The sequence below is a fragment of the Collinsella sp. UBA1693 genome (assembly GCF_002320115.1).
Lineage (GTDB): Bacteria > Actinomycetota > Coriobacteriia > Coriobacteriales > Coriobacteriaceae > Collinsella > Collinsella tanakaei.
Window position 1 is genome coordinate 1 of the sequence record NZ_DCJT01000005.1, and the last position, 57,671, is coordinate 57,671.

56 protein-coding genes (1 of these 56 running past the window's edge) are annotated in these 57,671 nt (G+C 57.8%); 17 read left to right on the forward strand and 39 right to left on the reverse strand.

Going from position 1 to position 57,671, the window contains the following annotated elements:
* Nucleotides 1-563 (reverse strand): ATP-binding cassette domain-containing protein (locus B3H65_RS02280; RefSeq protein WP_286683974.1); only part of this gene is annotated, 563 nt, incomplete at its 3' end.
* A gap of 195 nt (nt 564-758) precedes the next feature.
* Here B3H65_RS02280 and B3H65_RS02285 point away from each other — a divergent pair.
* Nucleotides 759-1,628 carry a tRNA threonylcarbamoyladenosine dehydratase gene (locus B3H65_RS02285; RefSeq protein ID WP_286683975.1) on the forward strand — a complete coding sequence of 290 codons (870 nt, stop codon included), beginning with the start codon at nt 759-761 and terminating at the stop codon, nt 1,626-1,628.
* An 8-nt stretch (nt 1,629-1,636) separates the two neighbouring features.
* Entirely contained in the window at nt 1,637-2,395 is a 759-nt protein-coding gene (locus B3H65_RS02290; protein ID WP_278562335.1) for a TatD family hydrolase, read from the forward strand.
* Nucleotides 2,396-2,410: 15 nt separating this feature from the next.
* Here the strand turns inward: B3H65_RS02290 and B3H65_RS02295 are convergent, their stop codons facing one another.
* The 28 genes from B3H65_RS02295 to B3H65_RS02430 all read right to left on the reverse strand — a co-directional run bounded on the left by B3H65_RS02295 (nt 2,411) and on the right by B3H65_RS02430 (nt 29,435).
* Nucleotides 2,411-3,070 carry an SGNH/GDSL hydrolase family protein gene (locus tag B3H65_RS02295; protein ID WP_286683976.1) on the reverse strand — a complete coding sequence of 220 codons (660 nt, stop codon included), beginning with the start codon at nt 3,068-3,070 and terminating at the stop codon, nt 2,411-2,413.
* A 70-nt stretch (nt 3,071-3,140) separates the two neighbouring features.
* Entirely contained in the window at nt 3,141-4,673 is a 1,533-nt protein-coding gene (locus B3H65_RS02300; protein WP_286683977.1) for an FGGY-family carbohydrate kinase, read from the reverse strand.
* Nucleotides 4,670-5,491, reverse strand: coding sequence for a BtpA/SgcQ family protein (locus tag B3H65_RS02305; RefSeq protein WP_286683978.1), 822 nt, complete (start codon nt 5,489-5,491; stop codon nt 4,670-4,672). The genes B3H65_RS02300 and B3H65_RS02305 overlap by 4 nt, the downstream gene beginning before the upstream one ends.
* Nucleotides 5,492-5,565: 74 nt before the next feature.
* Nucleotides 5,566-5,994 carry a secondary thiamine-phosphate synthase enzyme YjbQ gene (locus tag B3H65_RS02310; protein ID WP_286683979.1) on the reverse strand — a complete coding sequence of 143 codons (429 nt, stop codon included), beginning with the start codon at nt 5,992-5,994 and terminating at the stop codon, nt 5,566-5,568.
* Entirely contained in the window at nt 5,981-6,856 is an 876-nt protein-coding gene (locus tag B3H65_RS02315; protein ID WP_286683980.1) for an amidohydrolase family protein, read from the reverse strand. The genes B3H65_RS02310 and B3H65_RS02315 overlap by 14 nt, the downstream gene beginning before the upstream one ends.
* 12 nt (nt 6,857-6,868) lie before the next feature.
* On the reverse strand, nt 6,869-7,669 hold the full coding sequence (gene frlD, locus B3H65_RS02320; protein WP_286683981.1) for a fructoselysine 6-kinase: 801 nt from the start codon (nt 7,667-7,669) through the stop codon (nt 6,869-6,871).
* A 54-nt stretch (nt 7,670-7,723) separates the two neighbouring features.
* Nucleotides 7,724-8,596: a PfkB family carbohydrate kinase gene (locus B3H65_RS02325; protein ID WP_286683982.1), complete on the reverse strand. Its 873-nt coding sequence runs from the start codon at nt 8,594-8,596 to the stop codon at nt 7,724-7,726.
* Nucleotides 8,597-8,708: 112 nt separating this feature from the next.
* Nucleotides 8,709-9,677 (reverse strand): SIS domain-containing protein, encoded by a 969-nt coding sequence (locus tag B3H65_RS02330; RefSeq protein WP_270480285.1) that lies wholly within the window; start codon nt 9,675-9,677, stop codon nt 8,709-8,711.
* Between the two features lie 96 nt (nt 9,678-9,773).
* A complete protein-coding gene (locus B3H65_RS02335) occupies nt 9,774-10,640 on the reverse strand; it encodes a sugar phosphate isomerase/epimerase family protein (RefSeq protein WP_286683983.1) in 867 nt (288 codons plus the stop codon).
* 12 nt (nt 10,641-10,652) lie between these two features.
* Nucleotides 10,653-12,212 carry an amidohydrolase gene (locus tag B3H65_RS02340; protein WP_286683984.1) on the reverse strand — a complete coding sequence of 520 codons (1,560 nt, stop codon included), beginning with the start codon at nt 12,210-12,212 and terminating at the stop codon, nt 10,653-10,655.
* Nucleotides 12,213-12,222: 10 nt separating this feature from the next.
* The gene (locus B3H65_RS02345; protein ID WP_286683985.1) at nt 12,223-13,686 is read right to left on the reverse strand and encodes a YfcC family protein; all 1,464 of its coding nucleotides are present in this window, start codon (nt 13,684-13,686) and stop codon (nt 12,223-12,225) included.
* 177 nt (nt 13,687-13,863) lie between these two features.
* Entirely contained in the window at nt 13,864-14,598 is a 735-nt protein-coding gene (locus B3H65_RS02350; RefSeq protein WP_286683986.1) for a GntR family transcriptional regulator, read from the reverse strand.
* 72 nt (nt 14,599-14,670) lie between these two features.
* A complete protein-coding gene (locus B3H65_RS02355; protein WP_286683987.1) occupies nt 14,671-15,393 on the reverse strand; it encodes an HAD family hydrolase in 723 nt (240 codons plus the stop codon).
* Nucleotides 15,394-15,551: 158 nt separating this feature from the next.
* Nucleotides 15,552-16,214 (reverse strand): HAD family hydrolase, encoded by a 663-nt coding sequence (locus tag B3H65_RS02360; protein ID WP_286683988.1) that lies wholly within the window; start codon nt 16,212-16,214, stop codon nt 15,552-15,554.
* 39 nt (nt 16,215-16,253) lie between these two features.
* The gene (locus B3H65_RS02365; protein WP_009140186.1) at nt 16,254-17,090 is read right to left on the reverse strand and encodes a Cof-type HAD-IIB family hydrolase; all 837 of its coding nucleotides are present in this window, start codon (nt 17,088-17,090) and stop codon (nt 16,254-16,256) included.
* A 240-nt stretch (nt 17,091-17,330) separates the two neighbouring features.
* A complete protein-coding gene (locus B3H65_RS02370) occupies nt 17,331-18,188 on the reverse strand; it encodes a PTS system mannose/fructose/sorbose family transporter subunit IID (RefSeq protein ID WP_286683989.1) in 858 nt (285 codons plus the stop codon).
* On the reverse strand, nt 18,188-18,958 hold the full coding sequence (locus tag B3H65_RS02375) for a PTS mannose/fructose/sorbose/N-acetylgalactosamine transporter subunit IIC (protein WP_286683990.1): 771 nt from the start codon (nt 18,956-18,958) through the stop codon (nt 18,188-18,190). The genes B3H65_RS02370 and B3H65_RS02375 overlap by 1 nt, the downstream gene beginning before the upstream one ends.
* An 80-nt stretch (nt 18,959-19,038) precedes the next feature.
* A complete protein-coding gene (locus B3H65_RS02380; RefSeq protein WP_286683991.1) occupies nt 19,039-20,073 on the reverse strand; it encodes an SIS domain-containing protein in 1,035 nt (344 codons plus the stop codon).
* A 562-nt stretch (nt 20,074-20,635) separates the two neighbouring features.
* Nucleotides 20,636-21,508, reverse strand: coding sequence for a PfkB family carbohydrate kinase (locus B3H65_RS02385; RefSeq protein ID WP_286683992.1), 873 nt, complete (start codon nt 21,506-21,508; stop codon nt 20,636-20,638).
* A 26-nt stretch (nt 21,509-21,534) separates the two neighbouring features.
* Entirely contained in the window at nt 21,535-22,533 is a 999-nt protein-coding gene (locus B3H65_RS02390; RefSeq protein ID WP_286683993.1) for an SIS domain-containing protein, read from the reverse strand.
* 38 nt (nt 22,534-22,571) lie between these two features.
* Complete coding sequence (locus B3H65_RS02395; RefSeq protein WP_286683994.1) at nt 22,572-23,402, reverse strand: PTS system mannose/fructose/sorbose family transporter subunit IID; 831 nt, start codon at nt 23,400-23,402, stop codon at nt 22,572-22,574.
* Nucleotides 23,389-24,174 (reverse strand): PTS mannose/fructose/sorbose/N-acetylgalactosamine transporter subunit IIC, encoded by a 786-nt coding sequence (locus tag B3H65_RS02400; RefSeq protein ID WP_286683995.1) that lies wholly within the window; start codon nt 24,172-24,174, stop codon nt 23,389-23,391. Before B3H65_RS02400 ends, B3H65_RS02395 begins: the two co-directional genes overlap by 14 nt.
* A 23-nt stretch (nt 24,175-24,197) precedes the next feature.
* Nucleotides 24,198-24,659 (reverse strand): PTS sugar transporter subunit IIB, encoded by a 462-nt coding sequence (locus tag B3H65_RS02405; protein ID WP_286683996.1) that lies wholly within the window; start codon nt 24,657-24,659, stop codon nt 24,198-24,200.
* A 14-nt stretch (nt 24,660-24,673) separates the two neighbouring features.
* On the reverse strand, nt 24,674-25,090 hold the full coding sequence (locus B3H65_RS02410; RefSeq protein ID WP_286683997.1) for a PTS sugar transporter subunit IIA: 417 nt from the start codon (nt 25,088-25,090) through the stop codon (nt 24,674-24,676).
* Between the two features lie 195 nt (nt 25,091-25,285).
* Nucleotides 25,286-25,990, reverse strand: coding sequence for a GntR family transcriptional regulator (locus tag B3H65_RS02415; RefSeq protein ID WP_270241742.1), 705 nt, complete (start codon nt 25,988-25,990; stop codon nt 25,286-25,288).
* A 9-nt stretch (nt 25,991-25,999) separates the two neighbouring features.
* Nucleotides 26,000-26,785 (reverse strand): GntR family transcriptional regulator, encoded by a 786-nt coding sequence (locus B3H65_RS02420; protein WP_286683998.1) that lies wholly within the window; start codon nt 26,783-26,785, stop codon nt 26,000-26,002.
* A gap of 141 nt (nt 26,786-26,926) precedes the next feature.
* Complete coding sequence (gene pgi / locus B3H65_RS02425) at nt 26,927-28,621, reverse strand: glucose-6-phosphate isomerase (RefSeq protein WP_278562356.1); 1,695 nt, start codon at nt 28,619-28,621, stop codon at nt 26,927-26,929.
* A 103-nt stretch (nt 28,622-28,724) separates the two neighbouring features.
* Nucleotides 28,725-29,435 carry a phosphatase PAP2 family protein gene (locus B3H65_RS02430; RefSeq protein ID WP_286683999.1) on the reverse strand — a complete coding sequence of 237 codons (711 nt, stop codon included), beginning with the start codon at nt 29,433-29,435 and terminating at the stop codon, nt 28,725-28,727.
* Between the two features lie 143 nt (nt 29,436-29,578).
* Between B3H65_RS02430 and B3H65_RS02435 the strand changes: the two genes are divergently transcribed.
* From B3H65_RS02435 to B3H65_RS02455, 5 genes are all read left to right on the forward strand, one after another.
* A complete protein-coding gene (locus B3H65_RS02435; RefSeq protein ID WP_286684000.1) occupies nt 29,579-31,015 on the forward strand; it encodes a DNA repair protein in 1,437 nt (478 codons plus the stop codon).
* A complete protein-coding gene (locus tag B3H65_RS02440) occupies nt 31,008-31,376 on the forward strand; it encodes a hypothetical protein (protein WP_286684001.1) in 369 nt (122 codons plus the stop codon). The genes B3H65_RS02435 and B3H65_RS02440 overlap by 8 nt, the downstream gene beginning before the upstream one ends.
* Nucleotides 31,377-31,581: 205 nt before the next feature.
* Nucleotides 31,582-32,274: a DUF3793 family protein gene (locus tag B3H65_RS02445; protein ID WP_286684002.1), complete on the forward strand. Its 693-nt coding sequence runs from the start codon at nt 31,582-31,584 to the stop codon at nt 32,272-32,274.
* Between the two features lie 39 nt (nt 32,275-32,313).
* Complete coding sequence (locus tag B3H65_RS02450) at nt 32,314-32,733, forward strand: flavodoxin (protein ID WP_286684003.1); 420 nt, start codon at nt 32,314-32,316, stop codon at nt 32,731-32,733.
* Nucleotides 32,734-32,976: 243 nt separating this feature from the next.
* Complete coding sequence (locus B3H65_RS02455; RefSeq protein ID WP_286684004.1) at nt 32,977-34,209, forward strand: iron-containing alcohol dehydrogenase; 1,233 nt, start codon at nt 32,977-32,979, stop codon at nt 34,207-34,209.
* Between the two features lie 186 nt (nt 34,210-34,395).
* Here the strand turns inward: B3H65_RS02455 and B3H65_RS02460 are convergent, their stop codons facing one another.
* The 3 genes from B3H65_RS02460 to B3H65_RS02470 all read right to left on the reverse strand — a co-directional run bounded on the left by B3H65_RS02460 (nt 34,396) and on the right by B3H65_RS02470 (nt 36,722).
* Nucleotides 34,396-34,731, reverse strand: a complete 336-nt coding sequence (locus tag B3H65_RS02460) for a hypothetical protein (protein WP_286684005.1) — start codon at nt 34,729-34,731, stop codon at nt 34,396-34,398.
* A gap of 27 nt (nt 34,732-34,758) precedes the next feature.
* Nucleotides 34,759-35,820 (reverse strand): ferrochelatase, encoded by a 1,062-nt coding sequence (gene hemH / locus B3H65_RS02465; protein WP_286684006.1) that lies wholly within the window; start codon nt 35,818-35,820, stop codon nt 34,759-34,761.
* Nucleotides 35,821-35,918: 98 nt separating this feature from the next.
* Nucleotides 35,919-36,722 carry an ABC transporter ATP-binding protein gene (locus B3H65_RS02470; protein ID WP_286684007.1) on the reverse strand — a complete coding sequence of 268 codons (804 nt, stop codon included), beginning with the start codon at nt 36,720-36,722 and terminating at the stop codon, nt 35,919-35,921.
* 84 nt (nt 36,723-36,806) lie between these two features.
* On the opposite strand from B3H65_RS02470, the gene ilvA reads away from it, so the two are divergent.
* The 5 genes from ilvA to ilvC all read left to right on the forward strand — a co-directional run bounded on the left by ilvA (nt 36,807) and on the right by ilvC (nt 43,539).
* A complete protein-coding gene (gene ilvA / locus B3H65_RS02475; protein WP_286684008.1) occupies nt 36,807-38,027 on the forward strand; it encodes a threonine ammonia-lyase in 1,221 nt (406 codons plus the stop codon).
* A gap of 387 nt (nt 38,028-38,414) precedes the next feature.
* Nucleotides 38,415-40,079, forward strand: a complete 1,665-nt coding sequence (gene ilvD / locus B3H65_RS02480; protein WP_286684009.1) for a dihydroxy-acid dehydratase — start codon at nt 38,415-38,417, stop codon at nt 40,077-40,079.
* Nucleotides 40,076-41,944: a biosynthetic-type acetolactate synthase large subunit gene (ilvB, locus tag B3H65_RS02485; RefSeq protein ID WP_349675979.1), complete on the forward strand. Its 1,869-nt coding sequence runs from the start codon at nt 40,076-40,078 to the stop codon at nt 41,942-41,944. The genes ilvD and ilvB overlap by 4 nt, the downstream gene beginning before the upstream one ends.
* Nucleotides 41,945-41,946: 2 nt before the next feature.
* Entirely contained in the window at nt 41,947-42,432 is a 486-nt protein-coding gene (gene ilvN / locus B3H65_RS02490; protein WP_009140165.1) for an acetolactate synthase small subunit, read from the forward strand.
* A gap of 39 nt (nt 42,433-42,471) precedes the next feature.
* Nucleotides 42,472-43,539, forward strand: a complete 1,068-nt coding sequence (gene ilvC / locus B3H65_RS02495) for a ketol-acid reductoisomerase (RefSeq protein WP_286684010.1) — start codon at nt 42,472-42,474, stop codon at nt 43,537-43,539.
* Nucleotides 43,540-44,649: 1,110 nt separating this feature from the next.
* On the opposite strand, the gene B3H65_RS02500 is transcribed toward ilvC, so the two are convergent.
* From B3H65_RS02500 to B3H65_RS02520, 5 genes are all read right to left on the reverse strand, one after another.
* On the reverse strand, nt 44,650-45,432 hold the full coding sequence (locus B3H65_RS02500) for an amino acid ABC transporter ATP-binding protein (protein WP_286684011.1): 783 nt from the start codon (nt 45,430-45,432) through the stop codon (nt 44,650-44,652).
* A 12-nt stretch (nt 45,433-45,444) separates the two neighbouring features.
* Entirely contained in the window at nt 45,445-46,875 is a 1,431-nt protein-coding gene (locus B3H65_RS02505) for an amino acid ABC transporter permease (protein WP_286684012.1), read from the reverse strand.
* Nucleotides 46,876-46,997: 122 nt separating this feature from the next.
* Nucleotides 46,998-47,831 (reverse strand): ABC transporter substrate-binding protein, encoded by an 834-nt coding sequence (locus tag B3H65_RS02510; RefSeq protein ID WP_286684013.1) that lies wholly within the window; start codon nt 47,829-47,831, stop codon nt 46,998-47,000.
* A gap of 262 nt (nt 47,832-48,093) precedes the next feature.
* A complete protein-coding gene (locus B3H65_RS02515; protein WP_286684014.1) occupies nt 48,094-48,960 on the reverse strand; it encodes a deoxyribonuclease IV in 867 nt (288 codons plus the stop codon).
* A gap of 145 nt (nt 48,961-49,105) precedes the next feature.
* Nucleotides 49,106-49,777 (reverse strand): pentapeptide repeat-containing protein, encoded by a 672-nt coding sequence (locus B3H65_RS02520; RefSeq protein WP_286684015.1) that lies wholly within the window; start codon nt 49,775-49,777, stop codon nt 49,106-49,108.
* Nucleotides 49,778-49,898: 121 nt separating this feature from the next.
* On the opposite strand from B3H65_RS02520, the gene ade reads away from it, so the two are divergent.
* Nucleotides 49,899-51,719: an adenine deaminase gene (gene ade, locus B3H65_RS02525; protein ID WP_286684016.1), complete on the forward strand. Its 1,821-nt coding sequence runs from the start codon at nt 49,899-49,901 to the stop codon at nt 51,717-51,719.
* Nucleotides 51,720-52,488: 769 nt separating this feature from the next.
* Here the strand turns inward: ade and B3H65_RS02530 are convergent.
* Complete coding sequence (locus tag B3H65_RS02530; RefSeq protein ID WP_270480340.1) at nt 52,489-53,109, reverse strand: NADPH-dependent FMN reductase; 621 nt, start codon at nt 53,107-53,109, stop codon at nt 52,489-52,491.
* A 161-nt stretch (nt 53,110-53,270) separates the two neighbouring features.
* On the opposite strand from B3H65_RS02530, the gene B3H65_RS02535 reads away from it, so the two are divergent.
* The 3 genes from B3H65_RS02535 to B3H65_RS02545 are packed head-to-tail and all read left to right on the forward strand — an operon-like array spanning nt 53,271 to nt 55,852.
* Nucleotides 53,271-53,603, forward strand: a complete 333-nt coding sequence (locus B3H65_RS02535; RefSeq protein WP_286684017.1) for a hypothetical protein — start codon at nt 53,271-53,273, stop codon at nt 53,601-53,603.
* A gap of 25 nt (nt 53,604-53,628) precedes the next feature.
* Nucleotides 53,629-54,345 (forward strand): ABC transporter ATP-binding protein, encoded by a 717-nt coding sequence (locus B3H65_RS02540; RefSeq protein ID WP_286684018.1) that lies wholly within the window; start codon nt 53,629-53,631, stop codon nt 54,343-54,345.
* A gap of 1 nt (nt 54,346) precedes the next feature.
* Entirely contained in the window at nt 54,347-55,852 is a 1,506-nt protein-coding gene (locus tag B3H65_RS02545) for a hypothetical protein (protein ID WP_286684019.1), read from the forward strand.
* On the opposite strand, the gene B3H65_RS02550 is transcribed toward B3H65_RS02545, so the two are convergent.
* The gene (locus tag B3H65_RS02550; protein WP_286684020.1) at nt 55,849-57,057 is read right to left on the reverse strand and encodes an aldo/keto reductase; all 1,209 of its coding nucleotides are present in this window, start codon (nt 57,055-57,057) and stop codon (nt 55,849-55,851) included. The two genes, B3H65_RS02545 and B3H65_RS02550, sit on opposite strands and share 4 nt — an antisense overlap.
* A gap of 156 nt (nt 57,058-57,213) precedes the next feature.
* On the opposite strand from B3H65_RS02550, the gene B3H65_RS02555 reads away from it, so the two are divergent.
* Nucleotides 57,214-57,671 carry the beginning of an ABC transporter ATP-binding protein gene (locus B3H65_RS02555; RefSeq protein WP_286684021.1) on the forward strand. It continues 1,348 nt past the right edge of the window, so only the first 458 of its 1,806 coding nucleotides appear in the window; it begins with the start codon at nt 57,214-57,216; the stop codon falls past the right edge of the window.

The window sequence follows — 57,671 nt, forward strand, 5'->3', positions numbered from 1 at the left end:
GGCTCGTCCAAAAGCAACAGGTCGGGAGCCTCGAGGAGCAGCTTGCACAGCGCGACGCGACGGCGCTCGCCGCCGGAAAGGACGTTGACGGGCATATCCGAATCGGGCAGCTGCAGCGCGTCCATGGCGACGCCCAACTTGGAGTCGATATCCCAGCCGTCGGCGGTATCGATCTCGTCCTGCAGGCGGCCCATCTCGGCCATCAGGGCGTCCATATCGGCATCGGGATCGCACATCTCCTCGCCGATCTTGTTGAAGCGGTCGACCTTGGCAAGGATGTCGCCAAACGCCATGCGGACGTTTTCAATCACGGTCTTGTCATCGTCCAGCGGGGGCTCCTGCTGAAGGATGCCCACGGTGTAGCCGGGGGTAAGACGGGCATCGCCATTGGAGACTTCCTCGATGCCTGCCATGATCTTGAGCAAGGTTGACTTGCCCATGCCATTGGGGCCAACCACGCCGATCTTAGCGCCGGGGTAGAACGACAGCGTGACATCGTCCAAAATCACCTTGTCGCCATGCGCCTTGCGCGCCTGATACATCTGGTAGATAAACTCGGCCATATAAGCTCCGTTTCATAAGGGGCTCCTCAGTCATACGGGTTTATTGTCGCATGAAACAAAACCCTGCGGAAAATCTTGATGAATTCTGCTGGCACCACCCACGGAACAGTCAGCAATACCCGGATTGACGCATAATGGTGGAACGACTCTTACCTATATTGTTTTCCAATAAGCATTCGCTACGAAGGGAAGCCGATGGCGCAGCAGCAAACAACGCAAGCCGACAACCAGCCCGCAGAGACCATGACCACCAAGCTCGCGGTCATATTGGGCGAAGACGGCGTCAAGCGTTTAAACCAAGCCCGCGTAGCGGTCTTTGGCTGCGGCGGCGTGGGCTCCAACTGCATTGAAGCCCTGGCGCGCGGCGGCGTGGGCACTCTCGCAATCGTCGACAAAGACGTAGTTGCCCCCAGCAACATCAACCGCCAGGCCATCGCATACCACAGCACCATCGGCCGTCGCAAAATCGACGTGACGGAAGAGATGATCCGCGACATCAACCCGCGCTGCCGCGTGATAGCCCGCAATTCATTTGTGCTCGCGGAAAACATTGAGGAACTCCTGGCGCAGCTGGAACGGGAATGCGGCGGACCTTTTGACTACATTGTGGACGCCATCGATACCGTCTCGACCAAGCTCGCCATCGCCAAACTCGCCCAAGAGCGAAGCCTGCCGCTCATTAGTTCCATGGGGGGCGCCAACAAGTTGCATCCAGAATGCCTGCGCATCGCTGACGTCCATAAAACGGTTAACGACTCGCTCTCGCGCATCATGCGCAAAGAGTGCCGCAAGCGCGGAATCCGTCACCTTAAAGTGCTCTACTCTTGCGAAGAGCCCATGCACCTTAAGGCGCGCGAGGGCGCGGTGCGCAGCGAGCGCAGCGACCTTGGCACCGCATCCTTTATGCCGCCCATCATGGGCCAGATGATCGCGGGCGAGGTCATTCGCCAAATATCCGGCGTGGGCGCGCAGTCCGATACCGCCGCAGCACTCGCCATGCATGATGCCGCGCAGCGAGGGGCGCTTGCGGGGCGCAAGGGGCCATCGTCCAAAAAGAAGTCGTGATTCGCGATATGGAGCATTTGTATGACATGCACTGCCACCTTGGTTCCATGCCGAACGCGGACCAGGTAGCGAAACAGGCGGAGCAGCTAGGCCTTGTCCTGCTCAACGTGACGGTCTCCCCTACCGATGCCAACGGGTCCGCGCGGCTGAATCATCACGCCAACGTACGCGCTGCGTGCGGCCTGCATCCCTGGTGGATCGCCAGCGGAGCCTGCGGTGAAGAGGACATTGCACGGGCAGCGCTCATGTGCGCCGCATCACGTTTTGTGGGCGAGATCGGTCTCGACTTCAGCGGCGGGCGCATGGCGACCGCACCGCAGCAGCAAGAAGCATTCGACTGGATCATCCAATCTTGCGCAGAGCATCCCGTGACGGGACGAGTCATCTCCATCCATTCCGTACGCGCGGCAAGCGAGGCGCTCGACACCCTGCAGCGCTTTGACATGCCGCACAACTCGACATGCATCTTCCACTGGTTCTCGGGCACTAGCGACGAACTTGCCCGAGCCCGCGCTTTGGGCTGCTACTTTTCCGTCAATGCGCGCATGCTCGCCACCAAGCGCGGGCGCGAATACGCACGGCAGATTCCGCTGGACAAGCTGCTTCTTGAAACCGATGCGCCAAAGGAGCTTGGAGACCCGGGCGACGCGCAGGCCCTTGCAGGTGAGCTAACGCAAACGCTCGATGTGTTGGACGATATCCGAAAAGAGCGAAAAGAGCTCTTAGCCGGCAGCATATCGCAAACCAGCCAGGAGCTCCTAGGATAATCACGGCGCGGCGCTTTAGGGCGAGAACATCTCCCCGATAGCTTTAGCGACTGCGCGAGCCAGCTCCCCATGCCCTTGAGGGGTCATATGAATATGGTCGATAGGACTGGGCTCGCACACCTTGGACGCATCCAGATATGCGCACCCTTGCTCATCCGCAACCACGCGATACGCTTCCGCAACCTCATGCGAAACGCGCACCGAATGCTCGCCAAAAGATGAAAGGACCACGTTGTGAACGCCTTCGCCAATATGCGGCGGAGACACAACGAGGATCATTGGCTCCCAGCAGCCAACCGCCCAGGGAAAACGCTTGATGGCAAGCACAAGGGACTCGACACCGCGGGCGATGTCGTTCGCGGCAAGATTGAAGCAGGTTTTCATGTCATTGGTGCCTAGCATCAAAACAATGCAGTCTATAGGCTGGGTGCTGGCGAGCGCCACCGGCAGCTCGTCCAAACCGCACAGGCCGCCTTCAAAGGGATCCCGATGCACCGTGGTGCGGCCGCAAAGCCCCTCCTCGACAATCCGCCAATCAGGCCCCAGCAGCCCTTGTAGAACTCCGGGCCAGCGCACATCGACCGGATAGCGAAACCTTGTACCGCTCGCTACACCCTGAGGGTCATATCCAAAGGTGTTGCTGTCACCAAAGCACAGTACAGACCTCATACCCATCACATCCTCTCCAATCATCGCATAGCGACGCCAATGGTCGCAGCAAATATTCGTGACCTTCGGGCTACTATCACCCAAGGCCATTGCCGAGAGCGTGCATGAGGTCGCGATTCCTCTGATACAGCTCGTCAAACACGCTCCGTCGAGTTTGATAGAGTTTATGAACCACGGGATCGGGCTCGATCACCCCACCCTCCCCGACTCGCTGAACAAGCTCGTCCCAAGAGGTGCATTCACCACAAGCAAGAGCTGCCATCAACGCGTCGCCAAAACAGGCTCCTATGGTAACGCGCGCGGTGCGAACCTGTTTACCGCATGCATCCGCGACCGCCTGGAGCCATACGGGGTTCTTGGTGCCCCCGCCCACCGCCATAAGCCGATTGATGACAAGCCCGTGTTCGCGTTCCAGTATATCCACATGGGCCGCAACGGTGAATGCGATACCCTCGATCGTCGCACGCGCAACGTGTCCGCGCGTGTGTCCGACGGTTAATCCAAACAATACGCCGCGTGCCGCAGGATCATTTAAAGGCGTGCGCTCGCCAGCAAAATACGGCAGGCACACAAGACCGTCCGCACCGGGAGAAACATCGGCGGCCTCGCGGGCCATGACCTCGAACGCGTTGGGACCCCCGGCGCGCTCGTCCAGAAGCGCGTCTCGATAGAACTGGTCGCGCACCCATTTGGTGAGCGTGCCAGCGGTATTGGTACCCGCGCAGATTCCATATGTCCCTGGGATGATGAACGTGCCCGGCCACAAGCGAGCATCTTCGACCATTCGATCGCTGAGGTAGATGAAGTAGCAACTGCTCCCCATCTGAACCATCATGTCGCCAGGCACCGCCACGCCGGTCGAGATGGCTTCCGCACCGGAATCCCCGGTGCCCACTAGCACCGGCGTGCCGGGGGCGAGCCCGGTCTCTTCCGCCGCTCGCATCGTTACCGCACCGGCGATATCCGTAGCGCTCATGACCTCGGCCATTTGGTCAGGGCGGCAAAAACCCTTGCAGCCCTCTTTGTCAACCTCCCACGTATCGCGGTTATACATGGGCAGAAAATCCTCCGCAAGGTATCGGTCGATGCAAAAGCGCCCCGTGAGCTTCGCGCAAAGATAGGAGGACGCCGTCAGAAACTTAGCCGCCTTTGAAGCGACCTCGGGCATGTTGTCGTAAAACCACATCACCTTGGGAGCGATATCCGACGAACAGGGGTCGTGTCCAATCATCTGCCGCACCCCAGCCTCGCCATATGTTGAAAGGAGGATATCGATCTGCGGCTGGCTGCGCGCATCAATTCCGTAAAGAATCGCGGGCGCTAGGGCGCGACATTCATCGTCCACCGGCAAGCAATCGCAGCCCAAAGCAGAAAGCCCAACGCAACCAATTGAAGTCGACTCGATACCCGAGCGAGCGAGAAGTTCACGAGAAAGCTTGCAGAAGTCGCCCCACCATACTCGCTCGGCGTCGTGTTCGAACCATCCTGGACGAGGATTGTCCGTCTCGTGCGAGCATGTGGCCGAGCATACCACCCTGCATCCGGAATCGATAAGTACGCCCTTTGATTCCCCCGTACCGATATCAATACCAAGATAGTATTTCATCATCCTTCCCCCATTCTTTCGCGAGCGTCCCGCGCCGCCGCCATGAACGATGCGACGCGCCGGGCATCGACCGGCTCGGAAAAGATGCCGTCGCGCTTGAGGCACGTTCCCACAAAGGCACCGTCGCAGCGCGAGAACACGTCCGCAACCGTCTCCTCCCGGCAACCCGTTCCGCATACCACGGGAACGCCGGATGCCGCTTCGCGAACAGAGCTGACCAAGTCCGAAGAGGGACCGCGGCCGGGCGCTTCTCCTCCTACCACTAGGGCATCGGGCATGCAGTTGAACATGATGGAATCGGCAATCTGTGCCGTGGTACGGTCATTGAGGTACACCTCGCCCTCGCTGGTCACAAAGTGAAACAGCTTGAGGTTATCCAGGCGCAAGGCGCTCTTGAGCCGCATGGTATGCGCGAAGTCTCGATCGATGAGACCCAAATCGCCCGCCCATGCGCCGGTGAACATGCAGCGCGTGAACGTGGCGTCCACAGCGGCGCACAGCTCGATGGTGGCGTCGCCGTCGTAGATGGCCTCGGCGCCCCAGGGCAGAGATATCTGATCTGCAAGGGAACCGATAACACGCCCCATAGCAGCAAGCGTCACGGCGGACACGCGCTTTTGATACGGCATGCTGAACTCATTGGTTATCAAGATGCCGTCAACCCCTCCGGATTGCAGGGCATCCAAATCTCGCTTGGCAGCGTCCGCAACCGATGAAATGGACCCACCCGGATAGTACAAGGGGTCTCCAGGCAACGCCTTGAGGTGAAGCAGCCCAATGATGGGTTTCTCGGTGCCAAAGAGCTCGGAAAGAAATGACATGTTCACTCCTATCATGTATGACAGAATCGCCGTAACGAGCCCGCAGGCGCCATCTCGCCACGGGCTCAACCGATCTATTCCCCCAGAACCTCAACGTAGATCTTCCTGCGCTGCGGCCCATCGAACTCCACGAGATAGATGTTCTGGGCCCCGCCACACACCACCTTGCCGTCTTTCACCGGGAACAGGCAGCTATTTCCGGTAATCATGCTCTTGATATGACCGCAGGAATTGTTCCCCGTCGCTCCATAGCTGGGAAGGAAATGGGCGTGTGCATAGGGCATATCCAGCGGCGCGATGCGGTCAAGGGCGTCAGCAAGGTCCGTCTCGACGCAGGGAAGGCCTTCGTTTACCACGATTCCGCAGGTGGTATGCGACAGGATGATTGCGGCAAGACCGTTTGTTACGCTGCTACGCTCTATAGCGGCGTGAACATCGCTGGTGATATCGATAAACTGCTCGGGCTTTTCACTTAGATACGATAGGGTTTCAAGCGTTACCATCACAAATCTCCCCCTCCAAGAATCGAACCGCCGTACCGCCATAGAGCCTCTCGCGCGCATCCTCGCGCATGGGAACGGCGTCAAGCGCCCGCTTCAACTTGAAAGCGCGGAATCGAGGCGTGTTGCTCGCGAACATCACCTGGTATGACAGGCTCCTCTCATACCACAACGGACCCATATCCTGGGTGAACAGGCGCATCATCATCTCTTCAGGGGAATCAAGGTAGGTAATCGAGGTCTCGGTGAAGCAGTTGGGGTATTTGAGCATCATGGCGACCATTTCGCGAACCCACGGCCACGCGAAATGGGCAAGGCAGAACCTTACTCGAGGAAACGACATGATCACTCGCTCAAAAGCCAACGGATGGCAGGCGGACAGCGGCGCTGAAGGCTCCCAAGACAATCCAGCATCGAACATAACTGGCTTGTTGTAGTCTTCGCAGATACGATAGAGCTGCTGAGCGCGTGGATCACCGGGATCGAACCCCTGCTTAGCGGGATGCAGGAACAGCCCTTTTGCCCCCAAGTCCTTAAAGGCCCGCTCAAGCGATTCGGACGCATCCCCCAAACCGGGATCGACGCTCGCAAAGCCCCAGAGCCTATCGGGATGCGCGGCGACCAGAGCGGCGATTTGCTCGTTAGTGCCAAAGCGCCCTCCCGCAGCGCATGTAACGTCCAGCGGCATGAGCACGCTTTTATCAACCCTGCAGACATCGAGCTCGACCTCGATCTCATCCCAATCCATGGGTCCCATATGCCCCATGCCAAACTCGCGCTCCCAGAAGGAGAATCCATCCGGCGCGTCGCCGGGTGTATAGATCTCCCTATAGAGCAAAGGATGAACGTGCATATCTATCAACATGTCGCGGACCCCCTAATATGGCTCGAAGCGCCCGATAACGCGCGACGAGAGCTCGGCGCCCTCGCGCATGCAGTCGTCGAGATCGCAACCCGTGATCAGGCCATGGGTAAATCCCGCGATATAGGAATCGCCCGCTCCCACCGTATTCACGACCTCGCCGGCCTCGACTATGCCGCATTCATGGAAGCGCTCGCCATCGAAGGCGATACTGCCCTTCTCTCCCAGGGTCGCGATCGCGACACGCGGGCCAAGGCTTTGGACCTTCTTGAGCCATGCCCGAAGATCGGGGGTATCTTCCTCAAACGACATGAAGGCATAGTCGACAAAGGGAAAGAGCTCCTCGCACTGGTACTGAGGATCTTGGCTGAATACGGAGAAATCCATAACAACGGTCTTGCCCGCGCCATGCCACGCAGGAAGGCTGCCCAAGCAGTTTCCAAACAAATCAGTATGGATCAGGTCGTGCCCAAGCACGAACTCCTCATCTTCAGCGGTGAGCGCGAAATTCTCCATGACGCCATCGATTGCTTCCAGGTGAACGCGGTCGCATCCATTTTTAAGCGCCATGAGCATCACGCAGGTATTACCCGGCTCGACACGCAAATGGGATATATCCAATCCCTCGGCAGCGAGCGCCTCGCGCATCTTCTCACCATAGCGATCATCGCCGACAACGGAAACGACGGAAACGGGAACTCCCATCCGCGACAGATGAACGCCCCAATCGACTCCGTTGCCAGTGGGATAAAAAACATCGAGGTCTTGGTATACGTCGGCGCAGCAAAATCCAGCCGCGCAAGCACGGACAGCCATACTAACTCCTAACGCAAAGCGGGGCGCCCAAGACACCCCGCCACGGCGAATATCTTAGCTCTCGTACACAAGCGGGTGGCCCCAACTGCCCTCGACCTTGCAGGTCTCGGCAGCAAAGCTCGCAGCGAAGTCCAGACTATCGCGAATCGCGTCCGCGCCGCCGTCGCCCGCTTTCTGCTTTGAGAGGTAGGTAACCAAGAACGCCGTCAGCAGCGAGTCGCCAGCCGCCATGGCATCCTTGAGGTCCTCGGGCGCGACGGGCTTGATGCCCTGCTCGTAGAAGTTTTCTCCATCGTATGCAACGGAGCCCTTGCTGCCGCGAGACGCGCACACGATCTGGGGACCCAGAGCCTTCACCCATTCGAGCTTCGATTTGATATCCTCCAGCGACGCATCACCCATCGACATGAAGGCATAGGTCACAAACGGCGCTATCTGCTCGAAGTACTCATCGGTCGAGTCATCGGAGAAATCGAAACTGATAGGCACGCCGGCAGCTTTAATCTTGGGCAGCTCTCGCTCGGTGAAGCAGTAATTGCCGCTGTGCACCAGATCAAAACCGCGAACGTACTCGGCGGCAAAACGATCGATCACGTAACGCATATCACCGCGGATACCGCCCTCATTAGACCCAAGGAAGATACGGTCACCGGTCTCGTCCACCGTTACTCGCGCGGCGCCGTTGACGCCCAAAACCTGCTGGCAACGCAAAAGCTCAATGTCCTCGTCCTCGAGCGAAGCGATAACGTGCTCCGCTTCGGCATCGGAACCAAAGATGCCCATGTAGGCGCTGCGTTCGACGCCGAGCTTCTTGGCAAAGACGGCGAAGTTCACGGCGTTGCCGCCCGGGTACATAGTCTTGATGTGCTCGTATTTATCGACAACGTTGTCTCCAAAACCAAGCACGCTAATGGGGAATGCTGCCATGGCTAGCTCCAATCAAATACGTTTCCGTGCCGCGGCGGACAACGGGGCGCTGAAAGCCCACGTGGTAGACCCGCGCCCCGCCATCGCGTCAGCGGCAGTCGCTATAGGGGGTCTAGTACTTCTCGATCCCCATGTAGCGGCGGACGTCCGGATGATGATCGAAAACCTTGCCGCGAGCAGAGCGCAGCTCGCAGTTCATCGCGTAGAACAGGATGGGATCGAGGAAGGCGCGGACGCTGGCGGGAACCTGATCCATGCCGTAGTCCATCGCGTCAAGAACCATAAGGGTGTCCGTATGGGTCTCAAGGAACGCAAGCGCGCGCTGGTCCATAGCGCGGCACTCGCTGGAAGACATCTGCAGGAAGTAGAACACGCCGGGCTCGGTGACCTCGAAGGGACCGTGGAAGTACTCACCAGAATGGATGTAGGCGCAGCTCTGCCATTGCATCTCCATCAGCGAGCAGATGGCAAATCCATAGGTCTGGCTAAAGACGGGACCGGAACCCAGGATGTAGAGGAACTTATGATCCCGGCAAAGCTCGGCGAAGCGGTCGCACAGCTGGGCGTTGACCTTATCGCGAGCAGCGGGAAGAATCTGGTCCATCTTGGCGATGCCGGCGTACATGTCTGCCAAATCTGCGTAGCCTTCCTGCTGGTCGAGGACCTCTGCCGCAAGGGCCAGGGAGATGCCGGCGGGAACCTCGGCCTGGGGAACGCCCTCGCCCCACGGATAGACCCAGCACGTCCACTCGCCGTTATCGATGCCAGAGCCGGCGTTGTCGGTCTGGGCGATAACGGTGGCGCCGGCGGCCTTGGCGATAGTGCACGCATCGATCACCTCGGGCGTGTTGCCGGAATGGCTGCAAGCGATAACCAGGGACTTCTCGCCCAAACGCTTGGGACGCATGATGTCGAACTCACGAGCGGTATATGCCTCGCTGGTGAAGGTGGTCGCCTCGCGCTTCAGCAGCTCGTGGGCGGGCAGCAGGTCGATGAGGGAGCCGCCGCAGGCAACCCAGAAGACGCTATCGAACTTGCCTTTCTCGGCGATGGCGTCGGCGATGAGATCGTGCGCGTTCATTGTTGTGCTTCCTTTCTGTACGGCGGACGATGCCGCCAACGTTTACTGATATGTCGCGGCGTCGGGCATTTTCGCTAGACGCGGGTGCGCATGGAGTTAGTCGACGAAATATTTCTCGAACGCTCGCATGTTGCGCTCGTCTGCGGCGGCAGGGTCGTCGAAATACCTGCCGTCGGTGATTTCCTGCCCAAGGTACCCCTCAAAGCCATGGGCGTTGAGCGACAAAACGAACTCGTCCATATTGTGCTTGCCATCTCCCCAAACCAAATGGCCATATGGGTCGCCATCGATGAAATGCATGTTCTTGATGGCGCAATCACCAAACTCATCGAACCAGTCGCCCAGGGTCTCGCCCGCGACCCCCATGGCGGTAGTGTCCACCATCGGGGTGAGATGCGGGCTGTCTACTTGGTCGAGCATCCGTCTAGCGTCCGCGAGCGTGACCACCAGATTGCTCTCCTCCGGCCTCAAGCTCTCCATGCAGAGCATCACACCGTGCTCACCCGCGTAGTCTGCAAGAATCGACAAGTGCTCTGTCGAGCGCTTCCAAGCCTCCTCGCGATCCTCGTCCCAATCGCCCCAACCGGAGTTAATGGACATATACGGAGCACCCAGCACCTCCGCAAGCTCGATACCGTGCTTGAAATACGCGAGGCTCCGCTGGGCGTGAAGGGGCTTTCTCGCAGCGTACTGCCACGGGTACACCACGTTCTCCGGGCATAGGGAGCTTACCGACAGCCCGCGGGATTCTATCTTGCGACGGAGCTCGTCGGCCTCGAAGTACCCGGTATGGTCTAGCGTCACATGCGGCTCGGCAGCCCAAAGCTCGATGGTCTTGAATCCAAGGCGCTGCTGCACATCGAGAAAGTAGTCGAGCGACCACATGATGTAGTGGATGTTCATTCCGGCAACCTGCTCGCGGCGCAAATGCGGAGCCGGTGCAGATGAAGTCATGTTGAGCATCTTCTCCCCCTATCAGGATTCGTAGACGAACCGGCCATCGACCACGGTGAGATCCACCTTGATGTCGCGGGCGTCTTTGGGATCGACAGCGAACACATCGCGGTCCAGAACGCAGATGTCGGCGAGCTTGCCCGCCTCGATAGTGCCGAAATCATCCTCGCGCTGCAGGTCGTAGGCGCCTCCCGAGGTCCATGCGCGCAGCAGCTCGGAGACGCTTACCGCGTTTTGCGGGTTCACCTCCAGGCCATCGGCGAAATAGCCGCCGCAAGCGCTATAGATGGAGTCACCCAGGTGCGGAATGAGGAGCGGGAGATCGGTACCGCAGCACAGCGTGCATCCGCCGTCGACCATGGCGCGACGGTTCCAGCTGCGGGAGAGCCTCGCCTCGCCGATTTGGCGCCGCATTATCGCAAGGCAGTCCTCGCGATCATCTAGAGTGAGGATCTGCGGGTAGACCTCGCAGATGCCGCCCATGGCACCAAAGCGGGCAAGATCCACAGGGTCCGCGTTCTCAAGGTCGGTAATCGAGTGCCTATTGACGAGTTTTCCGGATGCGTCATGGGCCAGGCCCTCGTACATATCCACCGTCTTGCGAACGGCGCCGTCCCCCTGGCAATGCAGCGAGTAGCGGAATCCAGCCTTATCGATCGCGGCGAGCTCGCGGGCGATGAGATCCCACTCGGGCTCCTCGACCACGGTCTTTCCACCCGCCCCCGCGTCCGCCCCGTCTTCATATGGCTCGATCATCTCCGCCAGGCCGCACCAAACACCGCGATCGGTCATGCGGTTGAAGCCGGAAAACCGAACGAAATCACCTTTAAGGCGGTCGCGGGCGGAACAAGCGTAATCGAGGTCGGCGCCGCGGCCAACCGGCTGGCTCATCATATCGATGCGAACGGTAAGCTCACCTTCCCGCTCGCGACGAGCCATCTCGTCCGCGAAACCATAGTAGTCATCGAAGCACATCTCCTTGATAGCGGTGACGCCGCGGGAGTTGAGCATGGCCATGTAGTCGTCGTATGCGTCCCGCACCTCTTGAAGAGGCAGATAATCGCGCATAAGACGCCAGATCTTCTCCGCATAGCAAGCGTCGGGCGTGAACCCGTAGCGCGAAGATGCGGCAGCGTTGAGCGCGCAGGTCTCCGCGCCGTTCGTGAATGCGACGACGGGCGTGGAGGAATACCGCTCGTCCAGCGCCGTGACGAGCTCTTCGCCCAAGAGCGCCTCCGGCAGATTCATACCCAGCGCCATGGGAGCCTGCTGACGTGTCCCCTTCCACTGGGCCAGCGCCTCGATGACGTCTTCAACCGATGCCGTATCGCTTAGATCGGCGCCGATACGACGCAAAACCCAACCGGTAAAGAATGTGTGCACGTCGACAAGACCAGCCATAACAGTCTTGGAACCGAGGTCGCGAACATCGTCCGCCCCGTGCAGGTACGCTTCAGCCTGACCCGCGGGACCTACTGACTCGATGCGGTTGCCGCGGATGGCAATGTACCCGTCGAAGGGGTCATCGGAAAGACCCGTGAAGATGCTGCGCGAGAGTAGAACCAAAGTGCGATCTGACATGGGACGCCTCCTACACCGGCAGTAGGCCGGAGATCATAGTCGCGACCAGGCCGAACAAAACCATGAAGATGAAGAACTTCCAAATGGTCTTCCACCACTGGCCAAAGGAAATCTTTGCGACCGCGAGACCCGCTACGGTCATTCCGGCGACGGGACTGATGGTGTTGATGGTCTGGTTTGCGAATTGCAGTGCGGTGACGGCGGCCTCAGGGTTGAGGCCCATGAGCTCGGTCAGCGGACCCATGACGGGCATGGTGAGCGCGGCGAGACCCGAGCTGGACGGAACCAGCAGGGAGAGCAGGCCCAAGACGATATACATGAACGTGGTGTAGATGAAGGACGGAGCACCCGCCAGAAGGCCAGCAAGCCAGTTGAGGATGGAGTCGATGATCATGCCGCCCTCGGCGACGACAAGGATACCGCGAGCGATACCGATGATGCAGGCAGCGTAAGCGAAGTCAGCGATGCCGCGGACAAACTCCTCGGCGATGGTCTTCTCGTCCAAACCGCCAAGAATACCGGCAAGCAGGCCCATTGCCAAAAAGACCATGGAGATCTCATTCATGTACCAGCCCTGGGTGACAAGACCCCACACGATGACGCCCATGCCAACAGCGAAGTCGATAAGGACCAGTTTATGACGGAGGGTAAACTCCTCCTCAGCGGAAGCATCGGCGACGGCGAACTCGATACGCTTCTGCTTATCGTCCTCATACGTTATCGAGGACTTGGGATCGAGCTTAACGCGGCGCGCGTAGCGCATGGCCCAGGCAATGCCCACAGCGGTAAAGATGACCCACAAAACGGCGCGGAACCACAGCTGGGGATTGCCCTCGATGCCGATGACGCCCTGAGCGATCAGGACGTTGAAGGGGTCGATGGTGGATGCGCAGTAACCGAGATTGGGACCAAGGAAGCAGATGATGAACGCGGTCATGGAATCATAGCCTATGCTCAGCATGATGGGAATGAAGATCGCGTAAAACGGCAGGGCCTCCTCGGACATGCCGAACGTAGAACCGCAGATCGAGAGCAAGACCATAGTGATGGGAATGATCAAGATATCCTTGTTTTTCAACTTCTTGATCACGCGACTCATACCGGCGTTCAGCGCGTTGGTCTTGGTGACGATAGCAAACGAGCCGCCGATAAGAAGAACGAATGCAACGACATCCGCCGCGGCCTGGATGCCCTTGGTAGGAGCCTGCAGGACGGCATCGATTCCCTGGCGAAGGTCGACGGTCTCCCCCGTCTCCGGATCGGTATAGACCTTGTCGACTTCCTGATACGTGCCGGCAACGGCGACTTCTCGCTCACCCGCAGCCGTTTGGATGGTCTGCCGATCAAACTGACCCGACGGAACAAGCCATGTGAGCACCGCGAAGAAGATGATCAACATAAACGCGATGGTGTACACATGGGGGAGCTGAAAGCGAAATCTACGCTTGGGCTTCTCCTGGGTGGCGTCTGACATTCCTGTACCTCCTGTCCAAATTATGATGTCTGCCCAATAGCGGCTATCAATGGAAGACATCTTAGGTTGTTCTATGTATAACCTGCAAGATGGTATGAGGTCAAGTCAATTATAGAGTTGTTCTAGGATGTTCTATATACGGTCGGTATCGAACCGCAAGCGGGGCTCGACAATTCCCTAGATATCAAAACTGTAGCGCGAACCCACGTAGAACTGCCTTCCATAACAGAAATGCGCACCCTCGGCATCCAAGAACCCTACGCTCATAAAGAACAGCGGCTCCCCAACCGGAACCTTGAGCTCGCGCGCCTCGTTGATGCCCGCACGCGCAATCTCAAGGCGGCAGGGGTCAGACGCCACGGGATACTTGCCCGTGCGCTCCCCCACCACCTCGAAGATGGAGCAATTGGAAAGGCAGACGTCTTTGAGGAACTCGAACCCGTCCATGGGATAGTAGTTGTTCTCAAACAAAACGGGCACGCCGTCTGCAGTGCGCACGCGCGACACCAACAAGAGGTCCGCCCCCTCGTCCACACCAAAGAACGCGGCTAGTTCGACGTCTGCCTTAACCGTCTTGCGCGACACAACGCGCGCGCCGGCGTGCATGCCATTTGCCGCGCACGCTTGGGTAAAGCTCTGGACGTCATCCTTTTGGTGCACCTTGCGAATCATCTTAGTGGCGGTCACAAAGGTGCCGCGCCCTTGCCGTTTAGTGAGATAGCCCTCGCCCGCCAGCTCCTCGATAGCGCGGCGAACCGTAACCCGACCAACGCCATACATCTTGGATAGCTCGAGCTCTGTAGGAATCTGCGAATCAATGGGGTATGTTCCGCGCTCTATGTCGCTCTTTATTAAATCGAGCACCTGCTGGTATAGCGGGGCAGAAGAGCTCCCATCCAATTGCGAACGCATAAGAAAACACAGTCCCCTTCACACCGGCATCGATACAATATCAACTATTTTAGCGCACCAACCAAAAGACAGCTAAACGCCCGCGGGCTCCGCGCGCCTCAAAAGATCAGGTATTTGGTCGATGATTTCGTCCGCGCTATCCTGTGAAAACCCAAAGCGCTCCTCCCGCTTGGCCAAAACGGTAAGGCCGGCCGCCTTACCAGCGGTGATACCGGGAACAGAATCTTCTACGCAGCAGCAATCGTCCGCGCAAAGCCCCAGCCTCTCAAGCGTATGGAGATAGATTTCTGGATTGGGCTTGCTTTGGCGAAACTCCTCGCCGCTTACCACCACATCGAACAGCTGGGCGATTTTGCAGTCCGACAGCACTTTGTCGATTGTCTTTTTGCTGGACGAGGACGCAAGGGCGACCTTGACCCCCATCTCCTTCAGCGCGCGCAGCGTCTCTGGTACGCCCTGGTTCATAACCGATTGGAAATTGTCTGTGTACTCGCCCTTGACGTAGGCGGCATACGAAGCCCGGGCGCCCGCGATATCGAGCGGAACGCCGGCTCGGTCCCACCAGCGAACGATGGCGCCATAGAAATCCGCCCCGGAGCTGCCCACAAGCGCCATGCGCTCCCCATCGCTCACATCAAGCCCGCTGTCTATCGCATACTCCTCAAGATACCGCTGCTCTAGGTATTCGGTATCGACCAAAACGCCGTCCATATCAAATACCACGCCTTTATATGGAAAGGCAAACGCCTTGTAATCCACCGGGTCAACCTCTGCCTTGATGTTGATGAATCGCATAACGCCTCCTATCGATCATCTAAATGCGGATAGTATGGCGCAGATTCATCCTATGTTGTTCTGTGTTTTTGCAGCACTAATAAAATTCGCCCTTACTCCACAACTAAAGCAAGGGCAAATTTGATGAATATTATTAGGCTAAGAATGCAAGCGATGGGCTAAGCGATACCCAGGATGTCCGGAATTTGGTCGATGATGGCATCCGCCCTATCTTGTGAGAACCCAAAGCGATCCTCGCGCTTGGCGAACACGGTAAGGCCCGCCGCCTTACCAGCGGCGATACCGGGCACGGAGTCCTCGATGCAGCAGCATTCGGATGCATCGAGATCAAGCTTCTCGATAGTGTAGAGATAGATGGCAGGGTTGGGCTTGCTCTCATGAAAGTCCTTGCCGCTTACAATAAGCTCGAACTTATCAGAAAGATCGCACGCTTCAAGAACGGCTAAGATGCTGTCCATGGGCGAAGACGATGCCAGCGCCACGCGAACACCCCGCGAGCGCAGCTCGTCAATGGTGTCGGCAACGCCGGGGTTCAAAATCGCCTTGTAGTCGCAAGGATGCAGCGCCTCCCAGTCCCTATACGTTTGCTCCGCGGCATCCAAAGTTAGCTCGCGACCCGCGCGCGACCACCAGTCCGCCAGCACGCGCTGAAACGTTTGGTGCGACTGGCCAACCAGATCCAAAATCTCCTGGTCGGAAACGTTCAGCCCCATCTCGTTCACAAACCTGCGCTGCTCGCGCTGATAGTACGCCTCGGTATCGACGATCACGCCATCCATATCAAAGATAACGGCCTTGTAGGGAAACGTCTTGTCAGCCATTGCCATCCATCCTCTGTACTCGTCAAACAGATATCGCCGCTATGCCAAAAGCTCTTCAAGAGCACCCGCGATGCCATCCTCGTTGTTGGTGCCGCAAACCATATCCGCCACGCTCTTGAGCTCATCAATGGCGTTACCCATAGCAACACCCACGCCGGCGAGCTCAATCATGGCTCGATCGTTTTGGCCATCGCCAAACGCCGCCATCTCGCTGGGGTCGATACCGCAGCGCGGCAGGGCAAACGAGAGCGCACGGCCCTTGTCGATACCCCGGTCGGTAAATTCAAAATACCACTCGGCCGTGAACATGCAACTCAAACGATCGCTAAAGGGCGCCGCCATCTCCTGGTAGTTCTTCTGAAGATACTCGCCCGTTCCGGCGGTGAGAATCTTATTCTGCGGAACCGTGCACCACTCTGCCAGATCGCGCACCTCATGCAGGCGAAGGTTGCATGCATCGCGTTCGTACTTGATTATGTTCTTGGGCTCGCCGCCGCTGTAGATGGTGCAGTTATACGCATCCTCAATGTAGAGGCGGTCGCCATCGACCAGCATGGGGATGACGTCGAACTTCTTCATGTGAACCAGCACCTCGCGTGCAAGGTCAGCAGAAATAGCCTGATCATAGAGCACCTCGCCCGTGCTGGCATCGCGTACCTGCGCGCCGTTGAACGCGACCAGCAAGCCATTGTGACGGTCGAGCTCGAGCTCGTGCGCAAGCGCGCGCAGGCCGTGGACGGGACGACCGGAAGAAAGGATGAGCTTTATACCCGCCTCCTGCGCATCCATCAGCGCCTTCTTAGTACGCGGCGTGATGACCTTTTGATCGTTTGTCAGCGTTCCATCAATATCGAGCGCGATCGCGCGAATAGCCATAGATGCTTCCCTTCTCCCCTTTTAGTACGTTCCAAGACTTTGTTTCGATTCTACATAATTGCGCGTGCTCGCTAAAGCCCGACGCACACATGCATCCGTAAACCTATCCTTACCTTTATAGCGAAAGCAAGCGCATCACCTCTCGAGACGATACGTGCCGCCCATATTACTAATAGAAGGCATTAAAATCTCGAATGATGATGCGCGAAGGGTTTAAGTACCCTGATCACTATAAATGGGTTAGGCTGCAGCGAAGACCCCGAGCCAAGTACCCAAAATGCAGATTGCAAAGATGCCGAGAATGATCCAAATGGTCTTGACTCCCTTTTTATAGAGCCATACACAGGTAAACGTTGCAATCAAAGGCAGAATGCCCGGGAACACGGCGTCGAACAAAGACTGGAGCTCGATTTCAGATCCCCCGATGTTGAACACCATAGAGGTGCTGAGGGAAACCATGGTGGCGATCATCGCTCCAACAACGGTCATGCCAAGGACGCCCGCTCCATAGGTAAGGTTGTCCATCAGATTGCCGCTTGCGGACTGCTGGAGAAACTTGGTTCCGACATTGTAGCCGAGATGCGCCGTTCCGATTCGCGTAGCGATATTGATAACGGAGTAGACCAATGCATAGATGATCGGTCCCAAGGGATTACCGGTAGCTGCAAGACCAATACCGATACCCGCAGCAACGACACGGAACGTACCCCAGTAAAATGAATCGCCAATACCTGATAGGGGGCCCATCAATCCCACTTTGATCGCATTGATCGATGATGTATCGAAAGTAGGATCCTTGGCCGCCTGCTCCTCCATAGACACCGACAAGCCGGCGACAAAGGGCAGAACGTGCGGAGTCATGTTGAAAAACTCCGTATGCCGATCGAGGGCGGCGTAATAGTCGTCATCATCGGGATAAATCTTGCGAAGCGGCTTCTCCAATGTGTACATGAAGCCGTAGGCCATCATCTTGTCGTAGGATTGGGAGCACTGACTGGTAAATTGCCTTAAGAACATACTGCGGTATATATCCGGAGTCATGATCTTATCTTGACCGGAATGATCCCTCGCCCCGGTGGCGTTCTCGTAGCCGCTCATTAGAAATCCTCCTCTTCCACCTCGGTAGCCTGAGACCTATCGGCACTCTTGTTAAATACGATGAGCAGGGCGACACACGTGGCAGCAGCGGCAACGCCGATAACGTCCATGTTCAGATAGATCACCATGATGAAGCCGATGAACAAAAACGGAAGCAGCTTTGCGTTCGACATGGTTCTGATAAGCAGAGCGAAACCAACGCAAGCAAGGACGCCGGAGGCAACGTTAAGACCATCCATGACGAACTGCGGGATAGCGTTGAGGGCGTTGTTGATAAGATCGGCGCCAAAAAAGAGCGAACCAAAAACCAGAAGGGCGGATGGGATACCGATGGAAAGCGGAACGATAGTGAGATGGTAGAAATTCGCCTTCACTAGATTCCTATCCGCGAGTGCCGCATCGATCTTTTTGCTCGCGAAAGCACCCGGAACCGCATAGCAAAAATTCCTCCAGACCTGGAGAAATACCGAAACAGGCAAGGCAAGTGCCACGGCGGCTGCGGTACCCGCACCCGTAATAATGGCGAATGCGCAACCAAGGACGCCGGATGCGTAGACCTCGGGAGGCACTGCGGCACCGACCATAATGGCGCCCATGAACATCGATTCCAGAGCGGCACCGACAATGCAGCCCGTCTGGACATCACCAAGAATAAGGCCGACGAAAAGGCTGGTGAACAGAGGACGACCGAGCATGGTAATTCCGAATAGCTGTTCGTCCATCGACGCGACAAACGCGACCAGCGCAATGAGTATATATTGCACGACCATTTTGATCCCCTTAAAAACACCGATGGCCCGGATTGAAGAGAACCCTTCAAAACCGGGCCAACGATTGGATGACGCCTGCCTTAGTAATTCATCTGGTGATAGTAGCGGCGAGTGGTCAGCGGGTGGTTGCGCACGTTCTCCAGGTGACAGCTAAGACGCTCGGTGATGGTGTAGATAACCAGCGGGGAGACGATCTTGCGGAACTCGGGCTTGGAGAAAGGCAGCTCGACGGTGGAAGTGTCGAAGGTGTTGACCTTAACCTTAACGCCCTTCTCGTCCTCAAGCATCTTGGTAAAGTTCATAACACGGTCCATCAGCGGACGGGTCTCATCCTCGCCGTAGAGCATGATGATGCTGGTGTCGTCCTCGCACAGCTCGATGGTGCCGTGGAAGAATTCGGCCGCGTGAATCGACTTGGTCTTAATCCACTGCATCTCCTCGAGGATGCACATGGCGTAATCGTAGGCCTCGCCCCAAAGCATTCCGGAACCAACGACCATGTGGTAGTCAACGTCCTTGAAGTCCTCGGCCATGGCCTTGGCGGGAGCCTCGTAAGCTTCCTTGGCCTTGATGAGGTACGGGGTGATCTGGGCGAATTCATCCATAAAGGTGTCGTAGTCAGCAAAGTCACCGGCGTTCTTGAGGAAGCGTGCGAGCATGGTGATCTGATAGGTGTAAATCGCCTCGCACAGCACGTCGTCCTCGGCAAAGCTGAAGAACTTATAATCGGCGTACTCAGTCGCGGGGGTGTTGTCGTTGGAAACGTACATCACGGTACGGGCACCGTGCTCCTGGCAGTACTTCGCCGCCTCGATAATCTCGGGCGTGGTGCCGGTACGAGTGGAGAATACGCAAACGGAATCCTTGTTGAAACGCTTGTGGCCCATAGCAAGGAACTCGGCAGCGATTACACAGTGGGTCTCGATCTTGGACGTGGTGGTATCGAACCAGTACTGCATGGGAAGGGTGTGGGCCCAGGTACCACCGCAGCCGATGAAGAAGATGTTGGAATAACCCTGCTCGCAGATCTCATCCACGGCCTTGTCGATCTGGGGACGAAGGGCGAGCGCATCGCCGACAACCTTCTCATAACGCGGAACATCAAAGTTGAACATGGCATTTCCTCCTTTATTAGTGCTGCCTTGCCTTTGAATCCCCCACCCCTGCTTCTTTCTCTGTTCTGGTGGGCTCTTCGTTATCTGTATATTACGTAATATAACGTATCGTATTCAAGTATTGTTTTGTCTTATATCCGTGAACGGTGTTCATTATATATGACGACCAATCTACCAGCATGTTTTATTCTTTACTTATCATCTGTGAACGGTATTTATATTCAATAACTAGATTAATTCAGTATTTTGTTATGACATTACAAAAGCTATGTGCAATCCTGCGCCGATTGAGAATCGCCGATTCTCTGGAGGACATTTCGACGTGTCCAATCAAAGTCCACCTCGATTTGCGACCAGCTATCATTCGAAACAATTCGTCGCCCCCCCCCCGAGTCATTAGACAACGCGAAAGACCGAAGGGCGCCAGTTAGGCCTTAGATCCTCTTATCTCACCGGTCCCAAGATATCCAGCCTAAAGCATCTAATAAAATGGGTCCGATCCAAGCAAATGCTGAACCGAACCCAAAAACAGCCTGATAAATTATCAAAGGACTCGTGAAGTCTACGCTTTCGCAACCATTCCTGAAATAGAATGCTCAAATCCAAAACCGCCCGGCCTCAAGCAGTTCTCAGCAGAATACTCGGCTGCACGTTTAAAGGCCTTAGCAATAGATTCCTTGTTTAGCGGAACGCCCTTACGCCACCCGCCGCTCAAGCAGCTAACTACAAAAGCAGATAGATAAGAATCTCCAGCTCCCATCGTATCGAGCGCATCGACTCTATCGACAACGCCTTCATATGAGAATTCTCCGTCATAGAAAACTGGCGGCTCGCCTCCTCTAGTTGCAATCGCATACGAGCAGCCATGGGATACGGCCCTTCGCAAAAGCTCGGCAACTTCATCATTCGTTTGATTCGAACAAGAAAACAAACCAAGATCAATATAAGGGCACACAAGATTGAAATAATCCTCAGTTCGATACTTATCTTTGACGGAAAAATCATAGACTACCAAGCAATTCAATTCTGAGAATCTAAATACATAGTCCTGCAGCTTTGCATTTACACTGGTGAGAACAGCATCGAAGTCATGCAGATAATTAACATCGGAATCTGTTATCGCTACTTTATGAGCCCAGCATGAGCCAGTATCATACCCAACCTCTTCGCGCTCTCCATCATAAACATTGACATCGCACGTTTTTGTAGTCGCGCCGCGCGGGAAAACACTTTGTGACAAGTCAACACTAAGAGATCGAAGAGAGCTAGCGATGATACTACCGCCCAAATCATCACCAATTACGCCGATATACGCCGAATCCGCACCTAACATAGCCGAATGAGCAGCAACGTTAACAGCGTTTCCCCCTGGATACATAACGCCCTTGTTGAGATATCGATCGATTACGTTATCTCCTATTCCCGCGATCCTCATCTCAACACCTCCTAAGTTATGTTCCTTTAGTATTCAACCTTGCGGTAATACCGACGAATATCAAGAGAATGATCTCGAATTTGCTCGAAATTCTTGCTTACGCGTGAAAGAACGGCGTTAAGAACAACCGGGGAAAGCATCCAGCGGAACTCATCGCTAATTCCGGGCAGTTCATAGTCGCGCGTATCAAAGACGGTGAAATCGTCTGCATACTCATTGCAGAATCGCGCCACGCGCTCATCAAGAGGTCGCGTCTGAGCCTCCGTCATGGCAAGAGCAACGCAAACTCCGGGTTCAACCAGCTCGATAGTTCCATGGAAAAACTCAGGCGAAGAGACAGACTTGGTCCGCAGCCACTGAGATTCCTCAAGAACGCACATAGCAAACGAGTACGTAGGGCCCCACAGGTTTCCCGAACCGATCCAAATCTGATAAGGATCGTTCTGGTGCTTCAAAGCATACTCGCGCGCCATGCAATCTGCCGCTTTACCAACGGAAACAAGAGCGGATGGAAGATTTGCGAGCTCATCAGCAAAGCGATAATACTCATCGAAATAACCCTTGTTGTTTAGAATCTTACCAATAAGCAGGTAAAGGACCATCTCCATTGGACGACCGTTTTTGTACACAACGCTATAATCGGACAACTCGCCAAGAGGTGAATTCTCAACACCCAAAGTAGAGATAATCGTGCATCCAGCATCTTTTACCGCTTTTGCAGCTGCGACAGTCTCTTTGGTATCGCCGGATTTGGACGCCATAAATGCTATCGTTCCCTTTCCAATACGACGATTGCCTACGGTGAGCAGATCAGCTGAAATCTGAGACTGAACCGGAATGTCCGACATGGTCGAAACAAGATAATCAAAAGGTTGCATCATTGCCAAAGAGCCACCGGAAGAAGTGAAAAAGATCGAATCGAAGCCCTGGCTGCAAACTTCATCAGCAATGCGCTCGATTTCAGCTCTTTGAGCATAGATATAAGCACCGTTGTCCATAATTGCCTGCTCGTCAAACGAGATCATGATAAAAACTCCTTAGCAAAGTCGACCGATATAAAAAGTTAGACAGCAAAGATGCCGAAGAAAGACCCAATGATTCCGACTGCCATAAGAATGACGAGAATCCATGCGATTTTGACCTTATGCTGAACGAGCTGAAACACTCCGAACGTAACAAGAAGCGGCAAAAGGCTTGGCATGATACCGTCAATGATGCTTTGAATGGATTGCGCGCTATCGCCCGTACCTAGCGAACCCGCGACACTCACGCTTACAAGATTGGGAACCATAGCCCCAATAACCATAAGACCAAGGATGGCAGCTCCCATGGTGAGCTTGGGCATCAAGCCAGACTCCTCGATTTTACTGAGGAAGCTTGTGCCAAATCCATAACCCCATTTAAGGCAGAGCCACCTAACGATATAGGCTGGAATATTGAAAACGAGAAGGAAGAGCAACGGACCCAGAATATTCCCCTGCATGGAAAGCGACACGCCGAGACCTGTTGCGATCACGCGCAACGTTCCCCAAAACAAAGAGTCACCAATTCCGGCAAGAGGACTCATAAGCGCAGCTTTAATGCTGTTGATCGAAGATGCATCAAAACGATCATCATTAGCGTTCGCCTCTTCCATTGCCGAAGAGATACCTAAAATGAGGGTTGAGATATATGGCGTCGTGTTAAAAAACTCCATATGGCGCTTCGCAGCCTGAATCTGATCTTCCTTATTGTCGTAAACACGACGAATAATCGGAAGCATGGAGTAACAGTAACCCATATGTTGCTGTCGCTCGTAGTTCCAAGAGTATTCCATGGTTAGGGAACGGAAGAAAACCTTTCTCAAATCCTGCTTTGTTATCGATGAGCTGTTTGTGCCATTAGAAGTCGTCATCGTTGAGATCCCCCTCCGAAGCAAGCTGAGGCGTCTGAGCAGCAATACTGGGCTGTACGACCACAAGAATGATCGCAAGACACATACCGATGATTGCAATGCCAAGAATCGGAACATTGAGGTACGCACAAAGGGCAAAACCCAAGACAAAGAACACTGCAGTCTGCTTATTAATAATCATGGACGCAAGCAGAGAGATGCCGAGAGCCGGAATAAAGCCACCCGCAACAACCAAGCCATTACTGACAAACTCAGGAATAGCCTCGAGTACGGCATTCATAACCGGCGTACCGAAATAGAATGCCAGCGCACAAATGACGAAACGGGGAAGAGATTTAACCACGAAGCCACCAATAAGATGCATGCGCTCCATTCCGGTAAAATCTCCCTTTTCTACGCAGTCGTCAGCCTTGTGGACAAAAATAGGAAGCACAACCAGCGTCAAGGCATTGTCCACGATGAGATACAGCGATGCGATGGGAAACGCAAGCGTAAGAGCAATCTCTGCTCCCTGTCCCGTAGAAATCGCGAAGGCGGTTCCGAGGATACCTCCCGTAATCACATCCGGTGGAACCGCAGCGCCAATAGTCACCGATCCAATAAACACCATTTCCAGGGTAGCTCCGACAATAATACCCGTCTCAAGGTCACCCATCACAAGACCTATAAGGACGCCCGTTACTATTGGACGAGATGCCAGGCAAGTTCCCAAAGCCCACTCAAATGTAGAGCACATGGCAACTAGTCCAATAAGAATTGCCTGCAATAGCATGCCAAACTCCTCCCCAAGTTAATCTAGAGAATTACCTTTTGATCCCTCGGAACCTGTCTAATCTCCACCTCGATTCCCATATCTTTAAGCTCTTCAATCATTTTCAAATCTGTATCGCTAGCAAAAACCGTAGATGACAAACGATTGACTGCCTCGTCTTTAGGCTTGGTCCCACCGATATTGATCTGCTTTACGCCGTCGTATCCTTTTGCGAGCCTGTATGCGTCCTCGATACTCTCCACGACAATAAAAAGCCGATATTTATCTGTAACCCCACTAACAAGCGCCCCAATGGAATCATCAATTGACTTAATAACGAGCTTGACACCAGCCGGACGAGCAAGTTTCAGCGTAGTTTTACGAACATCATCTTTTACGACGGCATCGCTGGCCACAAGAATACAATTTGTTGCGAGCTCTTGAGTCCATGTCATCGCAACTTGACCATGAATCAATCGATGGTCGACCCTTAGCAAAGTAAGCATGACAACCCTTTCTTCTAAAACTCCTCGTCTATCTCAATGTCTCCTGGAACATCACAGTACTTGATGCCGTCAACCCCAATACGCCTCACCAATGCCCGCAGCCCCTCGTCATCCAACGAATCGAGACCAACAAGTATCTCCAGCACCAACGGAAGGGACATTCCCGCAATGAGGCGAATAGAGGGGTCGGACAAGCGATTCATGAATGCGTTGTTAACCGAACCCCCATAGATATCCGTTAAAACTATCCACTCATCTCCGTCTTCACGCGTCTTCTCCCAAAAGTCAATGAGCTCATCCACATCCATAGAGGCAGAATCGATATATGCGCAAAGAACCTTAATGCGTGAATCCTCGCCACAAAACATCTGAACCGTCTCGCGCATTGATTGTGCCAGCGGCCCATGGCTGGCAAGAAGCAATTTCCTCATTCACTCTCCTTTTCTCTTTATGGTTCCCAATGTATATATCGTATTAGTTTGTATTGTTATCCTTAGTATCTTTATATTTTCAGATAGGTCAATTAGCTTTTTCCTGTCATCCGCAAATGGCGAATAATTCCCCGTAAACGGCAAAAGGCGCCCCGTTCCATGCGAGACGCCTTTCAAACAGCCTATAAAAGTAATTTAAAGATAGAATTTAAGTCGTTCGGTGCAATACACCTGCCTTGATAGAAAAATGGGATCTCCAGTAATATCGCACCGCTTATCAATGAACAGAAGCAGTGCGGCGCCTTCCTCAACGTTGAGACAATCAGCTTCATACGCATTGGCAAAACAAACCTGCAATGTCCGCTCATTCGACCCAAGAGTTATACCATGCCGCTCGAGAATTTCGAAAAGCGAACCGGAAAGATCCTCATGGTCCAAAAATGCGAGCGAAGGGGCATAACTATTGGTTTCAAGTACTGTCGGAACGCCATCGACCAGACGGAGCCTTCTAGTCTGAAGAATGTTCTCGTCTTCACGGACGCCCAGGAACCGCATGTCTTTCAACGAGGGATATACCCAGCTCGTCTCCAGTACTTTGGTAGAGGGCTTTTTATCAGATAAGGTGCAGGAATGCGTAAAGCTTTCCCTATCATCGGCAGCATAGGAATCACGCTTCATAGTTACAAAGGTGCCCTTACCTCTGGTTCTTTCAACTATATCAGCGTCTTCAAGCTCTTTGATCGCTGCTCGAACAGTAATTCTGCTGACATCGAAGCGCTCCATAAGCTCGGCTTCGGTTGGCAGCTTATCCCCTTCTTTAAATTCACCGGTCTCAATCTGATCCATAAGATCACGGACAATTTGCTTATATAACGGGACTGCGCTTGCAGATTTAACCATATATATCGACTACCTCCTGCCCTCATTTAAACCAAGGCTATCCCAATTCACTCCCAATTGATTTGCTCGATTAGAAAAGAAGTATTTGAAATAGTCACCAAGCATCACCTGCTTAGTAAAATGAACTGGCGTACCAGTGCTCATATAAACTGTTTCACTCAATATGAACATCGCCGCCTCACCTTTGATTTCTAGAAGAGCTTTTTCCTCTTCCGTCGCCAGCCCCGCCTCAAGCACGATAGATGGAAAACAATTATCTTCAAGTCTAAGACCAGTCTCACGTTCAATAACTGAATATAGCGATGAGTTGTTCATATCAATATCCAACAAAAATGAAAACCGATCAGCCGGAAGATAGATATGCTCAATCATCGCAGGAATGTAATCAATAGAACGAATACGCTTAAGATATACCGTCTTTTCGCCATTCTTTAAACGCAAATGATGGGCAACCGTAGAAGGAGGGTCAATCTGAATCAACTTCAAGACCCGAGAAGAGGTCTTGATATTGTTGATGTTGCAAAAATAAGTGAAACCTTTAAACGTACTAAGACTCGACGTAATCTTTGGCTGTTTAATAAATACGCCCATCCCATGCCGAGTATCTAGCACATCATCCTCAATAAGCGTCTGAAACGCCTTCCGAATCGTCGCACGGCTGACTCCGTAGTCCGAACAGAGTACGCTTTCAGCAGGAAGGACTCCACTTGCGGAGAACTCCCCCTTTTCGATCCGTTGCCGCAGATCTTTTGAGACCTGCGAATATAGTGGGACCGCACTACTTGGATTTATCATAGCAACCCCAATGGAAAGATTTAACATAATACGTTATAACATAACCTAATATGTAATATTGTCCACACTAAATAGGGCAACGGTACCGATAATTCCGGCACCGTTGCCCTATTTGGTTAAACTATGCAGTCTTGAGACGTATTAGCGGCGATTTGCGCGATAGAACTCAATCAAAGCCTTGGTGGAAGCATCCTGGGTATCCAGGGCCTCATCATCATGGAAGGCAGGGGTGATCTGCTTGGCAAGCTGCTTGCCCAACTCAACGCCCCACTGGTCGTAAGAATCGATTCCCCAGACCGTACCCTCGATAAAGGTGATGTGCTCGTACAGGGCGATAAGGGCACCCAGTGCGTGCGGGGTAAGGTCGACGCCAAAGATGGAGGTAGTGGGACGGTTGCCCTCGAAGCAGCGGGCGGGAACCATCCACTCGGCGGTACCCTCGGCGCGAACCTCGTCAGCGGTCTTTCCAAAAGCGAGGGCCTTTGTCTGGGCAAGGAAGTTGCCCAAGAACAGCTCGTGGACATCCTGGCCGTTGTCCTCAACTGCGTTGGGAGTATTCACAAACGCGATGAAGTCAGCGGGGACCATACGGGTGCCCTGGTGGATAAGCTGGTAGAAGGCGTGCTGGCCGTTGGTGCCCGGCTCGCCCCAGAAGATCTCGCCGGTAGCGGTGGTGATGGGGGTGCCGTCCCAGCGGACATGCTTGCCGTTGGATTCCATGGTCAGCTGCTGCAGGTAAGCCGGGAAGCGGTGCAGGTACTGGTTGTACGGCAGCACGGCGTGGCTCTCGGCGCCAAAGAAATTGACGTACCAAACGTTCAAAAGGCCCATGAGCGCAACAACGTTCTTGTCGAACGGGGTGTTGACAAAGTACTGGTCCACCTCATGGAAGCCCTCGAGGAAGCTCTGGAAGCGCTCCGGCCCCAACGCAACGATAAGGGACAGGCCCACGGCGGAGTCGACGGAATAGCGGCCGCCAACCCAGTTCCAAAAACCAAAAGCGTTCTCGGGATCGATGCCAAAATCCGCAACCAGGTCAAGCGCGGTGGACACGGCGACAAAGTGACGGCGAATCGCCTCAGCGTCCTGCTCGGGCGTGCCGTCGATAACGCCGGCGTCGTGCAAGCTCTTGAGCATCCAGGTCTTAGCCTCGCGCGCGTTGGTAAGGGTCTCGAGCGTGGTGAAGGTCTTGGAGACAACGATCACCAGCGTGGTCTCAGGGTCGAGACCCTTGACCTTCTCGGCCATGTCGTTGGGGTCGATATTGGAGACGTAGGTGCAATCGATGCCGGCGTCAGCATAGGGTTTCAGGGCCTCGTACACCATGACCGGGCCAAGGTCGGAACCACCGATACCGATGGACAGCACATGCTCGATGCGCTTGCCGGAGACGCCCTTCCACTCACCGGAGCGGACGCGCTCTGCGAAGGCATACATGCGGTCGAGGACCTCGTGCACGTCGGCAACGACGTCCTGGCCGTCAACCATCAAGGTGCCGGCATCGCTTGCGGGGCGGCGCAGCGCGGTATGGAGAACGGCGCGGTCCTCAGTGGTGTTGATGTGCTCGCCGGCGAACATGGCGTCGCGACGGGCCTCGATGCCCAGCTCGGAAGCAAGGTCGAGCAAAAGCTTGACGGTCTCGTCGGTAATGAGGTTCTTGGAAAGGTCAAAGTGCAGATCGCCCAGGTCATAGCTCAGCTTGGCCACGCGATCGGGATCGGCAGCGAACCAATCCTTCAGGCTGATACCCTGGGAGACCAGCTCGTCATGATGCTTCTGCAACGCAGCCCACGCGGGGGTCTTGGTCGCATCGATGGGCGCGGAGACGGTTGTCATATGCTTCCTCCTTGTAATGGACGCGATGGAGCAGGCTCAGGCGCCCGCCCCGCTGGACGGCCCTCCCGTACGAGGCCGAATGTCCAACATCTCTATTGTATCCCTATTGCACCTCGCGCAGCCCGTCCTCGCCCAGAAACGCGGGCGCCGCCAACTTGGTATAGAACACCAGCCAGATGATCGATGCGCAAAAGCCTCCAAGCACGTCGGAAGCGTAGTGGACGCCAAGGTAGATTCGGCTGATGCCGATCATAACGATCACCGCACTGAACGCGACTGTCAGCAGGAAGCGCTGTCGGCGATCCTGCTCGTAATGCCACACCATCCAGACGATCAGCCCAAAGAACGCCATGGCAGCCATGGAGTGGCCCGAGGGAAAGCTGAAGCCCGACTCTACCGCCAAACGGAATCCTTCAGGCCGCGGGCGCTGTATCAATGTCTTGAGCACCACGTTCAGCAGAACCGCAAGGGCAAGGTTGACCGTGCAAAACCAACCGGGACGCTTACCCGGTGCAAAGGCGGCGATCACCAAGAGCATGGCGATAAGCGAGACCGGGGTCGCCAGCGCGGAGAACGACTCCATAATGGGCGTCAACCAGTCTGAACGAAGGTTTTCGACCACAAGCCAGTAGGCCATCTGGTCGAGCTTCATCACCTCGCCTCGCAGGACATATGAGAGCAGGCCTAAAAAGATCGCGGCGCATGCGGTCACCAAGAGAATCGTCTTGTTATTCCTCGCAGCGCTCGCCACGCGACCCGCCATCTTCTCGCGCTCGCGAGGCGCCAACGGGCTCTGCTCGTCAAATTGCTTCATGGACAGCTCCTTGTAAATGCGGGATCGGTTTAAGCGCCAGCCGCTCCGCAACCTAAGGGTCGTATACGTTGCAGGGCATTGTAGCAAAAGGCTTTGACGTTCCACGCGTATAAGAGTACTATCGAACAGTAGTTCTACAAAACATGTGTTCGTGTAAGGGAGGCGCCGTGGCACAGAAGACCTATATATGTATTGACCTCAAAACGTTCTACGCCTCGGTCGAATGCGTCGACCGAGGGTGCGACCCCTTTACCACCAACCTAGTGGTAGCGGACCCGGACCGCAGCCACACCACCATCTGCCTGGCCATCACCCCCGCCATGAAAAGGCTGGGCATTCACAACCGCTGCCGTATATTTGAGATTCCGCCCGGAGTCGACTACATAATGGCCAAACCGCGCATGCGCCATTACATGGAGGTCTCGGCGCAGATCTACGGCATTTACCTGGAATACGTGAGCCCGGAAGACATCCATGCCTATTCGGTGGACGAGTGCTTCATCGATGCGACCCCCTACCTTAAGCTCTATCGCCAAACCGCGCGCGGGTTCGCCAAGACCCTTATGGACACCGTGCGGTCGCGCACGGGCATCTACGCCACAGCCGGCATAGGCCCCAATCTGTTTCTCGCGAAAGTCGCGCTGGATATCACCGCCAAGCACGTGGACGATGGCATAGGGGAACTTGACCAAGACGAGTTCAGGCGCACCATTTGGCGGCACCGCCCCATCACCGATATCTGGGGTATTGGCCCCGGCATCGCGGCACGGCTGGCAAAATACCATGTAGAGGACCTTATGGGCGTAGCCGCGCTGGATGCGAGCATCCTCTACCGCGAGTTTGGCGTCAACGCGGAATACCTCATAGACCACGCCCACGGCATCGAGCCGTGCACCATCGCCCAGATACACGCCTACCGACCCCAGGCGACCTCGCTGATGAACGGACAGGTGCTCTCACGCGATTACAGTTTTGAAGAAGCCCGCACCGTGATGCGCGAGATGGTGGACACCTCCGTGCTCGATCTGGTGGAGCGTAAGGTGGTGTGCGACCAGATCTCGCTCTACGTGGGCTACGGCCGCGGCGAGGCGCCCAACCGGAATATCCCTTCTACCTGTATCGATTTCAAGACGCATAGCGCGCTGGACGACACGGTCATGATCGGAAAGGGGCGCGGCCGCATGCAGGGAGGACCTCTGTTCCGCGGAGAGCACGGAACCAGGCCGGCGGCGGGCCACGGCACCTTCGAGCACGGCGGCGGGCAGCGAAAACTAAGCGAGAGGACAAGCTCGTTCAAAAGCCTCATGCCCTGCTTTGAACAGCTGTTTGACCAAACCATCGACCCCAGGCGCGCCATTCGCCGGGTAAACATAGGCTTTGGCAACCTGCTGCCGGAGGAATTTGCAACCTATAACCTGTTTACGGACCTCGAGGCCGAGGCGGAGGAGCGCAGCCTGCAGGAGGCGGTGCTGAGCGTGAAGCAGCGCTACGGTAAGAACGCCCTGCTCAAGGGAACCAGCTTTAAACAAGGCGCCACCGGGCGCGAGCGCAACGAACAGGTGGGAGGACACCGTGCCTAATAGCTTAGACCGCGAGCAGCCGGGCTACACCCGCGGCGGCAGACCGCGTGCGGACCGCGCCCAGCAGTTTATGCCCTTCGCAGCGCTCACGGGCTACTACCAGATGATTCGCGAGATGCAACGCGTGATCGAGGAGCGCCATGAGCTTACGGACGAGGAAGCCGCCGAGCTTGACCACATGCTAGCGCAGGCTCGCCGCGGGGACCTGGTGCGTGTGCGCTACTACGAGCGCGACGGCTATGTATCGCGAACAGACATCGTCCGTCAAATCGATGCGACGCTGCGCAAGGTGCGGCTGGAGCACATGGACATCCCCTTTGCAGACGTGCTCTCGGTAGAGATCGTAGGGCGCTCCGAATAGGCGTCCCGCGCGTCTCTTATCCCCCGTCGCGGCAGCCCGCAACGGGCATAAACAAGCCGTCGTATTATGCAGCGCCGTGGCTTACGGTCTCCACTGGCTTTTCATCCAGAAAGAATTGTTTGCTTTATCTAACTTTCTTCTTGACGGACACATTGCTCTCATTTAAGTTATCCCTGTCTAACTTGCATGCGACCAAAGGGGGACCATGACGCGCGAGATCACCAAGCAGGCGCTTGAAGCCGCGATCGTTCGCAACTGCTCACCCATGCTCGCCGGCCTTAAGCCGGCATGCCTGTTCACGTTCCCCGGCGTCTTTTTGGCGCAGGGCGAGCACGTCGATAAGCAAGAGTTGGCACGCTCGAACCGCGCGAAGCTCCTTGAAGAGCTGGAACCATGCGCCAAGGCGCTCGCGCCAAGCGGCATCTCGCTGCGCGTTCTCACCTGGAGATCATGCGGGGCGCTGGTATACGTCTACCGACCGGCCATGCTTAGGTGCTGGATCGCGGACCCGCATGCGGCGCGCCCTTTAAGGGAGATGGGCTACACCGCAAGCGACCTCGAGCGCGACCTTGACCGCCTGGCGCAGCGCCTGGGAGGCGAGGCAGCACCGCGCGGCGAGAAAGCGGACTGCCCCATGGCTTGCAAGCACGCCGGCGGCCGCTGCAAGAAAGACTTCCCCCATGAGATCGGCTACTTCTTGGGATACCCCTATGAAGACGTCGCCGGTTTCATCCGCCACAAGGGCGAGCGCTACCTGGCGTTTGGCCAGTGGAAAGTCTACGCGAACGTCAGCAGCGCGTTGGAAACGTTCGCGCGGTACAAGCGGTGCACGGCAGACACCACATCCGCGTACCGCAGCGGCCGCGACCTGGGATCCCTCGCGGTCGCCGCCATGTAGGAAACCCCCGATGCGGGGCGAGAAGAAGGAGAACAAACCATGAGCAAGATCGCAGTTGTGTATTGGAGCGGCACCGGCAATACCGAGTCCATGGCCGCGTCGGTTGCGGACGGGGCGCGCGAGCAGGGAGCCGAGGTGGACCTGTTCCAGGTTTCCGATTTTGACGCCTCGATGCTGGAGAATTATGACGCTCTGGCGTTTGGCTGTCCCGCCATGGGATCGGAGGAGCTTGAGTCCGAGGAGTTCCAGCCGCTGTGGGACGAGGTAAAAGACCATCTTGGCGAGCGCAAGGTTGTGCTGTTTGGCAGCTATGAATGGGCTGATGGCGAGTGGCTTGAGAACTGGAAGGCGGATGCGGAGGACGCGAGCGTAAACGTTGTCGACTCGCATGCCGTCTACGACGCCCCCGGCCCGCAGGAGCAGGCCGCCTGCCAGGCACTGGGCGCCGCGCTGGCATAGCCAAAGGCTGCCAAACAACGGTCAAAAGGGGCCCCAAATATAAGCGCCCGGGCCAAGAGGGAAACGCCGGCGCTACAATAAAACCCGCGCGGGCGCACCAACCGTCTTATTGCAAGCGGCGCGCACCCGCGCTGTGTTTTGAACGCACGGGCCATGCTCTAAAAACTCGTCCACAAACCCGCACGCCAAACACCTGTGCAGGCAAAAGGCGAGCCAACGGGCGAACCTGCAGATTGGAGCCTTATGAACGATTTTTCCTTCTACTCCCCCACCCGCTTTGTTTTTGGACGAAAAGCGACCGATAAGGTTGGCGAGACCCTGTCCTCCTCCGGATACCGCCGCGCGCTCATTGTCTACGGCCAGGGATCCGTGGTTCGCTTGGGCACGCTGGACCGCGTGGTGGCATCGCTTGACGCCGCGGGCGTGGAGCACGTTGAGCTGGGCGGCGTGCGCCCCAACCCGGAGATTGGCCTGGTGCGCGAGGGCGTCGAGCTTGCCCGCAAGCACGGCGTCGACGTCATCTTGCCCGTTGGCGGCGGCTCTGCCATGGACTGCGCAAAGGCTATCGCCCTGGGCGCGGTCTACGACGGCGACGTGTGGGACTTCTTCCGCAAGCGCGCCACGCCCGCCGCACGTGTCGACGTCGCCTGCGTGGTGACCATCCCGGCATCCGGTTCCGAGGCCTCCAATTCCTGCGTTATCAGCAACGACGAGGAGCATCTTAAATGCGGTATCAACACGGACCTTAACCGTCCGGTTATCGCCATCCTTGATCCGGAGCTTACCTTCACGCTGCCCGCTTACCAGACCGCCGCGGGCGTGACCGATATGATCGCCCATATCATGGAGCGCTTCTTCTCCGGCGAGCCCGCCGTGGGCGCAACCGACAACATCGCATGCGGGCTGGTGCGCGCCGCCATGGACGCCGCGCCCAAAGTGATGGAGAACCCCGAGGACTACGATGCCCGCGCCGAGATCATGTGGGTGGGCACGCTCGCCCATAACGGTCTTGCCGGCTGCGGCCTGGGCATCCCCGGTCTGCGCGACGGCGACTGGACCTGCCACGGCCTTGAGCACGAGCTGTCCGCACTGGACACCAAGATCACCCACGGCGCCGGCCTGGCCGTAATCTTCCCCGCCTGGATGCGCTATGTGTGGCGCGAGCACCCCGAGCGCTTCTTGGAATTTGGCTCCCAGGTCTTTGGCATCGAGCCGGTCGATCCGGAAGTGGACGAGCTCGACGTGGAGGTCACGCCCGAGCAGGCCGTTGAGTATGCGGTCGAGGCCACCATCGATGAGCTGCAGGAATTCTTTGTCTCGCTGGGCATGCCCCGCACGCTGTCCGAGTTTGGCGTTACCGAAGACGACATCGAGAAGATGATGCCCGGCCTTAAGATCAACCGCGGCGAGAGCTTTGGCAGCTTTATGAAGCTCACGCTGGACGATGCGCGCGAGATCTACCACAGCGCACTGTAAGCGCCCCCGTTTTTGCAGACGGCACCGCGCCGTAACCCCGGGACGACGCTGCGCGGGCGCCGTCCGAGGACCCGCCGCCGGCTTCCAGCGCGAGCCCTACACCTTGAGACCCGCAATAAGGACGCTTTTCCAGATCAAAAAAGGCTGGAGAAGCGTCCTTTTTGTGGGTCTCATGAACACGGGGAGCTATTGATAGAGCCCTAATGCCCAAGCAGACCGGCTCGCCTCGCCCGCAAGCTGCTCCGGACGCGCCATGAACAGCTGGCCCACGCGCTGCTCCAAGCTCATGTTGGCCAAAAGCTGCGTAGGCGACTCTGCCTGCGAAGAGCCGGGCGCGTCGCTCAAAACGCCAGAAGAGGCGACACAAGAAGTGGACGAGGGAGAGGGAGAGCCGGTCGCTGACGACCCGCTTTGCGCTGCGGGCGCGCACCCGGCAAGGGCGGCAGGAGCGATCGCGGCGGCTGCAAGCGCTCCGCGCCTTGAGATGCTCGTCTGTTTTAGCCAGCCATCAGCGTAATTCACAGCAAGCCCTTTCTTGCATTTCTTGCGCTAGCCTGCCAAAAGAGCCTGTCGGGCCAGACCATGGACAACCCTCGCATGGGCACGGGAGTCGTTCAAACAAGATACGTACACCAAGCGGGGTAAAAGCGCACGGGTCTCAAATAACTGCGCGGGCTCAACGTCGGCTCGGCCTGCGTCTGACAAACCCGCGAGAAACGCAGGAGCCAGCTCATGGGGAACGTCATAGAGCGTCTCCAGGCAATCAAATGCGAATCCAGGGCAAATGCAATATACGTCTCCCCCGTCTTGCCGTGCCTCGCGCGCGAGCGCACCAAGCCGACCTGTGGTGAAGGGGCCGAGCCATGTCCTGTTGTCCTCAAAGGGCGATTGATAAGAAAGCGACCAACGTTCTCGAGGAATCCCCAGCGATCGCGCAACGTCCTCACACGTCGACTCAACCTGAGAAGAATAAACATCGCCGGCCTCAACGTCCGTCAGCGGGACGGAATGGAAAGAGAATGCAACGCGGTCTTTTGCCACGTTGAACCCGGCAGCGGCGACCGAGGAGGCAATCGCGTCCACATATGCCTGGTAAGACCCGTAGGATTCAACCTCGCGCGCGTCTGGAGACCAGCCCATCTCTTTAAGACACGAGCGTACCTTTCGAAGGGCCGACCCCGTGGTTGAATGGGCGCTTTGCGGATACAGGGGGATAACCGCCAGGCGCTGGCAGCCCTCCTGCCGCAAGCACTCGAGCGCATCGCGAATAGAGGGATCGCCATATGACATGCCACAAACCACGCGACACCCCTCTGGAAAAACCGCACGCTCATCATCAAACATGCGTTGCACGCCGCGCGAAAGCGATTGCGCATACACAACAAGCGGCGAGCCTTTTTCTAGCCAGACTTCGCGATACTTTGCCGCCGAGGTCTTTTTTCTACGGGGCAATATGCACGCGTGCAAGATAAGCCACCATGGCAGCGCTGGCAGGGGGCGTACCGCGCCATCCATAAGGAACTCGGAAAGATAGGCGCCCACCGCCTGGGGCGTCGGAGCGGCCGGAGAACCCGTGTTCACCAGCAAAACACCTGTCTTTTCTTGAATCATAACGGCTCCCTTTTAGGCCATAGCGCGGTCCATTTTCCATATGGCGGCGTACAGGCGGCAGGCCTCTCGCAGCCGGCCCGTCCGTAATGCGCGCCGCGTTAGTAGAGCGAATACCAGCCGTCGTGCTCTGCCACCGTCAAAGGCACGCTGAACAGGTCGCTCATGACTTTGCTGGTAAGCAGCCGCTCTTTGGAGCCATCAGCAAACACTGCGGCGTCCTTTATCAGCAGAATGCGATCGATTTCCGGGACGATGTCCTCTGGATAGTGGGTCACCAAAATGATGGAGCGGCCATCTTCCGCCAGGGTGCTCATAGTCTGTCGCAGATGGTACATGCCCTGCGGGTCAAGGCCGGTGCAGGGTTCGTCAAACACCAGCACCTGGGGGTCGCGAACAAGCTCGCGCGCCACCAGCACGCGGCGAACCTGGCCGGTAGAGAGCGTCATGATGTCGCGATTCGCAAGGTCGACTATACCCAGGCGCTCAAGAGCGTCCCGCGCCCGATCGCGCACCTGCCCATCCACGTTGACGCGCATGGGCAGGCCCAGCGTGCCAAACACACCTCCCATAACGATCTCGATCGCGGGCAGGTGGACGCGAACCTGATCGTGCATGGTGGCGCTGACAATGCCCAGCGAAGAGCGGATGTCCTCAAGCAACGGACGCGCCTGGCCGCGAAACCTCACCGGCGGCTCCTCGCGAAACAAAGGGAACACCTCGCGCGTAAGCAGTTGGATAAACGTGGATTTACCCGCGCCGTTGGGACCAAGCAGTGCCACATGCTCGCCCTCGTCCAATGAAAAGTCAGCAACGTGCAAAATGGTCTTGCCCGCACGCACCACCTCGGCGTCGCGAATCTGGAACAACGGCGCAGATGCGCAGCTGCCGGCCTGAGTCAACATGAAGCCCTCCCCCAAGTTGTAATGAATTGTCTGCTATCCTACCCCTAACCTTATGGCACAACCTCCGCGCGAAAGAAGTTAACCATGTCAGAAATGCTCACCTTAGAGGCGTTTGAAGAGGCCTCGATCAAGGTCAAGGAAGTTACGCAGGAGACCAAGCTGGTCGAGAGCCCCTACCTTGCTGCCGCAACGGGCAACCGCGTATGGCTCAAGCCCGAGAACATGCAGCGCACCGGAGCCTACAAGGTTCGCGGCGCGTACTACAAGATTTCCACCCTTACGCCCGAAGAGCTCTCGCGCGGCATCATCACCGCCAGCGCCGGCAACCACGCCCAAGGCGTCGCCTTCGCCGCCACGCGCGCGGGCGCGAAATCCATAGTGGTCATGCCCACCACCACGCCGCTCATCAAGGTCGAGCGCACCAAGGACTACGGTGCCGAGGTCGTTCTTCACGGCGACGTCTATGACGAGGCCTGCGAATACGCCATGAACCTGGCCGAGACCGAGGGCTACACCTTTATCCACCCCTTCAACGACCCCGTTGTCGCCACCGGCCAGGGCACCATCGCCATGGAGATCGTGCAGGAGCTGCCGCTTGTCGACACCATCTTGGTCCCCATCGGCGGCGGCGGGCTCTCCTGCGGAGTCTCCACCTTCGCCAAGCTCTACAACCCCAAAATCCGCGTCATCGGCGTTGAGCCAGCGGGCGCGGCGTGCATGAAGGCCTCCGTGGAAGCGGGCCATGTGGTCAAGCTCCCCGCAGCGAGCACCATCGCGGACGGAACCGCGGTCCTTGAACCCGGCGACCTGGTCTATCCGTATGTCCGCGACAACGTTGACGAGATCATCACGGTCGAGGACGAGGAACTCATCGTGTCGTTCCTGGATATGGTCGAGAACCACAAGATGGTGGTGGAGAACTCCGGCCTGCTCACCGTAGCGGCGCTGAAGCACCTCCCTCCCGAGAACAAGCGCGTTGTCTCCATCCTCTCCGGCGGAAACATGGACGTCATCACCATGTCCTCCGTGGTGCAGCACGGCCTGATCCAGCGCGGGCGCATCTTCACGGTCTGCGTGCTGCTGCCCGATCGACCCGGAATGCTCTTAAGCGTGGCGAGCATCATCGCGCGTGAGAACGGCAACGTCATCAAACTCGAGCACAACCAGTTCGTCAGCACCAACCGCAACGCCGCCGTCGAGCTGCGCGTCACGGTCGAGGCATTCGGCGAGGATCACAAAAGGCAGATTGTCGACGCGCTCGAGGCAGGCGGCTTCGACCCGTCCATCGTCCAAACATCGCTATAGTCTCTTCGGTAGGCAGCGTTATTTTTCGGCCGGCGGACACTTTGTTACAAAGAAGTGTCCGCTGGGTCTTTTTTATTGCACCACGCTAAAGCGCCCTGTAAAGTTTGCCCCAATGAGCAAATGCGAGGACAGGGCGAGTACGCGCCGCATCCATCCCACAGCAAGCGGGCAGTTTGAGAACCCGCGGTGGACGGCGAAGAAAAGACCCTCGAGCAGTCTTGGCAACGCAGCCGTCGCCCGCGGTCATCCCCGCGAAGGACGGACTCGCCAGTACCCAAGACCGGCCGCCACCGTTACCGGCATCGAGCGACGCGCACTTCCGCGGCCTCGCATTTCTCCCACCCGCAATAACGCGCAGGCGTTTTTTGGAAGAGAGCGAGGACAAGGATGCAGCTGAGAAGCGATGCCATCAAGAAGGGGCTGGCCAGAGCGCCGCATCGCAGCCTTCTCAAGGCCGATGGATTGACGGATGAAGAACTCGATCGACCGCTGGTCGCCGTTGTCTCGTCCCAAAACGAAGTCATTCCCGGGCACATCCACCTGCAGCAGATCGCAGACGCCGTCAAAGCGGGCGTTCGCCTTGCCGGCGGCACCCCCCTGCAGGTCAACACCATTGGCGTATGCGACGGCATCGCCATGAACCACGAGGGCATGCACTATTCGCTCACCAGCCGCGAGGTCATCGCGGACTCGGTCGAATGCGCCGTGCAGGGCCACCAGTTCGACGCCATGGTCCTCATCCCCAGCTGCGACAAGATTGTTCCCGGCATGCTTATCGCAGCGTGCCGTTTGAACATTCCCACCGTTCTCATCTCCGGCGGCCCCATGCTTGCCGGCCGCGGCCGCTGTGGCGAGCAGACCGACCTCAACACGCTCTTTGATGCCGTGGGCCAGGTAACCGCCGGAACCATGACGCAGGAGGAATGCCATTGGCTCGAGGAGACCGCCTGCCCCACCTGCGGAAGCTGTTCGGGCATGTTTACCGCCAACTCCATCTGCTGCCTGTCCGAGGCCCTTGGCATCGCGCTTCCCGGTAACGGCACCGTTCCGGCCGTCTACTCCGAGCGCATCCGCCTGGCAAAGCGCGCCGGCATGAAGGTGATGGACCTTCTAGAACAGGGCATCTGCGCTCGCGACCTTATAAACCCCGCATCCATTCATAACGGCATGGCGCTCGATATGGCTTTTGGCGGATCTACCAACACCATGCTCCATCTCACGGCTATCGCCCATGCGGCAGGCTGCCCCGTCACCATGGACGATTGGGACCGTGTTTCAGCGACCACGCCCAATATCGTCCGCATCGCCCCGGCGGGTCCCTTGCACATCCAGGACCTTAACAACGTGGGCGGTGTTCCCGCCATCATGCACGAGCTTTGGAGCGCCGGCGTGCTCGACACCAGCGCACTCACCTGCATGGGACCGCTCGCAGACATCGTCCAAACCTATCCGCAGGCGGATGGCGAGGTGGTCCGCAGCCACGCAAACCCCTACTCTCCCGACGGCGGCCTTAAGGTTATGCACGGCAACCTCGCACCGGACTGCGGCGTGGTCAAGAAGAGCGCCGTCTCCCAGGATATGCACTACCACCAGGGGCCCGCTCGCGTATTCGAGAGCGAGGAAGAAGCCTGCACCGCCATCTTTGGCGGCCAGATCAACCCCGGCGACGTAGTGGTCATTCGCTATGAGGGACCGGCCGGCGGCCCCGGCATGCGGGAGATGCTCACCCCCACCAGCGCCATATGCGGCATGGGCCTGGACAAATCCTGCGCGCTCATCACCGACGGCCGATTCTCCGGCGCCACCAAGGGCCCAGCCATTGGCCACGTGAGCCCAGAGGCCGCAGCGGGCGGCCCCATCGCCCTGGTGCAAGACGGCGACGTTATCACCATCGACATCGATGCGGGCACGCTCACCCTTGAGGTGGACGAGGACGAGCTGGCGCTTCGCCGCGCCGCTTGGCAGCCGCCCGCACCCAAGTACACCACCGGCGTGCTCTCACGCTATGCCAAGCTGGTAACCAGCGCAGATAAGGGGGCGTACCTCTCATGACAAACCTGGATGAAAAACTCGCCCGCCGCCAGCGCGCTATAGAGGGCAAGCCCTTTGGGCCTGGCAGCGCCACGGAGCATGAGGGCAAGACCATGTCCGGCGCGCAGGCCATCATCGCAAGCCTTGAGGCCGAAGGCGTCGACACCATCTTTGGCTATCCCGGCGGCCAGGCCATCAAGATTTACGATGCGCTGTATGACTCAAAGAAGATTCGCCACGTGCTGGCACGCCACGAGCAGGGCGCCACGCACATGGCGGACGGCTACGCGCGCGCAACCGGCAAAGTCGGCGTAGTCCTGGTCACCAGCGGGCCGGGCGCCACCAACACCGTAACCGGCATCGCAACCGCCTTTATGGATTCCGTGCCCCTGGTGGTTATCACCGGCCAGGTAACACGCGGCGTCATCGGCACGGACGCATTCCAGGAATCCGACATTGTCGGCATCACCATGCCCGTGGTCAAGCACAGCTTTTTGCTGCAGTCTTGCGACGACCTCACCCGCACATTCCGCGAGGCCTTCTACATCGCCTCCACCGGTCGCCCCGGCCCCGTGCTGATCGACATCCCCAGCGACCTCTCGGGCTCCCAAATGGTCTTCCACTACCCGGATTCCATAAGCATTCCCAGCTACAAGCCCACCTACAAAGGCAACGCCAAGCAAGTGCGCCAGGCCGTGAACCTGATAGAGTCCGCCAAGCGCCCGTTGATCTACGCTGGCGGCGGCATTGTCTCAAGCCACGCCTGCGCCGAACTGACGCAGCTGGCGGAGCACATGCGCATCCCGGTGGTCACCTCGCTTATGGGCAAGGGCGCCATGCGCTGCTCCAATCCGCTCAACCTGGGACCCGTGGGCATGCACGGCTCCAAGTACGCCAACATGGCGGTCACCGAATGCGACCTGCTCATCGCCGTGGGCGCGCGCTTCTCCGATCGCGTCACCGGCAAAGTCTCCGAGTTCGCGCCGCACGCCAAGATCATCCACATCGACATCGACCCGGCGGAGATCGGCAAGATCATCGACCCGGCCGTCCCCATCGTGGGCGATGCCAAGGTGGTGCTGGGCGCAATCTGCGATCGCCTTGCAAAAGACGGCGCCGCACCTATCGATCAAGAGTGGGAGAAGACCGTCTTTTCTTGGCGCGATCGCTGGCCGTTCTACGCCGCAGACTTCGCTGACTATCCGGACAAGATCGCACCTGAGATCGTCCTCTCCAAACTGTCCGATAAGCTAGATCCGGAGGCTTCGATCGTCACCACCGAAGTAGGACAGCACCAGATGTGGGCGCACCAAAATATCCATCGCGAGCACGCCCGCACCTTCATCTCTTCGGGCGGTTTGGGCACCATGGGCTTTGGCTTCCCCGCGGCCATCGGCGCCCAGATCGGCTGTCCGGAAGACCAGGTGGTCTGCATCGCAGGCGACGGTTCCTTCCAGATGAACTCGCAGGAGATGGCCACGGCCGCCATCAACCGCGTACCCCTTAAGGTAGTCATCATCGACAACCGTGCTCTCGGTATGGTCCACCAGTGGCAGAGCCTCTTCTATGACCATCGCTTCTCCTTCACGGAACTGGATGCCAACCCGGACTTCGTGAAGTTGGCTGACGCATATGGCTGGCAGGCCATGCGCATCGAGCATCCAGACCAGGTCGACGAGGCGCTCGATACCATGCTCACCTCCGACGGCCCGTTCCTGCTCGACGTCATCATCCCAACCGAGCAGACCGTCTACCCCATGGTCGCCCCCGGCGCCGCGCTCGACGACATCATCGGCGCGCTCGACGTCACCCTAGGCGGCGTGCGCGTCAGCGAAAAGGGCTTTGGTTCAACGCCCTCTCCATTTGCAAATAAGGAGGACGAGTAGCCATGATTCACATCCTCTCCGTTCTCGTCGAGAACAAAAGCGGCGTTCTGTCACGCGTCACGGGCATGATCAGCCGTCGCGGCTTCAACATCGAATCGCTGACCGTCGCCCCCACCGAGGACGAGACCCTTTCTCGCATGACCATCATTGTGGAAGCGGACGAGGTGAGCTTCGAGCAGATTACCAAGCAGCTTCACAAGCTCGTCGCGGTGTACAAGATCTCCGACCTCACCCATTCCGATGCCATCGAGCGCGAACTCGTTCTATTCAAAGTTCAGGCCCCGCCCGAGCGTCGCCACGAAATCATCGAGATCGCCGGCATCTTCCGCGCCAACATCGTCGACGTGGGCAAAAACACGCTCACCATCGAGGCGACCGGAACCGCCAGCAAACTCGATGCCATGGAGGACCTCTTCCGAAGCTACGGCATCAAGCAGCTCACCCGAACCGGCAAGATCGCCATGTCGCGCGGCGCGCACGATCAGTAAGCGCCCTCACCAACCGTCTCACCAAGCGCGCCCGCGCTTATGAGAAATAGGCTTAACGCAAGCCATGCACACACAAACACCAGCAGGCACGTATGTAAGGAGAACAAGGAAATGGCAGTTACCGTTTACTACGACCAGGATTGCAAGCCCGAGGTCATCCAGGGAAAGAAAATCGCCATCATCGGCTACGGCTCTCAAGGCCACGCCCACGCGCTCAATCTCATGGACTCCGGCTGCGACGTCCGCGTCGGCTTGCGCGAGGGCTCCTCGTCCGCTCAGAAGGCTGCCGAGGCCGGCCTCAAGGTCATGGGCATGGCAGAGGCCGCGGCCGAGGCCGACGTCATCATGATCCTCACCCCCGATGAGACCCAGCCCAAGGTCTACGAAGAGTTCATCGCTCCCAACCTCAAGGCCGGCGATACCCTGGCCTTCGCCCATGGTTTCAACATCCACTACGGCTACATCAAGGCTCCCGAGGACGTCAACGTCATCATGTGCGCCCCCAAGGGACCCGGACATATCGTTCGCCGTCAGTTCACCGAGGGCTCCGGCGTGCCCGATCTGGCCTGCGTGGCCCAAGACGCTACCGGCGATGCCTGGGATATCGCCCTGGCCTATTGCTGGGGTGTCGGCGGCGGCCGTTCCGGAATCCTCAAGGCGACCTTTGCCCAGGAGACCGAAGAGGACCTCTTTGGCGAGCAGGCTGTTCTCTGCGGCGGCCTGGTCGAGCTGGTCAAGGCTGGATTCGAGACCCTTACCGAGGCCGGTTACCCCAAGGAGCTCGCCTACTTCGAGTGCTATCACGAGATGAAGATGATCGTCGACCTCATGTATGAGAGCGGCATCCACTTCATGAACTACTCCATCTCCAACACCGCCGAGTACGGTGAGTACTACGCCGGCCCCAAGGTCATCAACGATGAGAGCCGCGCCGCTATGAAGCAGATCCTGGCCCGCATCCAGGATGGCAGCTTTGCCCAGGAATTTGTGGACGATTGCAACAACAACCACAAGTGGCTCCTTGAGCAGCGCGAAGCCATCAACACGCACCCCATCGAGACCACCGGTGAGAAGATCCGTTCCATGTTCAGCTGGATCAAGAAATAGAAGCTCGAATCCGCATCTCCTGCTTGATGCCTTCTATCTTCTTGCAAAGGCTTCTATTCAACAGATCGACGCACCTTCCCCATCTTATCTGTACCGAACACCGGGCGCCCGCAGCCATCAAATTGGCAGCGGGCGCCCCGCTTTTGTTAGCAGAGTGATTTTGATTGCAGCAGCTCTTGCATCATGCATGCAGCGTATCCAAGGTCGCGGCCGACACGGATCAGATCGATGCCGGCTCGAAACACCTCATCGACAAACAATCTGAACGAGCGCCAAATAATCGCCTGGTGCAGCAACGGAGCCGTGCCAAATAATCGCTTAGTGCGGAGATTTGGACAAATATTGAGTTAGTGCGGTTTGAAGGCGCTTCTGGTCGTCGCTCTTATGCATCATACAAGTCGACGCAACTCATTTACCTCGTATGACGCAAACTCAATATTCACATGGCACCGTGACGAACCATCATCATCCCGCACTAAACCATTATTTGTCACGCTAGAGACCGCACTAACGCATTATTTGGCCAAACCTCCGCACTAACTCACTTTTTGTCCCAACTGGATACTGCCAGGGAACCCCCGAAGCGCTGCGCCAGGTCACGTGTTGGCCCAATCCAGCAGAGGAACAATGAAAACCGGTAAGCTCAGTCATCGCGAGCTTACGCGCACGAAAAAGGGGCGACGCTCTCGCGCCGCCCCGTTACTATGCCCTTTGGTATCACCCTAACTATCGATCTGAGGGACAGATACGATGCGGTTGTTCTTGCGGACCCGCCGGTGATTCCTTCTTAAGCCTGACCCCGATACCATGTCGGGAAAAGGTGGCGTTCTCGAAACGCCTGAATCGCTACTCGGCCTCGGTTTCACGAACGGCGGGTCCGAAGTTTGCTATCTCATCGTTGTACATCGGAACCACCTCCCGTTTCGGTCGCTTAACTTTGGAGCGACTGCCTTTACTCATTGCTATATGTTCCCGCACTCCACCGGACTAAACATCCAACATGAAACCGTGCGCGAACGGCAGGAAAACGCCCGCGAACGGCGCGTTCACAAACGTTGAAATTCGTTAGCGAGCGCTCAGAACCATTCGCGGGCAAGAAAGCCTCGACTACTAGGCGATATGGCCCAAGAAATCCTTTGTGCGCTCAGACTTCGGATGGTCGAAAACCTCTTCGGGCGTACCCTGCTCCACGATCACGCCGCCATCCATAAAGATCACGCGGTCAGCCACGTCGCGCGCGAAACCCATCTCATGCGTCACCACGATCATGGTCATTCCACCGCGCGCAAGATCGCGCATAACGCCCAAAACGTCGCGGACCAACTCGGGGTCGAGCGCGCTGGTCGCCTCGTCAAACAGCATGACGTGCGGATTCATGGCAAGCGCGCGGGCGATGGCGACGCGCTGCTGCTGGCCGCCGGATAGCTGCGAGGGCATAAAGTCCACGCGGTCGGCAAGGCCAACCTTTGCAAGCTCCATCTCGGCGATGCGCTCGGCCTCCTCCTTGGAACGCTTGAGCACCTTTTGCTGCGCGATCATAACGTTGCGCTTGGCGGAGAGGTGTGGGAACAAGTTGAACTGCTGGAACACCATGCCCAAGGTAGAGCGCACCTTGTTGATGTCGACGCCCTTCTTGGTAATGTCGACGCCCTCGACCACAATCGATCCGCTCGTAGGCGTTTCAAGCAGGTTGACGCAACGCAACATGGTCGACTTACCGGAGCCGGACGGACCCAGAACAACCACTACTTCGCCGCGGTGCACGTCCAGGTCGATACCGCGCAGAACCACGTTGTCGCCGTAGGCCTTATGCAAGCCATGAATTTGGACGACGGGCCCCTCGATTGCGTCAGCAGCCCCGCCATTTGGATTATTGCTAGTCATTTCACTCATCGATCTCACTCCCTACAGGCCTGCGATGTGATCGGGCGGGGTGGGCACAACGGTACCGGCGCTCTTCTGGGGCTTCTTGCCGGTGGGACCGGCGTTGGTCCCGGCGGTAGCACCTGTGAGGCGCGCTTCAAGCATGCTGACCACGCGTGCAAGGGGCAACGTGACCACCAGATAGAATAGGGCGGCGACCACGTACGGGGTAATGGAGCCGGTAGTCGCCACAATGGTTTTCGCATACATGACAATTTCCATAACGCCCACCGCGGCAAGCAGCGAGGTGTCCTTATACAGCAAAATGAACTCGCTGGTAAGAGTGGGAATAACGTTGCGGAACGTCTGGGGAATGATGATCGACACCATGGTTTGCGTGGCGCTCATGCCAAGTGAGCGCGCGGCTTCAGACTGGCCCTTGGGGATGGACTGGATGCCGGCACGGAAAATCTCGCACAGGTACGCAGCGGAGTTCATGGCCATGACAATGACGCCCAGCGCGTAGTTATCGATATTGATGCCAGCCAAGGGCAAGCCAAAGAACGCGATGTATATCTGCAGGAACGCCGGCGTGCCGCGGATGAGGTTTACATACACCCCGGCGATGGCGCGCAGGATCCTTGATTTAGAGATGCGCATGAGGGCGAAGATGAAGCCGAACGGAATCGCCAGCGGAAACGCCACCAGTACAATCGCAAGCGACATCAAGAAACCGGTAAAGATGATGGGCAGGCTGCTAACGATCAACACCGGATTGAAGAACAGGCGTAAAAACGTATTGGAATTCCACGCCTGAACCCACGCCTGTTCCTCAAGGAAGGTCTTGAACTGGTCAAAGGGGGTAACGCCCTTTACGGTAACTGCGGGAATGCCCTCAACATCATGCTCGGAGCCATCCTCTAGCGTATAGGTGCCCGCGCATTGCATATCGCCGCCGGCAGCGGGAAACACCACGCCGTAAAGTTCAAGACGGAAGAACCTGCCCGCGGGCGCCGCCTGGGGAAAGGTAAGGCGCAAGGTCTCGCCGTCCTCCTCCATCTTGGGCTCGATAAACTCGCGATCCATAAGGTCTTCGCCGGAAAGCATGGTCACGCGCAGGTCCTCAGTGGTGTAGGTGGTGCCCGCGGGCACGGTGATGGAAAGGCCCTTCAACGCCTCGTCCGCATCCGCTTGGACTTCCCAGGTGATACGCGTCTCGGATCCGCCTAGCACGTCGCTGCCGGAATCCCCGTTGGGTCGGCAGGTGAGCTTCTCAACCTCGAGCGCTTGAGCCTGGATGGGCGCGACCGTCACGGCAAGGCACGCCGCCAGCGCGACGCATGCAAGCACGGTGGTGCCCAGCGAGCGCATACGGACGAGGATGCCCTTACGACGCGCATCTTTGCTACAAGCACCCCTGCAGGCTGAACCGCGGCGAATCGCATCGAATCTCGACGTTCCCCTGATCTCCATCGTCTTTCCCTTCTTACCAAAAACCATAACCGGGGCGCCGCGAAACCCGGCACCCCTTATGCCGCGAAAGCCCTCCTCGCTCGCAGGCGGGGAGGGCCGTGTTTCTGCGGTGATAAAGACCTTTACTTGATGTTGTACTTGGTCATCAGTTCGTCCACGGTGCCGTCCTCGGTGAGCTTGGCAATGGAATCGTTCAAAGCGTCAAGCAAGGCGGTGTTGTCCTTGTTGACGGCGATAGCGTATTCCTCGCCTGTAGAGATCTGCTTGATAACCTGCTCGTTGCTAAAGGAGGTCGCGACCAGCTGGGCGGCGACGGAACGGTTGGTCACCAAGGCGTTCGCCTGGCTGGACTGGACGGCGGCGAAGCAGTCGGTAGCGTTCTTAAAGGGAACCAGCTCGGCGTTGGGGAAATTCTCCTTGGCAAAAGCCTCGGCGGTGGAACCGGACTGGACGGCGATCTTCACGCCCTCGGCGTTCAGTGCATCAGCGTAGTTGTCGCCGGTGATCTCGGTGTTGTCAGCCATGGTGACGATGGCCTGGTCATCCATGTAGTAGGAGTCGGTAAAGCCAACCTCCTTCTCGCGCTCGGGAGTAGCGGTAATGGCGGCGATGCCCATGTCGTACTTGGTGCCGGAAGCGACGCCGGGGACGATGGTGTCGAAGTCGACGTTCTCAATCTTGAGCTCGAGACCCAGGTCGTCGGCGATGGCCTGCGCGAGTTCCAGGTCAAAACCCTTGTACTCGCCATCCTCCATATACTCAAAGGGCTCGTACTCAGCAGAGGTGCCAATGGTCAGCGTGCCGTCGGTCACCAGCTGCATGGTATCGGAACCGGAGGCGTCCGCGCTGCCCGCGGAATCCGCGGGGGCGTCGGAGTTGCCGCAGCCGGTCAGGGCCAACGCACCGGCAAATGCGAGGGATGCGGCGACGGCACCCAGCTTCTTCATCTTGAACATATGCAATCACTCCCAAAAGCGAAAAGTAGAAGCTGCTTTCCCTTCACGCAGTTTCTTTCGCTGCAGTATACGCTTTCTTGCATATGCGGCACCTAAAGATGCTTGTATGTTTCCCCTTTGTTTCATCAATGATGAATCGTTATGCACGCAGTATGCACGAACAAGAAACGGCTCCACCCAAGTACGAGAGGAGCCGTATTCAGAACGGGGGCGATTGGATGCGCTTTCATCCCATGCAGCCAGCACGCATGGGAGCGACGGCCTAACCCGCCAGGCCGCGCAGCAGCTCGATCTCGCGCGCGTAACCGGGAAGCTCGTTGGGGGTTTCCAAAATGAACGGCAAGTCGCGCAGAACGGGATGAGTCACGATGCGTTTGAACACGTCCATGCCGCCACCAAGGTCCTCGCTGCCAAGGTAGCCCTGACCGATGACCTCGTGGCGGTCCTTATGAGCGCCGCAAGGGTTCTTGGAATCGTTGAGGTGCATGGCGCGCAGGCGGTCAAGGCCGACCACGCGGTCGAACTCGTCCAAAACGCCGTCCAAATCACGGATGATGTCATAGCCCGCGTCGCTTACATGGCAAGAATCCATGCAAACGCCCAAGCAGCCATCGAGCTCCGGACGGCGAGACACAACGCCCTGGATAATAGCCGCGACCTCCTCAAAGCTACGACCGACTTCTGTACCCTTGCCCGCCATGGTCTCAAGCAAGACGCAGGTAGACTGACCCTCAAACATCACCTGGCACAAGGCCTCGACAATGAGCTCGATGCCGCGCTGGGCGCCCTGGCCAACATGCGAACCGGGATGGAAGTTGTAGTACTGACCGGGCAGCATCTCCATGCGCTGCAGGTCCTCCGCCATGGCGCCTAGCGCGAACTCACGAGCGCTCTCCTTTGCCGAGCAAGGGTTATAGGTGTAGGGCGCGTGCGCGACCAGCGTGGCGAACCCGTGTTGGTCCAAAATCTCGCGCAAGCCGGCGACGTCCGCTGGGTCAAGCGCCTTGGCGTTGCCGCCACGAGGGTTACGGGTAAAGAAGGCGAACGTGTTGGCGCCTATGGACAGTGCCGTCTCCCCCATCGCCGTATAGCCCTTGGTGGTAGACAGATGGCATCCTATCGAAAGCATGGGTTGGTTCCTTTCTTGTAAACGCCCATATGTGAGCTGATTTTCATGCATACATAGATAATGAATATTACTTGAAGTTATATACATATCGTATGCATTCGCATCCAGATAACGGACTTGCTCGCAAGCCCTGCTCGTCCAAACGCTACTCGTCCGCAACCTCTACGCCCAAGAGGCTGGTGAGCTCGAGCGCCTGGGAGGGCGAGACGCGCGCGCCACGAAGCTCGCGGTAATCGGACGAGAGCACGGGCGCCGAGAACTCGCAGCTGCTCACATCGATACCCTTGAGCGGCGTACGGAACACGTCCAGGCGCACCAGGTCGCTTTGCTTGAATTCGCAGCGCTTGAGTTGAACGCTTTGCAACGCGGCCTCGCGCAGGCGAGAAGAGGTTACGCGCAACTGATCGATCGAGGTCTCGGATAGGTTCGCGAGCGAGAAATCCGAATCCGCGATGAGCACGCCCGCCAAACGGGAGGACAGCAGGTTGAGCCCCGGCGCGGAGCACGAGATGAAGTCGCAGCGGTTAAGCCACGCGCGTTCCATAGAGACCCGGGTAAAGCGGCAGCTCTCAAAACGCACGTCGCGAAACGTGCAACCGGAAAAGTCGACGCCATCGAACTGGCAGGAGCGGAAGAGAACGGTATCAAACGTCGCCTCGCCCGCATCCTCACAGGCGAGCTCGACCCCGTGGACAGACGTGTTCGCAACCAGCGCCTCGCCCTCTGCAAACGCGTCGAGCAGCTGGTCGAAGCCGACGTGCTCCCCTATCGAATTTGGCACGCGGGCAAAACAGCGCGCGCGTGAAGACCTATCCATATATGCACCCTCCAATCCGCATCCTCCATTCGCTGCGCATCATCATACCCGCCCGACTGCCGCGAGCGTCCGCGGGTATTATGTAGAGCAACAAAAACGGGTGCGCACGAGAGGAGCCAACGTGATCAACACCTTTTGCAAGACGCCGCTTTGGGAATGCAGCCGCACGCTTATCGCCGTGGCGCAAGGACAACAGCCTGCCGAGACCGTCATTCGCGACGCAAGACTGGTCAACGTCAACACGCGCGAGGTCCTGGACCATATGGACGTCGCCGTAAGCTGCGGACGCATCGCATACGTGGGTGACGCCAAGCACTGTATAGGACCCGACACCAAGGTGATCGACGCCGCCGGCCGCTATCTGGCTCCGGGCTTTTTGGACGGGCACATTCACGTGGAATCGTCGATGATGGGCGCCGCCCAGTACGCGCGCGCCGTGGTTCCGCACGGCACCGTGGGCATCTACTGGGACCCGCACGAGGTCGCCAACGTAGTCGGGCTCGACGGCGTCAAGGTTATGGTCGAGGACGCGCGCCGCACCCCGCTCAAGGCCATGGTGACCACGCCCTCGTGCGTGCCAGCGGTTCCCGGTTTTGAGGATACGGGCGCTGCGATAGGCCCCGATGACGTTGAAAAGACCATGTCCTGGGACGCGGTGGTAGGCCTGGGCGAGATGATGAACTTCCCCGGCGTTCTGGCGGGAGCCGAGCACCCCTTGGGCGAGATCGTCGCGACGCTTAGGGCGGACGAATGCGTCACCGGCCATTACTCCATTCCCGAAACCGACCGCGGCCTCAACGCCTACGTGGCAAGCGGCGTGCGCTGCGACCATGAATCGACCCGCGCGGAAGACGTGCTCGCCAAGGTGCGCCTGGGCCAGTACGCGCAGCTGCGCGAAGGTTCTGCATGGCGCGACCTGGCCCATCTGGCGCCGGCGATCACTTCCGGTGCCATCGACACGCGGTACATGAACCTCATCTCGGACGACACGCACCCCAACACGCTGGTCGAGAACGGCCACCTGGACCACATCTTGCGCCGCGCCGTGCAAGAGGGCGTCGACCCCGTTATCGCCTTGCAGATGGTGACCATCAACACGGCCACTTGCTTCCACATGGACCACGAGCTTGGCAGCATCGCCCCGGGCAAGTGCGCGGACATGGTATTGATGCGCAGCCTTGTGGACTTTGACGTGCAGATGACCCTGATCGACGGCGACGTGGTGGCTGAAGACGGCCGCGCGCTCTTCGAGGTCGAGGGCACGTCCTATCCGGAATGGATTCTCAACACCATGCACTTGGGTCGAGAGATCACGCCGGAAACCTTCCGTATCCCCGCGATAGATTCGGACGGTGAACCCCTTACCGGCCCCACCGCCCTCGTCCGTGTTGTCGAGGCGATTCCAGGCCGCGTGAGCAACATCGAGCGCCATATGGCCGTGCCCGTGGCCAATGGCCAGCTGCTCTGCGACACCGGCCAAGACGTGCTCAAGGCCTTTGTCTTCGAACGCCATCACGAGACGGGAACCTTTGGGTACGGTTTCACCAGCAGCTACGGAATCCACGGCGCCCTGGCGCAGACCGTGGCTCACGACGCCCACAACCTGTTGGTCGTCGGCGACAACGATGAGGACATGGCCATAGCGGCGAACGCCCTGGTGAATTGCGGCGGCGGAGCCGTCGCCGTGCAGGACGGACGCGTCCTGGGGCTGGTGGAGCTGCCGGTGGCAGGCCTTATGAGCACCAAGCCGTTGGAAGAAGTCGCGAGCGAGGTGGCCGGCCTGGAGCGAGCCTGGGCCGACATGGGCTGCTCCATGCCCTCGCCCTTCATGACCATGGGCCTAACCTCGCTCGCATGCCTGCCCGACCTGCGCATCACCAATCGCGGCCTGGTCGACTGCAACGCGTTCAAGTTCGTTCCTCTTGTTGTGGACGAGGAATAGCGCGAGTTTCCAGCTAACATAAACCCCTGCTTGCATTACCCCACCATCTTGATAGGGAGTGTCAAAAAACGCGTTAGTGCGGAGGTTTTGTCAAATAGTGCGTTAGTGCGGTTTGGATCAGGCCTAACACGAATTGCTTATACATCGAGCAGAATCACCCGGGCCATCTAGCTCGGGTGATTCGTTCACGTTATTCATAAGGCACCCTTGCTATTCCTCTCCCATTCCGCACTAACGTATTATTTGACACTCTAGGGACCGCACTAACGCATTATTTGTCCTAACCTCCGCACTAACTCGCTTTTTGTCCCAGCCCGCGCGTGGCGTCCAAATAGCTCGCAACCATAAACCCGGCGCCAAGGACAAAAAACAAGCGCCCTGCCCAAAGAAATCGCATGCCGCGCTTCCATATCAGCACAATAGGCGAGATGACGCATATCGCAAAAGCTACCAGTCTGCCGTCGAATCCCAAAAAGCCAAAGGAGACCGGGACGCCGGGCAGCAAGAGGAACGCCGGAAACACCATTAACAGAATCGCGACCGTGAGCGCGACCTTGATAAAGAACCTACCGCTTCCCTTGCTTGTCGCGGCGTTCCATGACGTCCTCCATAAGCACCGGGGCGCATTGCAAAACCCGTAGCGTTATGCAATTCGTACCCGAGGACGCGCGGAAAGAGAGAAATAGAAGCCGCGTAAAGGGCGAAGGTCCGTTTTGCGCGGCAAACGGCAACAGGTATGCATAAGTATGTGGACGATGCAACGCGTCCGCTACCGCTTGGTTGCAGCGAGCAAATCCTCTGCCTGCATGGCAATGCGGGTCTTATCCCATTCGGGGATATCATAGACGCCCTCGGTCCAAGCAGCGGCGGGCAGCACAAAGCCCTCGCCCTCGCCGCCGACAACGGTCGCCTCTACGTAGTTCAACAGGTCGACCAGCTGGCGGCGCACGTTGGCGCACGCGTTCTTACCGCCGGCGCCGCTTATGGCCACGGGCATGTCGGTAAGCGGCACCGCCGCATCATGGTCGCCAGCAACCTGGGGCCGGCTCAGCCAGTCGAGCACGTTCTTCAGCGCGGCGGGATAGCTGAAGTTGTACTCGGGCGTGAAGATCCAAACCCCGTCCGCCTCATCCACCTGCCGGCGCACCCGCTCCACGGACGCTGGGGCGGGAAACTCGATATCCTCGTCCATAAACGGCACGTCCGAGTAGTCAAGATAGTCGACCTGGGCTCGATCGCCCACCACATGCGCGGCATAATCCGCAAGCGCGCGGTTAAACGATCCCGCTCGCAGCGAACCAACTATGAACAGAAGCTTTTTCCGAGCGACCGTCGCCCCCTCATCCGTCTTGGTCGCATTGGCCTCTTTGGTCCCATTGGCTTTACACATAATCCCTCCAGGGTGATATATCCTACTATTTTCATAGACTTTCTTTTGATACCCCGCAGCCCTCATCCCAATACGGCGAATTCCACATCCATCCATCGATATGTGGTGCTAACCTATCTACAACGCATGGAAAGCTCCGATTATCAACGCGAGGAGGGGCTATGCGACGCCCGAACACCGGCGGATTGCCATGCAAAACAGCTGCCCGGCGCGGTGGCGCACGCGTCTACAGCCCCGGGGGCTGCGGTTGCGCGCTGCTGATGTTTCCCGTCGTAGCTGCCGGCGCGGGAATCGCGCTCGCCTTATCCGGCGTGGCACTTATGGCTGCTGTCTGCCTAATAATCGCCGTAGGCATTACCGTCTATTTTGCAGCGACAGCGAATAGGCGTCGCGAACAGGGCAAGACACTGGGCGGATGGATCATCATCCCCGTGGCGCTATATGCGGTCTCAATCCCCTATCTTCTCTTCTTTTGGTGGTTCATGAGCCGCTAGCGCTCATACACCGGAAAGGCAACTCATGGAGCAAATCGAATCGCGCGGACACACCCGCGCAAGCCAAAGTACCCCGCAGGAGACGCCCGCACTTGAAGTAGAGAACCTCTCTTACGGCTACACCGCACGCGACCTAGTATTCGATTCGGTCGATTTCGAGCTCTACGCCGGCGAGGTCGCATTTCTCACTGGCCCCAACGGGGCGGGAAAATCCACCCTCTTTCGATGCGTCGCGGGTTGGATGCCCCCAAGACGCGGCAAGATCCGCCTTTTTGGACAAGAAGCGGCAGCGGGCAGACGAGCGCATCGCGACGGCAGGCCCGACCTCCTACTTATCAACGACGTGCCCTCCTTTTATGATGACATGACCGCCCGCGAGCACATCGACTTGGTCATACGCGCCAACAACGCCGCCGAGGATACTCAAAAGCGAGTCGAGGCCCTTGTCGAAGACCTCGGCATAGCGCGCCAGCTCGACCGCCTGCCCTCCTCCTACTCGAGGGGCATGCGGCAAAAACTCGCCCTCTCAATAGCATTGGCCGCAAGGCCGCGCGTTATGCTTTTGGACGAACCCTACGGACCGCTCGACCCGGATTCGAGCGATGTGCTGAGCGGCGCCCTGCGAGAAGCGGCTACGGATGGCTGCGCCATGCTCATCAGCAGCCACCATGAGATCGCGGAACTCGCCCCGGACATCACTTTCCACCTACAGAACGGCGCTCTTGGGATAAGGGAGCTGTAGCATGACGAGTCCGACCCTCATTTTGCTGAGGCTCGACGTACGCCACGCTGCCGACGAGCTGCGTTGGGCGTTTTGGGCCGCCGGTACCGATCTTGCGGACGAGCGCGATGCGATTGACCGCATCTATCAGCTCTATATCGTCCTTATAATGATGGGAGCCATCGCATCCTGCTGGATGTTCGCCCTCGATACCGCTCGAAGCGCGGGGGCGGGCCTTACCGGCATCAGCACATCCATCTGCATGCTCGCTCTTCACCTGGCGCCTCTTGTCGCCCTCGCCCTTAAAGCGGACGAGGCGCTGAGAGGATGCCCCGTGCATATGACGGCTGCAGATATCGCCTGGCTGAGCCGCTCGATTCCCAAGGGGCTGTGGGTGGCCTCGAGCGTGACGAAGAATTTGGTTTCATATGCCGCGGTTGCGGCCTGCTGCGGGTACCTGCTGGGCACCTTTGGAGGGAGCGCGATTGGAACGCAAGCAGCGATCGTGGTCGCCGCTCTGATGTGCTTGGGGACACCGATAGGCGCCGCCCTGGGCAACGCCGCCGGTCTGGCACGCATGATCGCGCCCCGCAGGCGCCGCCTTGCCGCTGGCGCGATCCTTGCTATAGGCGCAGCCGGTTGCTGGGGTCTGGGTGGACTGATGGGAACGATCCTCCGCGCCAATACGCTCGCTCCAATAACGCTTCCTCCCCAAACAGGGGTATTGTGCGCATCCGCCTGCGCGATGGGCATCGCGCCCCTTGTCACCGCCGCGCGCGCCGCACGCATGGACAGGATCATCGACGCCAACAGCCTCTACGCGGACATGCATTCGCTTCGCCACCTGCGCATCGCCCCGGGAGGCGGTGCGCTCTATCGCAAGCTCCTCCGCATCAGGCGTCTTGAGGCGCGTCGATTCAGATCGGTCATCAACATTGGATCCGGGATGCTTGCCCCGGTATCCCGCGCGTTCATATCGCACGTGCGCCAGCCGGTAGCGCTGCTAAGCGCCGCCCTGTTCTGGGGCGTCATCATTATCCCGTGGTATGCTGTGCTCGCCACTACCCCACACCACTTTATGATGAACCTGGTCTGGCTGGTGTTCGCCGTCCAGGGCATGGAATCAGCGCGCGAGGTCACCAGGGTCTTCACGGAGGATTGCCGCAACCGGATCATACGCGATGCGCTGCCATTTGGCAGAATCCGCCTGCTCCTCGCAGACTCCGCGCTCGCTGCCAGCATGCTCGTAGCCTGCGCGGGAGCCTCAACCCTTTTGATCGGCGCGGGCGAGGCGGTGCCCACCATCGCCGCGCGGCTCCTGATGTGTGCGGGCATGACGCTTTCGCTAGTTGCTACGGCGATCTACGACGACCCCTCGTACAAACCCGGCGCGAAGAGACCCGGTCCGGACGTCGCGTTCATCTGCCTTTGCGCGGCGGCGCTGCTCGCATGCGGCATCGATGCGATACTGGGGGCTGCGGTGATGATTATCGCCCCCGCCTCCATGCTCTATCTAGCGCGCCGCTAGCGATTGCCTTTATCCGCGTTTCCCTTTGACGCCATCGCCTTGAGCACCGCGCCCACCGGGCCGGGGGTCAAGCGCCTGCCCACGTCTTGAAGACGGGCCGGGATATCGATGCCCTGGGGACAGTGGCGGGTGCACGCACCGCAATGGACGCAATTGCTCACAAGCTTAGGGGCGGACGTACGAATGGCGCTCGCCGTGAAATACTGCTGCACGCCCGTGAACCACCCATGGGCAAAACTCGCGTTGTAGGCAGAGAAGCACCCGGGGATGTTGATGCCGCGCGGGCACGGCATGCAGTAGTTGCACCCGGTACACGGCACGCGGTTTGCCGCTTCGAAGATCTCCTGCACGCGAGCGATCGCGCGCATCCTCTTCTCGTCCATACAACCGGGGTTGGCGAGGTTGGCGACGCGGACGTTTTGATCAACCTGCTCGGGCGCGGCCATGCCGGAGAGAAGCATGGTGATCTGCGGATGGCTCCAAACCCAGGCAAGAGCCCAGTCCACGGGCGACTTAAGCTCTGCGTCGCCCGCCTGTTCAAACACCTTAAACGCTTCTGTCGGCAGCTTGCCGGCCAAGCAACCTCCCAGCAACGGCTCCATCACAAAGACGGCAAGGCCTCGCTCGGCCGCGGAAAGCACGCCCGCGGTACCCGCTTGGTAGTACTCGTTAGCATAGTTGTACTGGACTTGGCAGAAATCCCACGCGAAGGCATCCAGCATCACGGGAAAGTCCCCGGCGCTTCCGTGAAACGAAAAACCTATCTGGCGAATGCGGCCGGAGCGCTTCTGTCGCGCGATCCAATCCTCTATCCCTAAGGCGCAGACGCGCTCCCACTGCGAGGGGCTGGTAACGTTGTGGATAAGGTAGTAGTCGATATGATCGGTGCGCAGGCGGCGCAGCTGCTCGTCAAAAAAGCGATCGAAATCTTCGGCCCGCTTACAAGACGCATGCGGAAGCTTGGTTGCAAGGAACACGCTCTCTCTCGCGCCCAGCTCGTCCAAAACGGCGCCCACAACCTCCTCGTTTCCAGGATAGAGATAGGCGGTGTCAAGGTAGTTGACACCTCGCTCGAGGGCGCGGGAGATAATGCGCCTTGCCGACGCGACGTCCGGTCGACCCACCTGGTAACCTGGAAACCTCATGCATCCCAACCCCAGGGCTGAGACTTTGTTGCCGCTTTTAGGATCGATCCTGTACTGCATGCGCTCCCCTTCCTCGTCCCCTCGGGCAACGGCGGCGCCTCTCGGCGTTCGCTGCTAGCGATAACCGTAGCACACGCGCGCTTTCGCTGCGCACTTGACCTTGAGCGAGGTTCAGGGGATAACCTAAGAGGGAAAAACGTGGACGAGGAGATCTGCATGTCGCAAAGAAACGTAACCAAGCTTGAAAAGCCCGCCGTACGCAGAACGCTCAGGCGCTTTTGGGAGGTCACCCGCATGAAGCCGGGCGCGGCGGTGCTCGCGGTATTCACATCGGTCGCCTACATCGCGTTATTGGTCTTTGTGAACACCTGGGTGATGGGCCTCATCGTGGACCGCGTGCAGGCCGCCCCCGTCGCGGCAGACGACGTATGGACGGTCTTTGGCCCCTACATCCTGGCGCTTCTGGCCGTGAACCTCATTGGCCAGGCATGCTCAAAGCTGCAGGATTACGCCGTCTACAAGCTGCAGATCAACGGCAACTACCACCTGGCCCGCCTATGCTTCGACACGTTGTCCAACCAATCCATGACGTTTCACACCAGCCGGTTTGGCGGCGCGCTAGTTAGCCAAACCAGCAAGTTCATGAGCGGCTACACCCAGATGGTGGACGTAGT

Coding starts and splice junctions, on each gene's coding strand:
- B3H65_RS02360 (WP_286683988.1), bottom strand. CDS start 16,214: ATGGCTGACAAGACGTTTCCCTACAAGGCCGTTATCTTTGATATGGAT.
- B3H65_RS02370 (WP_286683989.1), bottom strand. CDS start 18,188: ATGAGCGGCTACGAGAACGCCACCGGGGCGAGGGATCATTCCGGTCAA.
- B3H65_RS02305 (WP_286683978.1), bottom strand. CDS start 5,491: ATGTCATTTCTTTCCGAGCTCTTTGGCACCGAGAAACCCATCATTGGG.
- B3H65_RS02520 (WP_286684015.1), bottom strand. CDS start 49,777: ATGGATAGGTCTTCACGCGCGCGCTGTTTTGCCCGCGTGCCAAATTCG.
- B3H65_RS02505 (WP_286684012.1), bottom strand. CDS start 46,875: ATGGAGATCAGGGGAACGTCGAGATTCGATGCGATTCGCCGCGGTTCA.
- B3H65_RS02455 (WP_286684004.1), top strand. CDS start 32,977: ATGAACGATTTTTCCTTCTACTCCCCCACCCGCTTTGTTTTTGGACGA.
- B3H65_RS02295 (WP_286683976.1), bottom strand. CDS start 3,070: ATGGGTATGAGGTCTGTACTGTGCTTTGGTGACAGCAACACCTTTGGA.
- ilvA (WP_286684008.1), top strand. CDS start 36,807: ATGTCAGAAATGCTCACCTTAGAGGCGTTTGAAGAGGCCTCGATCAAG.
- ilvB (WP_349675979.1), top strand. CDS start 40,076: ATGACAAACCTGGATGAAAAACTCGCCCGCCGCCAGCGCGCTATAGAG.
- B3H65_RS02450 (WP_286684003.1), top strand. CDS start 32,314: ATGAGCAAGATCGCAGTTGTGTATTGGAGCGGCACCGGCAATACCGAG.
- B3H65_RS02395 (WP_286683994.1), bottom strand. CDS start 23,402: ATGACGACTTCTAATGGCACAAACAGCTCATCGATAACAAAGCAGGAT.
- B3H65_RS02325 (WP_286683982.1), bottom strand. CDS start 8,596: ATGGCAGCATTCCCCATTAGCGTGCTTGGTTTTGGAGACAACGTTGTC.
- B3H65_RS02285 (WP_286683975.1), top strand. CDS start 759: ATGGCGCAGCAGCAAACAACGCAAGCCGACAACCAGCCCGCAGAGACC.
- B3H65_RS02550 (WP_286684020.1), bottom strand. CDS start 57,057: ATGCAGTACAGGATCGATCCTAAAAGCGGCAACAAAGTCTCAGCCCTG.
- B3H65_RS02510 (WP_286684013.1), bottom strand. CDS start 47,831: ATGTTCAAGATGAAGAAGCTGGGTGCCGTCGCCGCATCCCTCGCATTT.
- B3H65_RS02545 (WP_286684019.1), top strand. CDS start 54,347: ATGACGAGTCCGACCCTCATTTTGCTGAGGCTCGACGTACGCCACGCT.
- B3H65_RS02415 (WP_270241742.1), bottom strand. CDS start 25,990: ATGGTTAAATCTGCAAGCGCAGTCCCGTTATATAAGCAAATTGTCCGT.
- B3H65_RS02470 (WP_286684007.1), bottom strand. CDS start 36,722: ATGTTGACTCAGGCCGGCAGCTGCGCATCTGCGCCGTTGTTCCAGATT.
- ilvC (WP_286684010.1), top strand. CDS start 42,472: ATGAGAAATAGGCTTAACGCAAGCCATGCACACACAAACACCAGCAGG.
- B3H65_RS02390 (WP_286683993.1), bottom strand. CDS start 22,533: ATGATCTCGTTTGACGAGCAGGCAATTATGGACAACGGTGCTTATATC.
- B3H65_RS02345 (WP_286683985.1), bottom strand. CDS start 13,686: ATGTCAGACGCCACCCAGGAGAAGCCCAAGCGTAGATTTCGCTTTCAG.
- frlD (WP_286683981.1), bottom strand. CDS start 7,669: ATGGCTGTCCGTGCTTGCGCGGCTGGATTTTGCTGCGCCGACGTATAC.
- B3H65_RS02400 (WP_286683995.1), bottom strand. CDS start 24,174: ATGCTATTGCAGGCAATTCTTATTGGACTAGTTGCCATGTGCTCTACA.
- B3H65_RS02515 (WP_286684014.1), bottom strand. CDS start 48,960: ATGCTTTCGATAGGATGCCATCTGTCTACCACCAAGGGCTATACGGCG.
- B3H65_RS02410 (WP_286683997.1), bottom strand. CDS start 25,090: ATGAGGAAATTGCTTCTTGCCAGCCATGGGCCGCTGGCACAATCAATG.
- B3H65_RS02435 (WP_286684000.1), top strand. CDS start 29,579: ATGTGTTCGTGTAAGGGAGGCGCCGTGGCACAGAAGACCTATATATGT.
- B3H65_RS02500 (WP_286684011.1), bottom strand. CDS start 45,432: ATGAGTGAAATGACTAGCAATAATCCAAATGGCGGGGCTGCTGACGCA.
- B3H65_RS02290 (WP_278562335.1), top strand. CDS start 1,637: ATGGAGCATTTGTATGACATGCACTGCCACCTTGGTTCCATGCCGAAC.
- B3H65_RS02535 (WP_286684017.1), top strand. CDS start 53,271: ATGCGACGCCCGAACACCGGCGGATTGCCATGCAAAACAGCTGCCCGG.
- ilvN (WP_009140165.1), top strand. CDS start 41,947: ATGATTCACATCCTCTCCGTTCTCGTCGAGAACAAAAGCGGCGTTCTG.
- B3H65_RS02380 (WP_286683991.1), bottom strand. CDS start 20,073: ATGTTCAACTTTGATGTTCCGCGTTATGAGAAGGTTGTCGGCGATGCG.
- B3H65_RS02350 (WP_286683986.1), bottom strand. CDS start 14,598: ATGCGTTCGCAATTGGATGGGAGCTCTTCTGCCCCGCTATACCAGCAG.
- B3H65_RS02315 (WP_286683980.1), bottom strand. CDS start 6,856: ATGTTGATAGATATGCACGTTCATCCTTTGCTCTATAGGGAGATCTAT.
- B3H65_RS02300 (WP_286683977.1), bottom strand. CDS start 4,673: ATGATGAAATACTATCTTGGTATTGATATCGGTACGGGGGAATCAAAG.
- B3H65_RS02340 (WP_286683984.1), bottom strand. CDS start 12,212: ATGTCAGATCGCACTTTGGTTCTACTCTCGCGCAGCATCTTCACGGGT.
- B3H65_RS02540 (WP_286684018.1), top strand. CDS start 53,629: ATGGAGCAAATCGAATCGCGCGGACACACCCGCGCAAGCCAAAGTACC.
- B3H65_RS02430 (WP_286683999.1), bottom strand. CDS start 29,435: ATGAAGCAATTTGACGAGCAGAGCCCGTTGGCGCCTCGCGAGCGCGAG.
- B3H65_RS02335 (WP_286683983.1), bottom strand. CDS start 10,640: ATGCTCAACATGACTTCATCTGCACCGGCTCCGCATTTGCGCCGCGAG.
- B3H65_RS02330 (WP_270480285.1), bottom strand. CDS start 9,677: ATGAACGCGCACGATCTCATCGCCGACGCCATCGCCGAGAAAGGCAAG.
- B3H65_RS02355 (WP_286683987.1), bottom strand. CDS start 15,393: ATGCGATTCATCAACATCAAGGCAGAGGTTGACCCGGTGGATTACAAG.
- B3H65_RS02375 (WP_286683990.1), bottom strand. CDS start 18,958: ATGGTCGTGCAATATATACTCATTGCGCTGGTCGCGTTTGTCGCGTCG.
- hemH (WP_286684006.1), bottom strand. CDS start 35,820: ATGATTCAAGAAAAGACAGGTGTTTTGCTGGTGAACACGGGTTCTCCG.
- B3H65_RS02385 (WP_286683992.1), bottom strand. CDS start 21,508: ATGAGGATCGCGGGAATAGGAGATAACGTAATCGATCGATATCTCAAC.
- B3H65_RS02445 (WP_286684002.1), top strand. CDS start 31,582: ATGACGCGCGAGATCACCAAGCAGGCGCTTGAAGCCGCGATCGTTCGC.
- B3H65_RS02365 (WP_009140186.1), bottom strand. CDS start 17,090: ATGGCTATTCGCGCGATCGCGCTCGATATTGATGGAACGCTGACAAAC.
- pgi (WP_278562356.1), bottom strand. CDS start 28,621: ATGACAACCGTCTCCGCGCCCATCGATGCGACCAAGACCCCCGCGTGG.
- B3H65_RS02420 (WP_286683998.1), bottom strand. CDS start 26,785: ATGATAAATCCAAGTAGTGCGGTCCCACTATATTCGCAGGTCTCAAAA.
- ilvD (WP_286684009.1), top strand. CDS start 38,415: ATGCAGCTGAGAAGCGATGCCATCAAGAAGGGGCTGGCCAGAGCGCCG.
- B3H65_RS02310 (WP_286683979.1), bottom strand. CDS start 5,994: ATGGTAACGCTTGAAACCCTATCGTATCTAAGTGAAAAGCCCGAGCAG.
- B3H65_RS02405 (WP_286683996.1), bottom strand. CDS start 24,659: ATGCTTACTTTGCTAAGGGTCGACCATCGATTGATTCATGGTCAAGTT.
- B3H65_RS02530 (WP_270480340.1), bottom strand. CDS start 53,109: ATGTGTAAAGCCAATGGGACCAAAGAGGCCAATGCGACCAAGACGGAT.